Genomic DNA, 51,679 nt, shown 5'->3' on the forward strand with positions numbered 1-51,679 from the left:
TCCGCCTTGCAGCTGGGGGTACCTCCCAGGCGAAGCTCTGGGGGAGCGCCGGACCCCGCTCCTTCCTCCACGGAGATCCACACGACAGGCCCTAGCACACCCGATCGCAACCATCTGCCCTGCCGCCGAAGGGCGTTGATTGTCGGTCAGGGATGGCACCATGGACTACGGGCGAGGCGGGGGCGCAGCGTGGTTCCCCGGACAGGCTCGGCTTGGAACCGATTGAGGAAGTGATCCGCTGTGGTGATCTCGCTGTCCGCGGCAGTGCTGCTGGCCGTCGTGCTCTTCGTCATGATCCGGTCCAAGTCGATCAAGGTGGGGCCCGCGATCGTCGCCGCCCTCTTCGGCTTCTTCCTGGCGTCCACGGACATGGCGCCGGAGATCAACCGGTTCCTGAACTCAGTGGCCGACACCATCAACCAGATAAAGATCTGACGCCGGCCGCTGCGGTTCCGCCGCCGGGGCCAGCAGGGCGCGCAGCAGCGTTCCGGCGTCCGGCGCGTCCGGACCGCGGTCCGGGCCGCCCGCCGCCAGCAGCGCGGCCAGCACCGCGATACGGGCCTGGCCCGGCTTGAGCGAGCCGGTCAGCAGCCCGCCGGCCGCCGCCAGGTCCACGGCGCCGCCGCCGGTGTAGAGCGGGGCCACCGCGCCCGCCGCGACCCGGGTGCTGACGGCGACCTGCACCCCGGCGCCCACCGCGCGGCGCACCGCGTCGGCGACCTCCGGGTTGGCGTTGCCCGCGCCCGTGCCGACCAGCACGATGCCGCGGGCGCCGGCCGCCACCGCCGCGTCGAAGAGGACCGAGTCGCCGTCGCTGTGGTGCATCACGATGTCGACCCGCGGGGTGCTGCCGGTGCGCGCGGGCAGCGGCAGCGGCGCGTGCCGCGGCACACGCCGCGACCAGCGCACCCGGCCGAAGTCGACCCGGCCCAGCGGCTGCCCGTCAGGGGCGCCGAAGGCGCGCGCGTCCACCGTGTGCTGCTTGACCGTGCCGCGGGCGGCGAAGACCTGCCCGGCGAAGACGATCACCGCGCCGATGTCCCGCCCGGAGCTGGCGGTCAGCAGCGCGTCGTAGAGGTTGCCCGCCGCGTCGCCGTCGGGGGCGTCCAGCGGCTGCTGCGCGCCGGTGAAGACCACCGGGCGCGGGTCGTGGTGGAAGAGGTCGACGAAGAAGGCGGACTCCTCCAGGGTGTCCGTGCCGTGGGTGACGACCACGCCGTCCACCTCGGGGTCGGCGAGCGCCTCGTGCACCGCGTACAGCAGCCGCAGCTGGTGGTCGGTGGTCAGCCGCGAGCTGTTGACGGTGAAGAGGTCGACGACCCGCACCTGCACGTCCTCCGGCACGGCGCCGGCCTCCAGCACCTCGCGCCCGGCGGCCTCGGCCGCGTATCCGTCGCCCTGCCACCGGCTGGCGATGGTGCCCCCGGTGCTGATCACCACGACGTGTCGCACGATGCCTCCGCCTCCATTGCTGCCGCTGCGCCGACCGTTGCCGCGGGGGCCGCCGACACCCGTGGGAGCAGGGCTCGGCACCGTACACGGTCTCCACTGCAATGATATGCGCGTAGACCCAGCATATGATTGCGAGTACCAGCCGGTACTTTGTTAAATCCTGGTTGATAATGCTGCGATGGACGCCATCGACAGACACATCTTGCGCGAACTCCAGGCCGACGGCCGGCTGACCAACCAGGAGCTGGCCCAGCGGGTCGGTCTCACCCCTTCCCCGTGCCTGCGCCGGGTACGCCAGCTGGAGGACGACGGGGTGATCCAGACCTACCGCGCGGTCGTCGACCCCGCCTCCGTCGGCCGCGGCTTCGAGGTCTTCGCCTCCGTCGAGGTCCACCGCGACCGCGCCTCGGTCGCCGCCTTCGAGACCGAGGTCCTGTCCACCACCGACGTCGTCGAGGCCTACCGCCTCTACGGCGCCCCCGGCTGCCTCCTGCGCATCGCGGTGGCCGACTCCGACGCCTACGAGCGCTTCTGGACCGAGAAACTCATCGGCATGCCGGGCGTCAGCGACGTCAACTCCCAAATGATCATGCGCCGCATCAAGTCCCCCCAGGGCATCCCCGTCGACTGACCCCGCCCCGGGAACGACGACGGCCTGTGCGAATGTGGCGGCCATGGACGAACAGCTGTCGCGGGCCCTCCGCCTGTACTACGCCGAGGGCCTGTACCCGACGCGCTACCGCGACGCCGCCGCCCTGTCCGAAACCTTCGGCGAACCGGCCGTCGCCGACCTGCTCCGCCGCATCGACCACGTGGCGGCCGAGGCCTTCGACCTCGGCCGCCGGTACGACCGCCTCGCCCTGAGACCCGCCATGCGCGCCGTCACCGCGGACCTGCGCCGCGCCCACCCGGAGCTGTCCGAACAGGCCCTCGCCGCGGTCGGCCTCTACTGGGGCTACTGCAACCGGTGACCCCCGGAACGAGCGGTCGACGGGAATCGAACCCGCGTAGCCAATTCGGAAGACCAGCGCGCTGCCCCCGTGGCGACCTCGTACGGCCCCGTCCAGGGCCTACAGGGCGCCCGGCCCGCTGTTCCCCGTGGTTCCCCCTCGTTCGCCCCTCAGACGGGCATGCGGCGGGCACGCGGGGCACGGGCTGTCCGGCGGACTAGAACGGCCTGAACATGTCCTCGGGCCAGCCTTCTGGCAATTTGTTCGCGAAGGCCGCGTAGAGCGGGCCGTACTCGCTCTGGGTCACGAGGAGTTCCCACTGGTCCAAGTCATGGCGCAGGTAGCGCCGGAGCATGCTCAGGAACTGACGGAACTCCTCGTCCGATAGTCGACCAGTGGGCTCCTGGCTGGGTTCCATGGCGCCAGCGTATCCGCGCACCGGCTGGCGCATCAGGGCTCGTCGTCGTCCTCGAACTCCTCGACGGAGGGCGGCACCCACGCCTGCCGCGCGCGGTCCGCCCGCCACGCCTCCTCCACCTTGGCGCGGGCCGCGGGGTGCTGGCACTCGACAGTGTGCGCGGGTATCACCATGTCGTCCGGCATGGGTTCGAGCCCGCTCACCCGCACCGCGATCTTGGCGACGGGGTAGGTCGAGTGCCGGGCGGTCTTCGCCACGATGCGCCACCGGTAACGCCGGGGTACTTCCTTGGCCCGCGCGGGGACTGTGGAGAGGTTCACCCACCGGTCGTAGTTGGTGGGCATCGTGCGTACCTCCATGCCGCACTTGGGGCACCCCTCGGGCTCGATCCACTCGACGTCGTCAGGATCTGGCTCGGGGCTCGGCAGGGCGGTGGCGTCGTCGATCTCGGCCAGCTCGTTGGCCAACCGGTTCCAGCACCGGTCGCACAGCACGACATCCAGCGGCAAGGTCCCCCGCTCGCACGCCGGTTGGCTTGGGTCGCGGCACTCCTCGCACGCAAGGTCCTGGTTGGTGCGCTCTCTCCCCATACGTTCGAGTGTGAGTAGCTGTGTGCGGAGAGTAGTAGGGCGAAAACAAGCCCACTTGACCCCCGGATCATAGGTTCGAGGGTTTCCGCAGGCCAGCGGCACTTTGATGCACGATCTCGCGTGCGCGTGAGCTGCGGTTGTCCGCCTCCGCGCATAGCGCGTGGTCCCCAAGTGGTCCCTGTCGCGAGTCAGCCCAACCCGCAGGTAGGTCCTGCGGAAGCGAGACACGGCGTCTATAACGAGGATAATCCGACAATTTGTGGCGCGCACCCTGGACACAGAACCGGATTGCAGCCTAAGATCGCCACCGAAAACGGAGTGATTACTGGGGGATTGCATGAAAAAGCGCGCTCTTTGCATCGCACTCATGGCGGCTGTGGCCAGTGTAGCTATCAACATCGCACCGGCTCAGGCCTCGTCCAATGCCACCACTATGGTCAGCGTCATCACGACTACGACTGCAGCGGCCGCCTATGCCCCTGCAACACTGGAACGCCCCCAGACCATAGACGTCACTCCCGCAGTGGGCGCGAAATCATGCCAGAGCCGCAGCATCACCCTCGCCGGAGGAGTTTATCTCTGGGAGCAGTTTGTCGAGGGTTCGACTCTTGACGGCGGACAGAGCTATAGGAATATACGCCTCGTCCCCGGCTCGTATCTATGGGAGACATGCATCGCGTACAGCAATAGTGAGCCGTGGAACTACACCCAAACCACCATTCTCGGGCGGTCAGAGGAAACAGAAGCAACCCTTTCCGACTACGTGTACTTCGACGTACCGGAATCGGTTATTTCGGTAAAGGTTACTTGGGGCAGTGTCCTCAACTACATGTCCGCTTGAAGGCCAGGCGAACTGGCCGCCACGGTCACCTTTGAACGCTCCTGCCAAATGTCTGGGTAGCAGCCAGACCGGTCAGGCCGTCCAGTCACCCGTTCGAGGGATCAATGTCGGCCGATCATGCCGCTAAGGGCTGTCCCGTAACCGCTGGTCGAGCCGCCGAGCGACACGCCTGGCGGCGACTGGTCGGCCTCGCCCGATATCCGTGCGACTCCAGCCCGGAGGCTGTCGCAGCCTGCGGACATGCCAGAGCTGCGGGAACACGCAGGCCGTCACTACGCCGTGCAGTTCCACTACTCCTTGTCCGACGACGCCTGGTGCGTGGAGCAGAGCGAAGCCGTCCCGGCGCCGGCCGCGTGGACGGAGATCCCCAACGCCGCGACCCACCTCCCCGGAGCCGCCTTCCTCGTGGCGGTGATTCCCGACGAGGACCCGGACTTGGAGCCGTCCGTCCATTTCCACAGCCACGACGAGCACGTCATCCCGTACGAGATCGTGCGCTGGTTCATGGAGCAGGTGGCCGAACAGGTGGAGCGGTGTCGGGCCACGCTGGCACACGGGGGTCCCGAAACGGTGGGATGCCTGCCCTTGGAGGACCGGGTCCTTCTGGTCGCCGCCTACTGGCGTACCAACCTGACGCTGCGGCAGCTCGCGCCGCCGTTCGGGGTGTCCAAGTCGGCGGCCGACCGCATCATCGACCACATCGGCCCACTGCTCGCGCTCAAGCCGCGACAACGCTTCCGCAAGGGCACCGTGCTCATCGTGGACGGCACCCTCGTGCCCACCCGCGACCACACGATCGCCGAGCAGTCCAAGAGCTACCGGTACTCCACCGACCACCAGGTGGTCATCGACGCCGACACCCGCCCGGTCGTCGCCGTTGGCAAGCCCCTGCCCGGCAACCGGAACGACTGCCACGCGGCGGCGAGCTCACCGGCTGGCAGGCCGAGCACAACCGCGAACACAAGCAGGTCCGTGCCTGCGTCGAGCACGTCTTCGCCCGGATGAAGACGTGGAAGATCCTCCGCGACTGCCGCCCCAAGGGCGAGGGTGTCCACCGCGCCATGCTCGGCATCACCCGCCTGCATAACCTCCTCCAGGCCGCCTGGGACCAACGACCACCGAGCATCGACCCACGTCCGAGATGCCCGAAGATCAATTACGGGACAGCCCTTGGACAGACGCCGGCACGCGGGAGCTGATGAGCAGGCTCGGGCACGGTTCGAGCCGGGCCGCGCTCGATCTACCAGCACGGGAGCCAGGAGAGGGGACGAGGGACCGCGGACGCCATCGACGGCATGATCGTCAGGGCGCTGCGTCAGGGCGCTGAAGCGCGGATCCGGCCGGAACGGGCACGTGGCGGGCACGGACGGCTGGGACGGGGTCGGGCAAGGCAACGGCCCAGGCTGCGGAAAACATCCGCTGACCTGGGCCGTCGTCGTGCAGAGCGGGCGACGGGAATCGAACCCGCGTAGCTAGTTTGGAAGACTAGGGCTCTACCATTGAGCTACGCCCGCAGCGCCTTGATTCTGGCACATCGTGCGGTTGGCGGTCGAACCGGATCGGGCGCGGGTGAATACCGGCTGCCCACGGTCTAAGGGGCATGTACTCTACGTGTCGCACCAGCGGGGTGTGGCGCAGCTTGGTAGCGCGTCCGCTTTGGGAGCGGAAGGCCGTCGGTTCGAATCCGGCCACCCCGACCAGCGCTGACGCGTTGTGCGGGAGCGGCCGGCGGGCTGCCGGGCGACCCCGCTCGGGCGGGTTTGTGGTACGGGTAGGATGGGCCGCCGGCGACCGGGTACAAGGCATGGCCGGGTACCGAGTACCGGATGCGCGAGCCGCGCCGAAGGGCCGAAGGTCCGCCCCCATCAACGTAAAGCCCCAAGGAGACCCAACCGTGAAGAGCGCCGTCGAGACTCTGAACCCGACCCGGGTTCGACTCACTGTCGAGGTGCCCTTCGAGGAGCTCAAGCCCAGCCTCGACGCGGCGTACAAGAAGATCAACAACCAGGTCACGGTGCCGGGCTTCCGCAAGGGCAAGATCCCTGCCCGCGTCATCGACCAGCGCTTCGGTCGCGGCGCGGTCCTCGAAGAGGCCATCAACGACGCGCTGCCGAAGTTCTACACGCAGGCGGTCACCGAGGGCGAGATCAACGTGCTCGGCCAGCCCGACGTCGACATCACCGAGTTCGACGACGGCAACGAGCTGAAGTTCACCGCAGAGGTGGACGTCCGCCCGACCATCGAGATCCCGGACTACTCCGGCATCGAGGTCACCGTCGACGCCGTCGAGGTCTCCGACGAGGACGTCGAGAAGTCCCTGGAGCAGCTGCGGGACCGCTTCGCCACCACCTCCACCGTGGACCGCGCCGCCGCCGAGGGCGACGTCGTGGTCGTCGACCTGGAGGCGTCCGTGGACGGCGAGGTCCTCGGCGACGGCATCGCCAAGGGCGTCAGCTACACCATCGGCTCCGGCCAGCTCCTCGACGGCATCGACGACGCCGTGACGGGCCTGTCCGCCGGTGGCTCGGCCACCTTCACCTCCGAGCTCAAGGGCGGCTCGGCGGCCGGCCAGGCCGCCGAGGTCAAGGTCGAGGTCTCCGACGTCCAGCAGCGCGAGCTGCCGGAGCTGGACGACGAGTTCGCCCAGCTGGCGAGCGAGTTCGACACCCTGGAGGAGCTGCGCGCGGACAGCCGCAAGCGCCTGGAGTCGATGAAGCAGTACGACCAGGCCACGGCCGCCCAGGAGAAGGTCCTGGACGCGCTCATCGAGCTGACCGACGTCGCGATCCCGGAGAAGCTGCTCAAGGACGAGATCGAGACCCGGACCCACAACCTGGAGCACCACCAGTTCCCGCAGATGGGTCTGACCTGGGAGTCCTTCCTGGAGCGCGAGGGCAAGACGCGCGAGGAGTACGACGCGCAGCTTGAGGAGCAGGCGGTCAAGGGCATCAAGACCCAGTTCATCCTCGACGAGCTCGTCGGCAAGGAGAAGCTGTCGGTCAACCAGGAGGAGCTCACCGAGCACCTCGTGCGCCGCGCCGCTTCCTCCGGCATGAGCCCCGACCAGTTCGCCCAGGCGGTCGTCGAGGGCAACCAGGTCCAGCTGCTGGTGGGCGAGGTCGCCCGCGGCAAGGCCCTCGCGGTCGTCGTCGAGGCGGCGAAGGTCACCGACTCCAACGGTGAGGTCGTCGACCTGGCCGACGACGAGGACGAGGACGAGGACGGGTCCGCGGAGGACGCTGACGCGTCCGAGGGTCCGTCCGAGGTCGAGCAGGCCTGACCCTCCCTCCGCGGAGGGCGGTACGCATCAGGGGCGCGGGGAGCCGCGCGCTCAGCCCCACCGGGGCGTGGGTCGTCACCGGCCCAGGGGGTCACTTCGGCCCGCTCCGGACCACCGGCCGGTGGTGGGTTGCTCGCGCAGTTCCCCGCGCCCCTGGGCGTATCCGGCGCGGTATGCGCCATGCGCTCAGAGCGAACAGGTGGCCGTACAGGATTTACGGCCACCACCCGCGCGTTAGGGTCCGTAAGGAGAAGGGCGCAGTCCCCCTGAGGGGAAGGTGACCGACTCAGACGAAGACCCTGTGACGGCCCGTCTACCGTCCGACAACGAGCAGGTGGATACGTGACGACTCCGATGCCTTCCGCCGCCGGCGAGCCGAACCCCGGTGGCCTCGGCGACCAGGTCTACAACCGACTGCTCGGCGAGCGCATCATCTTCCTCGGCCAAGCGGTCGACGACGACATCGCCAACAAGATCACGGCTCAGCTGCTGCTCCTGGCCGCCGAGCCGGACAAGGACATCTTCCTCTACATCAACAGCCCCGGCGGCTCGGTGACCGCCGGTATGGCGATCTACGACACGATGCAGTTCATCCAGAACGACGTCGTGACGATCGCGATGGGCATGGCGGCCTCGATGGGCCAGTTCCTGCTCACCGCGGGCACCCCGGGCAAGCGTTTCGCGCTGCCGAACACCCGCATCCTGATGCACCAGCCGTCCGCCGGTCTCGGCGGTTCCGCCACCGACATCAAGATCCAGGCCGAGCAGCTGCTGCACACCAAGCGCCGCATGGCCGAGCTGATCGCCCAGCACTCCGGCCAGAGCTTCGAGCAGATCACCAAGGACTCCGACCGCGACCGCTGGTTCTCCGCCGAGGAGGCCAAGGAGTACGGCCTGCTGGACGGGGTCATGCTCTCCGCCGCGCACGTGCCCGGCGGCGGTGGCACCGGCGCGAGCTCCGGCTCCTGAGCCGGGCCGCGGCAGCCCCGACGATCACTCGAAGCTCGACATCACCAGGACGGTGGACGTGAACACTCAGAATTTCCCCGGCAGCGGCCTGTACGAGCGCACCCGGGCCGAGCGGCCCGGCGTGTTCGGCGCCGAGGCCCGTTACCTCGTTCCGCAGTTCGAGGAGCGCACCTCCCAGGGCTACAAGCGCTACGACCCGTACTCGAAGCTCTTCGAGGAGCGGGTGATCTTCCTGGGCGTGCAGATCGACGACACCTCGGCGAACGACGTGATGTCGCAGCTGCTGTGCCTGGAGTCGATGGACCCGGACCGCGACATCTCGGTCTACATCAACAGCCCCGGCGGCTCCTTCACGGCGCTCACCGCGATCTACGACACGATGCAGTTCGTGAAGCCGGACATCCAGACGGTCTGCATGGGCCAGGCGGCCTCCGCCGCCGCGGTGCTGCTGGCCGCCGGTACCCCCGGCAAGCGGATGGCGCTGCCGAACGCCCGGGTGCTCATCCACCAGCCGTACACCGAGACCGGCCGCGGTCAGGTCTCGGACCTGGAGATCGCGGCCAACGAGATCATCCGGATGCGGCAGCAGCTGGAGGAGATGCTGGCCAAGCACTCCACCACGCCGATCGAGCAGATCCGGGACGACATCGAGCGGGACAAGATCCTGACCGCCGAGGAGGCCCTGTCCTACGGCCTCGTCGACCAGATCGTCTCGACCCGCAAGACCTCCGTCGGCGTCTGAGGACGCCCCGGATCGTCCTGATGCGTCCGCGTCAGGACTGATCCACCCGAGCGGCGGCCGCCTGCCGTGCCCCCCCGCCCCCCTGGACCCGGATGAGCGAGTACGTCCAAGGGGGGCCCACACGGGGGGCGCGGCAAGGTACCGTCGATGAGAGAAGCACCCAGGCTCCGTTGAAGGCCGGCGGAACCCAGGCGAAGGGGAAAGACCTCGTGGCACGCATCGGTGACGGCGGAGACCTGCTGAAGTGCTCGTTCTGCGGAAAGAGCCAGAAGCAGGTGAAGAAGCTCATCGCAGGCCCCGGTGTGTACATCTGCGACGAGTGCATCGATCTCTGCAACGAGATCATCGAGGAGGAGCTCGCGGAGTCCTCCGAGGTCCGCTGGGAGGATCTGCCCAAGCCGCGGGAGATCTACGAGTTCCTGGAGAGCTACGTGGTCGGGCAGACGCCCGCCAAGAAGGCGCTCTCGGTGGCGGTCTACAACCACTACAAGCGCGTCCAGGCCGGGGAGAACGGCCGCCCCGGGCACGAGGACGCGATCGAGCTGGCGAAGTCCAACATCCTGCTGCTCGGTCCCACCGGCTCGGGCAAGACGCTGCTGGCGCAGACCCTGGCCCGGATGCTGAACGTGCCGTTCGCCATCGCCGACGCCACCGCGCTCACCGAGGCCGGCTACGTCGGTGAGGACGTCGAGAACATCCTGCTGAAGCTGATCCAGGCGGCGGACTACGACGTCAAGAAGGCCGAGACCGGGATCATCTACATCGACGAGATCGACAAGGTGGCCCGCAAGAGCGAGAATCCGTCGATCACCCGTGACGTGTCGGGTGAGGGCGTGCAGCAGGCGCTGCTGAAGATCCTGGAGGGCACGACCGCGAGCGTTCCGCCGCAGGGCGGCCGCAAGCACCCGCACCAGGAGTTCATCCAGATCGACACGACGAACGTGCTGTTCATCGTGGGCGGTGCCTTCGCCGGGCTGGAGAAGATCATCGAGTCGCGGGCCGGTGCCAAGGGCATCGGCTTCGGCGCGACCATCCGCTCCAAGCGGGAACTCCAGGCGGCCGACCTCTTCCAGGAGATCATGCCGGAGGACCTGGTGAAGTTCGGGATGATCCCGGAGTTCATCGGCCGTCTGCCGGTCATCACCAGCGTGCACAACCTGGACCGCGAGGCGCTGCTGCAGATCCTCGTCGAGCCGCGCAACGCGCTCGTGAAGCAGTACCAGAAGCTCTTCGAACTCGACGGCGTGGAGCTGGAGTTCGAACGCGGCGCGCTGGAGGCCATCGCCGACCAGGCGATCCTGCGGCAGACCGGCGCCCGGGGTCTGCGGGCGATCATGGAGGAGGTGCTGATGTCGGTGATGTACGAGGTGCCGTCCCGCAAGGACGTCGCCCGTGTGGTGATCACCGCCGAGGTCGTGCACTCCAACGTCAACCCGACGCTGGTGCCGCGTGAGCCGCGCATCGTCGGCAAGGGCGAGCAGAAGAGCGCGTAGCGCCGCCGCGGGCACGGATCCGCGGACACGAGGGGCGCCCGGTGCGGAACCGGGCGCCCCTCTGCGTGCGGGCCGGGTCAGCCCAGCGGTACGCGGGTGTCCTGGCGGACCTTGAAGGTCAGGTCGGCGGCGTCCTTGAGCGACATGCCGGTGCCCAGCAGCGCCGCCTTGGGGTCGAGCGGCATGACGAAGCCGACGGTGCTGTAGTCGGACCACACGCACGCCGGTGTGGTGATCGTCTTGTCCCCCTCGCTCACCTTCACGTTCTGGCACTTCATCACGGCGTCGTCCATGCCGGCCGGGCTCTCCTTCTGCGGGGAGCCGACGGGTTCAAAGGTGCCGCCGTCCGAACTGTCGCCGCTCGCCTGGTCCTTCTTGCTCGCGGCGGCCACGTAGGCGAGCAGCCCGTCGACGACCTTGTCCGGGTCCGCGACGGTGCCGTAGAGCCCGCCGAAGCGCAGTCCGGCGGCGGCCGCCGAGTCGCCCTGCGCGTAGTCGGCGCCGACGCTGTGCGGGTCGGTGATGCCCAGCGCGCTGAGCTGGGTGCGGTCCTCGGAGCTGATGGTGTCGTCCTCGGAGTCGTCGCCCGAGGCCTTCTTGTAGGTCTGCGCGACCGTGTCGGGCGTGGTGAGCTTGTACTTCTTGCCGTCGTTCTTGATGCCGCCGCCGCTGGAACCGTTCATCAGCAGGACGACGCCGCCGACGATCGCCGCGACCACCACGACCGCGCCGACGATCAGGCCGGTCCGCCTGCCGCTCCCGCCGCCCTGCGGGCCCGCCGGGGGCTGCCCGTAGCCGTAGCCCTGCTGGGGCACCTGGCCGTACGGCGGCTGGCCGCCCTGCTGCGGGTAGCCGTAGCCGGGCGGGGCGGGCGGCTGCTGCCCGTAACCCTGCGGGGGCGGCGGAGGCTGCTGGCCGTAACCCGGCGGGGGCGGGGGCTGCTGCCCGTAGCCGGGCTGCGGCGGCGCGGGCTGGGGGTAGCCGTAGCCGGGCTGGGCGGGCGGCTGCTGCCCGTACCCGGGCTGCGGCTGACCGTAACCGCCGGGCTGCCCGCCACCGTACGGATTCGGCGGCTGCTGCCCGTACGGGCCGGGCGGCGGCTGGTTGCTGCTCATGGATCGTCCCCTCCGTCAACGAATCCCCCCATCCTCGCGGACGCCGCGGGCGGGGGCGCCGTAAGGGGACAACTGATTCGTAACAGCCCCGGCCGCCCCCGTAGAATCGGCGGGTGACCGACAACACTCAGCGCCCCGCCAGCGGGCCGAACAGCACCCCCGATCTGCCGACGACGTACGCGCCGGCCGAGGTAGAGGGGCCGCTGTACGAGCGCTGGGTAGAACGCGGCTACTTCACGGCGGACGCCAAGAGCGACAAGCCGCCGTACACGATCGTCATCCCGCCGCCCAACGTCACCGGCAGCCTGCACCTGGGCCACGCCTTCCAGCACACGCTGATGGACGCCCTCACCCGCCGCAAGCGCATGCAGGGCTACGAGGCGCTGTGGCTGCCCGGCATGGACCACGCCGGCATCGCCACCCAGAACAAGGTGGAGCAGCAGCTCGCGGACGAGGGCAAGTCGCGGCACGACATCGGCCGCGAGGCCTTCGTCGAGCGCGTGTGGCGCTGGAAGGAGGAGTACGGCGGGCGGATCCTCGGCCAGATGCGGCGGCTCGGCGACGGCGTCGACTGGTCCAAGGAACGCTTCACGATGGACGAGGGCCTCTCGCGCGCCGTCCAGACGATCTTCAAGCGGCTCTACGACGACGAGCTGATCTACCGCGCCGAGCGCATCATCAACTGGTGCCCGCGCTGTCTTACGGCCATCTCCGACATCGAGGTGGAGTACCAGGACGACGACGGCGAGCTGGTGTCGATCCGTTACGGGGAGGGCGAGGACAGCGTCGTCGTGGCCACCACCCGGGTCGAGACGATGCTCGGCGACACCGCCGTCGCCGTCCACCCGGACGACGAGCGCTACCGGCACCTGGTCGGCCGGCGCATCAAGCTGCCGCTCACCGACCGTACGATCCCGGTCGTCGCGGACACCCACGTCGATCCGGAGTTCGGCACGGGCGCGGTCAAGGTGACGCCCGCGCACGACCCGAACGACTTCGCCATCGGCCAGCGGCACGGCCTGGAGTCGCTGACGATCATGGACGAGCGCGCGGTCATCACCGCGCCCGGCCCGTTCGCGGGCCTGGACCGCTTCGAGGCGCGGTCGGCGATCGTCGGCGCGCTGCGCGAGCAGGGCCGGATCGTCGCCGAGAAGCGCCCGTACGTCCACTCGGTGGGCCACTGCTCGCGCTGCCGGACGACGATCGAGCCGCGGCTGTCGCTGCAGTGGTGGGTCAAGGTCGGCCCGCTGGCGCAGGCGGCGGGCGACGCGGTGCGCGACGGCCGGGTCTCCATCCACCCGCGGGAGATGGAGAAGCGCTACTTCGACTGGGTCGACAACATGCACGACTGGTGCATCTCGCGCCAGCTGTGGTGGGGCCACCGCATCCCGGTCTGGTACGGCCCGAACGGCGAGACGGTGTGCGTCGGACCCGACGAGCAGGCGCCCACGGGCGAGGGCTGGACGCAGGACTCCGACGTCCTGGACACCTGGTTCTCCTCCGGCCTGTGGCCCTTCTCGACCCTCGGCTGGCCCGAGAGCACCCCGGAACTGGCGAAGTTCTACCCGACCGACGTGCTGCTGACCGGCCACGACATCATCTTCTTCTGGGTCGCCCGGATGATGATGTTCGGCCTGTACGCGATGGACGGCGTCGCGCCCTTCCACACCATCGCGCTCACCGGCCTGGTGCGCGACGAGCACGGCAAGAAGATGTCCAAGTCCAACCCCAACTCGGTGGACCCGCTGGACTGGATGGACGCCTACGGCTCGGACGCCGTCCGCTTCACTCTGGCCACCGGCGCCAACCCGGGCGCCGACGTGCCGATCGGCGAGGACTGGGTGCGGGCGTCCCGCAACTTCGCCAACAAGATCTGGAACGCCACCCGCTTCGCGCTCATGAACGGCGCCACCACCGAGGGCCCGCTGCCCGCGCCCGAGCAGATGTCGGCGGCCGACCGCTGGATCCTGTCCCGGCTCGGCCGGATCGTCGCCGACGTGGACGGCTTCTACGACGACTACCAGTTCGCCAAGCTGTCCGACACGCTCTACCACTTCGCGTGGGACGAGGTGTTCGACTGGTACGTGGAGCTGTCCAAGACCGCGTTCTTCAACGGCGGCGACAGCGCCCGGGTCTCCGGCCGGGTCCTCGGCGAGGTCCTGGACACGCTGCTGCGGCTGCTGCACCCGATCGTGCCCTTCCTCACCGAGACGCTGTGGACGACCCTCACCGGCGGCGAGACGCTCGTGGTCGCCGACTGGCCCAAGGACAGCGGCTTCCGCGACCCGGCGGCCGAGGCGGAGATCGCCGAGGTCCAGCGGCTGGTCACCGAGGTCCGCCGGTTCCGCACCCAGCAGGGCCTCCAGGACACCCAGAAGGTGCCCGCGCGGCTCTCCCTGGGCGGTACGGTGCTCGGCCCGCACGAGGACGCCGTGCGGCGCCTGCTGCGGCTCCAGCCCGCCGAGGAGGGCTTCCACGCCACGGCCTCGCTGCCGGTCGGCGGCGCCGTCGTCGAGCTGGACCTGTCCGGCACGATCGACGTGGCCGCCGAGCGCAAGCGGCTCGCGAAGGACCTGGCGGCGGCCGAGAAGGAGAAGTCCGACGCGCAGCGCAAGCTCGGCAACGAGGGCTTCCTCGCCAAGGCCCCGGAGAAGGTCGTGACCGGCATCCGGGCCCGGCTCGCCACGGCGGAGTCCGACATCGAGCGGATCACCGCCCAGCTCGCCGCGCTCCCGCAGGGCTGACGGCCCGGCCGGAGCACACGCACGGAACGGGGCGGCCCTGGCCATGAGGCCGGGGCCGCCTTCCGTAGACTGGACGGCGTGACCGACCTCCCCAGCCGTGGCGCCCCCGGCGACGACGACGCCTACGAGGCCTTCGATCCGGACTCCGCCCCGGACGCCGCCGCGTACGACACCGACGACGACGAGCGCACCGCGGGCGACGCGCCCCGCGAGGTGGACATGGCCGTCATCGAGGCCGGCAGCCGCACGCTGCGGGCGGGCGTCGCCCCGGCGTCCGCCGCGGACGACGTGCCGCGCCGCCCCGAGGACCCGGCGGTGGACCGCGAGCTGCGCGAGGTCGAGGCGGAGCTGCTGGCCCGCTGGCCGGAGACCAAGCTCGACCCGTCGCTGGTGCGGATGCAGGCCATGATGGACGTCCTCGGCGAACCGCAGCGCGGCTACCCGTCGATCCACATCACCGGCACCAACGGCAAGACCACCACCGCGCGGATGATCGAGCGGCTGCTGATGGCCTTCGAGCTGCGGGTGGGCCGCTACACCAGCCCGCACGTGCAGGCCATCACCGAGCGGATCAGCCTGGACGGCGCCCCGATCAGCGCCGAGCGCTTCATCGAGACCTACCGCGACCTCCAGCCGTACGTGCAGATGGTCGACGAGGCGCAGGAGCACCGGCTGTCGTTCTTCGAGGTCATCACCTCGATGGCGTACGCGTCCTTCGCCGACGCGCCGGTCGACGTCGCGGTCGTCGAGGTCGGCATGGGCGGCAGCTGGGACGCGACCAACGTGATCGACGCGCAGGTCGCCGTCGTCACCCCGATCGCGCTGGACCACACCGACCGGCTCGGCCGCACCCCGGGCGAGATCGCGGTGGAGAAGTCCGGCATCGTCAAGAAGGGCTCGACCGCCGTCCTCGCCCGGCAGCCCGCGGACGCCGCGCACACGCTGCTGGAGCGGGCGGTGCGGGAGGACGCGACGGTCGCCCGGGAGGGCCAGGAGTTCGGCGTCGTCGCCCGCGAGGTCGCCGTCGGCGGGCAGCTGCTGACGCTCCGCGGCCTCGGCGGCGAGTACGACCAGGTCTTCCTGCCGCTGTACGGCGAGCACCAGGCGCAGAACGCCGCGGTCGCGCTCGCCGCGGTGGAGGCCTTCTTCGGCATCGGCCAGGTCCACCAGCGCACCCTGGACCTGGACACCGTGCGCGGCGCCTTCGCCGCCGTCACCTCGCCGGGCCGGCTGGAGGTCGTACGGCGCAGCCCCAGCGTGGTGCTGGACGCCGCGCACAACCCGGCGGGCGCGCAGGCCACCGCCGCCGCGATCCGCGAGGCCTTCGACTTCACACACCTGGTGGGTGTCGTGAGCCCGAGCCGGGACAAGGACGTGCGCGGGCTGCTGGAGGCGTTCGAGCCGGTCCTCGCCGAGATCGTGGTGACCCGCAACTCCACCTCGCGGGCGATGGACGTGGACGAACTGGCGGCGCTCGCCGTCGAGGTGTTCGGCGACGAGCGGGTGCAGGTCGAACCGCGGCTGGACGACGCGCTGGAGGCGGCGATCACGCTGGCCGAGGACGAGGGCGCGTACGCCGGAGCGGGCGTGCTGGTCACCGGCTCGGTCATCACCGTGGGAGAGGCCCGGCTGCTGCTGGGTCGCAGTTGAGGGGCTTGATCTCATGCGCATGCTGTGTTCGACCACGCTGATCAGCGAGTTCTTCGTGGTCGGCTTCGCGGGTCTGGTCGCGATGAAGAACGAGGACCTGTCGGTGGGCACCGTGTGGACGGTGTGCGGGGTCGTGATGGTGCTGTGCCTGCTGCTGTGCGGCATGCTCGGCCGCCGCGGGGCGCTCACGGTGGGCTGGGCGCTGCAGATCGGGCTGATCCTGAGCGGCCTCGCGGTCGGTACGATGTTCTTCCTCGGCGCGGTCTTCGCGGCTCTGTGGTGGGCGTCGATCCACTACGGGCGCGTGATCGACGAGGCCAAGGCCAGGAACGCGGCGCAGTCCGCCTGAGTGCGGCCTTGTAGGCTCATCGCACCACCGTCACCCGTCTTCCCCGCAGGAGCCGCCCGTGTCCACGCGCACCCTCGTCCTTCTCAAGCCCGACGCTGTCCGCCGCGGCCTGGTCGGCGAGATCATCGGCCGCATCGAGCGCAAGGCGGGCTGGACGATCAGCGCCCTGGAACTGCGCACCCTGGACCGCGGCACCCTGGAGCAGCACTACGCCGAGCACGTCGGACGCCCGTTCTACGAGCCGCTGGTGGAGTTCATGTCCGCGGGGGCGTCGGTCGCGCTGGTCGTCGAGGGCGAGCGGGTCGTCGAGGGGATGCGCGCGCTGGCCGGTCCGACCGACCCGATCGCCGCGGCACCCGGGTCCATCCGGGGGGACTTCGGCACCATCGTCCGGGAGAACCTCGTGCACGCGTCGGACTCGCCGGAGTCCGCCGAGCGCGAGATCAAGCTGTTCTTCCCCGGTCTGGCCTAACTCCCGCAACCGCGGGCGTAGCCCGTGGCCTGTCGGGAACCAAACACTCCGACACGGCGTCACCATTACTGGGGTCTGCTGTGTGTTCTGATGACAATGACGTCGGAGCCCCGGCCCGCGCGCCTCACAGGTCGCGACTACGATGGAATCTCCGCTCAAGCTCGGGAAGGCCAGACGTATCCTCATGGCGAACAACATGTCGTTCATCGGCCGTGACATGGCTGTCGACCTCGGCACGGCCAACACGCTGGTGTACGTCAGGGGCCGCGGGATCGTGCTGAACGAGCCATCGGTGGTGGCGGTCAACACCAACACCGGCGGCATCCTGGCGGTCGGCGCCGAGGCCAAGAAGATGATCGGCCGCACCCCGGGCAACATCGTGGCGGTCCGCCCGCTCAAGGACGGCGTCATCGCCGACTTCGAGATCACCGAGCGGATGCTGCGGTACTTCATCCTCAAGGTGCACCGCCGCCGCTACCTCGCCCGTCCCCGCATGGTCATCTGCGTGCCGTCCGGCATCACCGGTGTGGAGCGCCGCGCCGTGATCGACGCGGCCAACCAGGCCGGCGCGCGCACCGTGCACATCATCGAGGAGCCGATGGCCGCCGCGATCGGCGCGGGCCTGCCGGTCCACGAGGCGACGGGCAACATGGTCGTCGACATCGGCGGCGGCACCACCGAGGTCGCGGTCATCAGCCTCGGCGGCATCGTCACCGCGCAGTCCATCCGGACGGCGGGCGACGAGCTGGACAACGCGATCATCCAGCACATCAAGAAGGAGTACAGCCTGCTGCTGGGCGAGCGCACCGCCGAGCAGATCAAGCTGACCGTCGGCTCCGCGTTCGCGAACAAGGACGACGACGAGCACACCGAGATCCGCGGCCGCGACCTGGTCAGCGGGCTGCCCAAGACCGTCGTGATCTCCGCCGCGGAAGTGCGCAAGGCCATCGAGGAACCCGTCAACGCGATCGTCGACGCCGTCAAGACCACGCTCGACAAGTGCCCGCCGGAACTGTCCGGCGACATCATGGACCGCGGCATCGTGCTCGCCGGCGGCGGCGCGCTGCTGCGCGGCCTGGACGAACGGCTGCGGCACGAGACGGGCATGCCCATCCACATCGCCGAGACCCCGCTGGACTGCGTGGCGCTCGGTGCCGGCAAGTGCGTCGAGGAGTTCGAGGCGCTGCAGCGCGTCCTCGACGCCGCCCCCCGCAGATGACACGCGGCCCGCGGGCCACCGCCTCGCGAGGCCCGGCCGCCCGCGAGGCCCGCACCCCAGCACAGTAGCTCCGACCGGCCGCTTGCCCACTCGGCGGCGGGTCCGATGAGGAAGGCACGGACTGGCGCCCGTGAGGGACACAAAGGAGAGCCGGCTGCTGCTGGTGCTGCTGGTGGTGATCGCGTTCGCGCTGATCACCGTGGACATCCGGGGCGGTGAGAACTCGCCGCTCGACCGGCCGCGGCAGGCCGCGGAATCCGTTTTCGGCCCGGTGGAGAACGCCGTCTCCGGAGTCGTCGACCCGGTCGGCAACGCGGTGGACGCGGTGCGCGACTCCGGCGACCGCAGCAGCACCATCAGCCGGCTGGAACGCGAGAACGCCGCGCTCAAGCAGAAGCTCGGCAGCAACGACATCACCCGCAACCGGGCCCAGGAACTCGACAAGCTCCTCAAGACCGCCGGCGCCGGGCAGTACACCATCAAGGGCGCGCAGGTCATCGCGATAGGAGCCGCGCAGGGCTTCTCCTGGACGGTCACCATCGACGCCGGCAGCCGCGACGGCATCACCCGCGACATGACGGTCATCAACGGCGACGGGCTCGTCGGCCGGGTCACCACCGTCGGCAACAGCACCTCGACCGTGCTGCTCGCCAACGACCCGGACTTCACCGTCGGCACCCGGCTGGAGAGCTCCATGGAGCTGGGCCTGGCCAGCGGCCAGGGCGACCGCCCGATGCGGGTGCAGCTGCTCAACGGCAAGGTCGCGGTGCACAAGGGCGACCGGCTGGTGACCTTCGGCTCGGAGAAGGACAAGCCGTTCGTGCCCGGCGTGCCGGTCGGCAAGGTCATCGGCGTCGACCCGTCCGGCGGCAACCTCACCAAGACCCTCCAGGTCCAGCCGTTCGTCGGCTTCACCCGGCTCGACGTCGTCGGCGTCGTCGTCCTCGGCCCGCGGACCGACCCGCGCGACAGCGTGCTGCCGCCCCGCCCGACGACCCCGCCGCCGCCCAAGCCCAAGGCGACCGGCACCCCGACCGCCCCGGCCTCCCCGGGCGGCGCAAACAACCAGGCCGACGGAGCGCTGCCGCCCGCGACGACCACCTCCACGCCCACCAGCAGCGGCAGGGACTGAGCCATGCGCCTGAACCGGATCGTGCTCCCCACCGTGCTGGTCGTCGTGGCGATGGTCGTCCAGGTCAGCGTGCTGGCCCGGCTGCACCTGCCGGGCGCGGTGCCCGACCTGCTGCTGCTGACCGTGCTGGGCCTGGCCATCAGCTACGGCCATGTCGCCGGCTGCCTCATCGGCTTCTTCGCCGGACTGCTCGCCGACCTCGCGCCGCCCGCCGACCACGCGGTGGGCCGCTACGCGCTCGTGCTGTGCGTCGTCGGCTACGCGGCGGGCCTGGTCAAGCCGGAGAGCGGCAGGCTGCGCACCGCCGCCGGGCCCATGCTCGTCGTCATCGGCGGGGCCGTCGCCACCACGCTGCTGTACGCGGGCGTCGGCAGCCTCGTCGGCGACACCGCGGGCGCCCATGTGGGCCTCGCCAAACTGGTCCTCACCGCGGCGATCTACGACCTGCTGCTCGCGCCCTTCGTGGTGCCGCTGGTCATGGCGATGGCACGGCACTTCGACCACGACCCGATGTCCGAGGACGTCTCCGGCGGCTACGGCGGCGGCCGGGCCGGACGCATCAGGACCGGTCTCGCCGCACCCCGCGGCGGACTGTTCGGCAGGGGCGGCACGATGGTCAGGGGGGCCAGGCGATGAGCGGCAACATCCCGGAGACCGGGCGCACCACCCGGGTGACGATCCGGCTGGTCATCCTGCAGATCCTGGTCGTGTCGCTGCTGCTCACGCTCGGCGGCCGGCTGTGGTTCCTGCAGATCCGCAACGGCCAGCAGTACGACGAGAAGGCCGCGAGCAACCACATCCAGCAGGTCGTCACCTCCGCCGTCCGCGGCGCCATCCTGGACGACCGCGGGGTGCCGCTCGCCGACAACGAGACCAAGCTCGTCGTCTCCGCCTCCCGCACCGACCTGCTCAAGCAGGCCGACGACGGCACCGCCGTGCTCACCCGGCTGGCCGGGGTGCTGGGCCTGACGCCGCAGGAGGTCATGGACAAGGTCCGGCTGTGCGACGCCAAGACGCCCAAGCCGTGCTGGAACGGCTCGCCCTACCAGCCCATCCCGATCACCGACTCGGCCACCACCCAGCAGGCCCTGCAGATCATGGAGCGGCGCGAGGACTTCCCCGGCATCACCGCCGAGCCCACCGCCGTACGCCGCTACGCCGGGCCCTTCAAGTCCAACGCGGCGCAGGTGCTCGGCTACCTCGGCCCGGTCACCGACGACGAGGTCAGCGCGTCGGAGAAGACCAAGGCGCCGCTGCTGCGCTCGGACCAGATCGGCCGCTCCGGCCTGGAGAGCGTCTACGACGACCAGCTGCGCGGCACCGCGGGCGTCACCCGCTACGAGGTCGACAACCTCGGCCGCGTCATCGGCAAGGCCGGCGACACCCCCGCCCAGCCCGGCAGCAACCTCGTGACCAGCATCGACGCCCGCGTCCAGGCGGTCACCGAGAAAGAGCTGAACGACGCGATGGTGGCCGCGCGCAAGACGTACGACACCGTCACGCACAAGAACTACAAGGCCGACTCCGGCGCCGCGGTCGTCATGGACAACCACACCGGCCGCATCATCGCCATGGCGAGCCTGCCCACCTACGACCCCAACGAGTGGGTCGGCGGCATCTCCGCCAAGGCGTACAACGCGCTGATCGACAAGAAGTCCGACTACCCGCTGCTGAACCGGGCCATCCAGGGCCAGTCCGCACCGGGCTCGACCTTCAAGGTCATCTCCACCAGCGCCGCCATCAACGCCGGCTACGAGCCCGACGGCAAGTACATGTGCTCGTCCTCGATGCAGATCGGCGACCGCACCTTCCAGAACTTCGAGAACGAGAACTTCGGCTACATCTCGCTCGGCCGCGCCCTGGAGGTCTCCTGCGACACCGTCTTCTACGGGGTGGCGTACCAGGAGTGGCAGAAGGACGGCGGCACCAACCCCAAGCACCCCAAGGACTGGTTCTTCAAGACCGCCCACCAGTTCGGGCTGGGCGCCAAGACCGGTGTCGACCTGCCCGGCGAGGTCACCGGGCGCGTCCCGGACCGGCAGTGGGCCTCGGACTACAACGACGAGATGCACGACTACTGGTGCCGCACCGCCGCCCAGCACAAGAACGACAAGCAGAAGAGCCTGGTGGTCGAGAACTCCATCGAGAAGTGCGCCGACCACAACGTGATCCGCGCCGGTGACTCCGTCAACTACGCGATCGGCCAGGGCGACACGCTCGTCACGCCGGTGCAGATGGCCCGCGTCTACGCGGCCCTCGCCAACGGCGGCACCCTCTACCAGCCGACCATCGGCAAGGCGATCGTCAGCGCCGACGGCAAGACCGTCACCCCGATCGCGCCCAAGGCCACCGGCAAGCTCCCGGACACCAAGGCGACCCTGAAGTACATCGACAACGCGCTGGCCGGCGTGGTCACCTCCGGCACCGCCGACTGGAAGTTCGGCGGCTGGCCGCAGGACAAGATCCCGCTGCACGCCAAGACCGGTACGGCCGAGGTCTACAACAAGCAGACCACGTCCTGGTTCGACACGTACACCAAGGACTACACGATCGTCATGACGATCTCCCAGGGCGGCACCGGCTCCGGCGCCTCCGGTGAGGCCGTCCGGCGCATCTACGAGGCGATGTACGGCATCACCAAGGACAGCGCCACGATCGACCCGAAGAAGGGCCTCATGCCCAAGCCGGTGAGCACGCTGCCGAAGATCTCCGACGACGGCGTCGTGACGCAGGCCTCGTACACCGTGCCCGCCACCGACCAGTTCACCGTCCCCGCCGGCGGCCCGGCGACCTCGGGCGGCGCCGCCCCCGCCGTCGCCGCGCTCGGCCCCGGCCGACCGGAGAAGCTGCTGCTCGGCAGGAAGTACTGGTCATGACCGCATCCGGCTACGCGAGCGTCCCCCGCTACACCCCCGAGAAGTCCACCCTCGGGAAGATCCTCGCGCGCGACTCGGTCTTCCGCCGGATGGACTGGGTGCTGCTCTTCGCGGCGCTGATGCTCACCGGCATCGGCACGCTGCTGGTCTACTCCGCGACCCGCGGCCGCACCAACCTCACCCACGGCGACCAGTACTACTTCCTGATCCGGCACCTGATGAACGCCGGGATCGGCACCGCCCTCGGCATCGGCACGGTCGTCATCGGCCACCGCCGGATGCGCGACGTCGTGCCCTTCTACTACGGGCTCGCGATCCTCGGCATCCTCGCGGTGCTCAGCCCGCTGGGCTCCACCGTCAACGGCGCGCACTCCTGGATCGTCATCGGCGGCGGGTTCTCGCTCCAGCCCTCGGAGTTCGTCAAGGTCGCGATCATCGTCGGGATGGCCGTCGTGCTGTCCGCCCGGGTCGACGCGGGCGACCGCGAACACCCCGACCACCGCACCGTCCTGCAGTCCCTCGCGCTGGCAATGCTGCCCATCCTCATCATCCTGCTGATGCCGGACCTCGGCTCCGTCATGGTGCTCGGCGCGATCGTCCTCGGCGTCCTGCTCGCCTCCGGCGCGCCCAACCGCTGGGTCTTCGGCCTCATCGGCTCCGGCATCGTCGGCGCCGTCCTGGTCTGGCAGCTCGGCATCCTCGACAAGTACCAGATCGACCGCTTCGCCGCCTTCGCCAACCCCGCGCTCGACCCCTCCGGCGTCGGCTACAACACCAGCCAGGCACGTATCGCCATCGGCTCCGGCGGCCTGCTCGGCAAGGGCCTCTTCCACGGCGGCCAGACCAGCGGCCAGTTCGTCCCCGAACAGCAGACGGACTTCGTCTTCTCCGTCGCCGGCGAGGAACTCGGCTTCGTCGGCGCGGCCTTCATCATCGCCCTGATCGGCGTCATCCTCTGGCGCGCCTGCGCGATCGCCCGCGGCGCGACCGACCTCTACGGCACGATCGTGGCCGCGGGCGTCGTGACCTGGTTCGCCTTCCAGTCCTTCGAGAACATCGGCATGACGCTGGGCATCATGCCGGTGACCGGCATCCCCTTGCCCTTCGTCTCCTACGGGGGGTCGTCGATGTTCGCGAACTGTATTGCCATAGGGCTCCTGCAATCCGTGAAGATGCAAAGACCCATGTCCGCGTAGGGGCCGTTTCCGGGGGCGCCCGGGAGGCGCCCCCACGCGCCCCGGAAAACGCTTGCCCGGCCAGGGCACGGGTAGCGTCAACCGTATGGGTGCCGAAGCCGGCCGCACGGCCACCTCGTACCTGGAAGCCCAGCGCGCAGCGCTCCACGCGCTGGACCCCAAGGTCCGCCGCGGCGAGCCGGACGCCGTCCACAAGATGCGGGTCGCCACCCGCAAAGCCCGCAGCGCGCTCAAGAGCTTCCGCCCGGAGCTGGCCCGGTCCGCCACCGAACCGCTGGCCGCGGAGCTGAAGTGGCTCGCCGCCGAGCTGGGCGCCGAACGCGACCGCGAGGTCCTCGCGGAGCGGCTGGCGCTCCGGTGCGCGGAGCTGGAGCAGGGGGCGGGGTCGGCGCCCCCCGGCGCCGTCCGCGGGCGGCTGCACGCGCTGGGCACGGGCAGCGCCCTCGCGGCGCACGCGGCGGTGCTGCGCACGCTCGACGGCGCCCGGTACGCAGCGCTGCTCGGCGCGCTGGACGCGCTGACGTCCGCACCCCCGTACCGCGAGGCGGCGGACCGCCCCGCGGGGCCCGCCGCGGAGGCGACCGTACGGCGGGACATGGCGCGGCTGCGCTCACGGATGGCCGCGGCGCTCGCGGCGGCCCCCGGCGCGGCGCGCGACACCGCGCTGCACGAGGCCCGCAAGGCGGCCAAGCGGGCGCGCTACAGCGGCGAGGCGGTGCGCCCGGTGCTGGGCGGCGCGGCGAAGGCGCACTCCGTGCGGATGAAGCGGCTCCAGGAGGTGCTGGGCGAGCACCAGGACAGTGTGATGTGCCGTACGGCCCTGGAGGGCGCGGTGGCGCGGGCGCGCGCGGCGGGGGAGGACCCGGGGCCGTACCGGGCGATGGCGCGGGCCGAGCGGTCGCTGGCGGCGCAGGCGCGGGCGGAACTCCCCCGGGCGTGGGCGCACGCGGACCGGGAGGCGCGGGCGGCCGGGTACTCTTGAGGGTCACCCGTCCCCGTCGGGGCGCGTCGCCGCCCCGGGACCACCGCCCACCGTCAGCTGATGAAAGTCGCCGAGATGCCTGTCGAGTCGGTCTTCCCGCGCTTGGAAGCACTTCTCCCGCACGTCCAGAAGCCGATCCAGTACGTGGGCGGTGAGCTGAACTCCACCGTCAAGGAGTGGGACGCCACCGATGTGCGCTGGGCGCTGATGTACCCGGACGCGTACGAGGTGGGGCTGCCCAACCAGGGCGTCATGATCCTCTACGAGGTGCTCAACGAGCGCGAGGGCGTGCTCGCGGAGCGCACGTACAGCGTGTGGCCGGACCTGGAAGCGCTGATGCGCGAGCACGGTGTGCCGCAGTTCACGGTGGACGCGCACCGCCCGGTGCGGGCCTTCGACGTCTTCGGCCTGAGCTTCTCGACCGAGCTGGGCTACACCAACATGCTCGCCGCGCTCGACCTGGCCGGTATCCCGCTGAACGCGGCGGACCGCACGGTGGACGACCCGGTGGTGCTGGCGGGCGGGCACGCCGCGTTCAACCCCGAGCCGATCGCCGACTTCATCGACGCGGCCGTGATCGGCGACGGCGAGCAGGCCGTGCTGGAGATCACCGACGTCGTCCGCGCCTGGAAGGCCGAGGGCCGGCCGGGCGGGCGCGACGAGCTGCTGCTGCGGCTGGCGCGCACCGGCGGGGTGTACGTCCCGCGCTTCTACGACGTGGAGTACCTGGCCGACGGCCGGATCGCCCGGGTCGTGCCGAACCGCAGCGGGGTGCCGTGGCGGGTGTCCAAGCACACCGTCATGGACCTCGACGAGTGGCCGTACCCGAAGCAGCCGCTGGTGCCGCTCGCCGAGACCGTGCACGAGCGGATGTCGGTGGAGATCTTCCGCGGCTGCACGCGCGGCTGCCGCTTCTGCCAGGCCGGGATGATCACCCGCCCGGTGCGCGAGCGCTCCATCACCGGCATCGGCGAGATGGTCGAGGCGGGCCTGAAGGCGACCGGCTTCGAGGAGGTCGGCCTGCTGTCGCTGTCGTCCGCCGACCACAGCGAGATCGCCGAGGTCGCCAAGGGCCTGGCCGACCGCTACGAGGACGACAAGATCGGCCTGTCGCTGCCGTCCACCCGGGTCGACGCCTTCAACATCGACCTGGCGAACGAGCTGACCCGCAACGGCCGCCGCTCCGGTCTGACCTTCGCCCCCGAGGGCGGCTCGGAGCGCATCCGCAAGGTCATCAACAAGATGGTCTCCGAAGAGGACCTGATCCGTACGGTCGCGACCGCGTACGGCAACGGCTGGCGGCAGGTGAAGCTCTACTTCATGTGCGGCCTGCCCACCGAGACCGACGAGGACGTGCTGCAGATCGCCGACATGGCCAAGCGCGTCATCCAGAAGGGCCGCGAGGTCACCGGGCAGAACGACATCCGCTGCACGGTCTCCATCGGCGGTTTCGTGCCCAAGCCGCACACCCCCTTCCAGTGGGCGCCGCAGCTCGGCGTCGAGGAGACCGACGCGCGCCTGGAGAAGCTGCGCGACGCGATCCGCGGCGACAAGAAGTACGGCCGCAACATCGGCTTCCGCTACCACGACGGCAAGCCCGGCATCGTCGAGGGCCTGCTCTCCCGCGGCGACCGCCGCGTCGGCGCGGTGATCCGCGCGGTCTACGAGGACGGCGGCCGCTTCGACGGCTGGCGCGAGCACTTCTCCTACGACCGCTGGATGCGCGCCGCCGACGCCGTCCTCCCGGCCGCCGGCATCGACCTCCCCTGGTACACCACCCGCGAGCGCACCGCCGAGGAGGTCCTGCCCTGGGACCACCTCGACTCCGGCCTCGACAAGGACTGGCTGTGGGAGGACTGGCAGGACGCCCTCGACGAGACCGAGGTCGAGGACTGCCGCTGGACCCCCTGCTTCGACTGCGGCGTCTGCCCCCAGATGGACACCCACATCCAGATCGGCCCGACAGGCAAGAAACTCCTCCCCCTGAGCGTCGTCAACTCCCCGGCCGGCGCGCCCGCGGGGCAGTGACGCAGCTCAGACGGGCGTGATCCCCTGTGCCCCGCCGCCGTGGCGGAGCACGGGGGAGGTGACGCCGCGGTCGTCGATAGGAGCCCGCCGACCTGTGCGTTCGTTGTCGAGTGGCGGGGTGGGGCAGGGCTGGGACCCTGGGGGGAGGGGGATGTCGCGACGGGAGGAATCCGGTCATGAAGCTGCGCCAGCTCCCGCCCCGGGTGGCCACCGGGGCTTTCGTCCTGCACTCGGGACTGCAGAAGTGGAAGGGTGACGAGGCCACCGCCGAGATGCTGCACGGGATGGCCTGTGGGGCGTATCCGGTGTTCCGGAAGCTCAGTCCGCGGCAGTTCCTGCGGGTGCTGTCGTGCGGGGAGATCGCCACGGGGTCGCTGCTGCTGGCGCCGTTTGTGCCGGGGGCGGTGGCCGGGGCGTTCCTGACCGGGTTCTCCGGGGCGCTGCTGGGGCTCTACGGGCGCACGCCCGGGATGCGGGAGCCGGGGAGTGTCTGGCCGACGCAGAACGGCATCGCGCTGGCGAAGGACTCCTGGATGTTCGGTGTGGGCCTCGGGCTGCTCGCCGACGACGCCACGTCCTGCGGCTGTGGCTGCGGGCGCCGCTGCCGCTGTCACCGCTGAGCGCGCGCCGCGGGCCCCGTCAGGGGTGACGGGGCCCGCGGCGGGTGGGGGTCAGGAACGGCGGGTGCCGTAGGTGGTGGGCGGGGGAGTGGGGGTGGGTTCGCAGGTCACGGGGATGGTGACGGTGCAGGGGAGGGCGCCCGAGGGGTTGCTGGAGCAGGTGGCGCCGGGGGTGGTCGTGGTGGCGGAGTTGGTGAGGGTGCCGTTGCCCGCCGGGTGGTCGTAGCCGTCGCCGCGGACGGTGACCGAGTAGGTGATCGTCGCGCTCGCGCCGGGTGCCAGGTCGCCGGTCCAGGTGAGGGTGGAGCCGGTGACGGAGGCGGTGCCGGTCGTCGCGGAGACGTCGCCGTCGTAGGTGGCGTCGTCCAGGACGCCGCTGAGGTCGTCGGTGACCTGGGCGGCGGTGAGCGGGGTGGTCCCGGTGTTGGTGACGGTGAGGGTGTAACTCACCTTCTGGCCGGGTTCGGCGGAGGTCGCGTCGGCGGTCTTGGCGATGTCCAGGCCGGGCTGCGCCGGGCCTTCCACGGGCACGGTCGCCGAGGACTCGTTGGAGTCGACGTCCTCGCCCGCGGAGCCGGTGGCGTGCGCGGTCGCGGTGTTGGTGAACTCCGTCTTCCCCGCGACGTCCTCGTCGGTCAGCGTGTGGCTGCCGGTGCAGACCATCGACGAGGTCGGGGTGCCCATCGGGCCGAGGGTGTCGCGCGGGCAGGTGATGCCGGTGACGTCGGGGTCGGTGACGCTGACGCCGGTGAGCGTCGTCGGCCCGGTGTTGGTGACCAGGAACTGGTACGGCACGGTGTCGCCCGCGTGCAGCGTGCCCGGGTCGGTGCCGGGCGGGTAGGCCGTGGTCTTGACCAGGTTGAGCTGGTCGACGGGCACCTCGGAGGACGCGGTGAAGTTGCGGATCAGGTGGGTGTCGGTGAGCCCGCCGGTCGAGCCGGAGAAGCCCAGCTTGTACGTGGGGGGTGCCTTCTCCGTCATCTGGTGGGTCAGCACGGTCTGGAAGCCGTTGCCGTCGTGGAAGTCGATCTCGACGGTGACGAGCGGCATCACGTCGGGGCTGACGCTGATCCGCACGGTGCGCTGCGCGTCGTCCGGTGTGCTGCCGGGGCCGCGCAGGCTGCCGGGCAGCGTGGTGACGTAGCCGGACGGCTGGGTGGCGTCCGGCGTGATCGTGGAGGCCAGGAAGCAGTAGCCGTTCAGGTCCTGGCCGGGTCCGCGCAGCGTCACGGTGTCCGGGACCTGGGCGGGCGGGTTTGCCTGCACGGGGGAGACCTCGGGGGGCTGGCAGCCCAGGCCGCGCTGCTCGCCGTCGTTGACGAAGTTGCCGTACGCGTCGAGGCCGACGCCGAGGTAGCCGCCGTCGACGCCGGGCTCCAGGTTGCGCTGGGCGTAGCCGAGCGAGCCGCCGGTCGCGCCCGCGGACGTCAGGTCGTGGGCGCCGTCGACGAGGAAGAAGCCGATGCCGTCGGCGCCGTTGCCGCCGTACTGGTACTGGTCGAACTGCACCTCCAGGCCGCCGTTGCCCGGCAGCGGGCGGTTGTAGACGATGCCGCCGACACGGTAGTTGCCGTTGTCGGTGAGCTGGAGCCAGCCCGGCGTGACACCGGGCGTGGGCACCGGCGGGGTCGTCTGGTCGGCTTCCGTGCACGGCCCGGTGGTGGACTCGCCGGCCGGGGGCGCGGTGGTGGCGCCGGTCAGGCAGGTGGTGTCCAGCGGCTGGAAGCCGGGGTCGGCGACCGAGGTGCCGCTGAAGGTCTCGTCGAGCAGCAGGGAGCCGCCCTGCCGGGTGGCCCGGGGGCTGCCGCCCCCGCGGGTGGGCGTGTGCGCGGACGCGCGCGCCGGGGCGGGCATCTGCCGCTGGGCGTGCGCGGGCGCGTGGACGGGAGGGCGTACGGCGGTGCGCGGCATCCCGATGTCCCGCGCGCCCGGCGCCGCCAGCGCGGTGGGCGCGGCGGCGAGCAGGCCCACGCACGCGAGGGCCGTCCCCACCGCCGGTCTCCACCCGCACACCGGGAAGTAACGTTTGGTCGTCATGCGACGACGTTACGTATCCGAGTGGTGCGGGTCGCCGGACGCGCCGTGCCGGGCGCCGGGGCTGCCGCCGTCCGACGTACCGGCGCGTCCCGTCACGAGGAGAGCGCCGCCATCAGGGTGCGCATCGCCGGGACGAGGTCCTTCGCCTGTGCGGTGGTGTCGATGACGGGCGGACGGGAGGCGATGTCGGGCTCCGGGCCGCGGGCCGGATCCCAGTCGTTCGTCCCGGTCAGCGTCAGCGTGAAGACGGCCCCGCCGTGCCGTACCCCCAGCGACTGGCGGAACTGCGAGCTGACCAGGTTCGCCCGGTCGCCCAGGCCGCGCGGGTGGGACGTCCGCTCGGCGATGTCCACGACGAGGAATCCCGCCCCGGGGATGTGCGGATGCGCCCCCACGGCGTCGCCGGTCGCGTCGAACTCCGTACTGGGGTCGGTCTTCTTGTGCAGGTCCACGGTCACGGAGACGGTGTAGGTGGACGTCCAGCCGTCGCCGCCGTCCTGCCGGTCTGCGGTCAGCTCGCACTCGACGTGGTCCAGCGCCGCGCTGTGCGCGATCGTCGGCTGCGTCTGGCCGAAGGCCTGGGCGTCCAGGTGGGCGGTGAGCGGCCGCAGGTTCAGGTATGTGCAGGGGTTGCGGTCGCCCACGTGGTAGCCGTGCAGGTCGGGCGCGGAGGCCCGGCCGTACCCGGTGCCCGCGAGCGCCCCCGCCCATACGGCCGAGGTCACCACGGCCGCGCACGCCGCCCACACCCACGGGCGGTCCCGGAGCCGGAGCAGCAGCGGCCTCAGCCGGGGCGGGCGGGGCGGGCGGCCGCTGCCGCTGAGCACCTCGGTGCGCGGGTCCGTGCCCGGGTCCGCGTCCTCGCCGGACCGGCGTGCGAAGGGCAGGCGCGGCTGCTCCGCGAGGGGGTTCGTGCCGGGCGCTGCGGGGGCGTCCTCGCCGCCTTCCATCTCCGGCTCGCTGATCACGCGGTCGCCCCCCGTCGCCGTCCCCGCCCGTGCCCGCGTTCACCATAGGTGCCGCGGGCGGGGCTCGGGGAGGGGGCGTCAGCGGGCGGCCAGCGCCAGCCGCGCGCCCAGCGTCACGAAGGAGCCCGCGAAGACCCGCCGGGCCCACGTCAGCACCCGCGGCCGCGCCACGACCTGCTGCCGCACCGACGCGGCCAGCAGCCCGTACCCGGCGAAGACCGCGAACGTCATCAGCATGAACACCCCGCTCAGCACCAGCATCCGACGGGCCGGGTGCGGGTCGTCGTCCCGTACGAACTGCGGCAGGAAGGCGAAGAAGAACAGGGTCAGCTTGGGGTTGAGGAGGTTGAGCAGCACCGCCGACCCGATCACGCGGACGGCGGGCCGCTCGGGCGCGCCGTCCCCGTCGCCCGGCACGACCAGCGCGTCCCGGTCCCGCAGCGTCGACCAGGCCATGACCAGCAGCCACCCCGCCCCGGCGTACGTCAGCGCGTGGAAGGCGAGCGCGCTGGTGTGCAGCAGCGCGGCCACCCCCGTCACGGTGGCCAGCACGTGCGGCACGATCCCGAGCGTGGACCCGGCCGCGGCCACCACCCCGGCCCGCCGCCCGTGCGCGAGCGCGGCGGACAGCGTGTAGACGACCCCGGTCCCGGGCGTCAGGCACACGACGAGGGCGGTGAGGAGAAAGGCGGTACTCATGGCGACTCCGTTACGGGGAAGGGCCGTTGCTCGGCCGGACGGGGCCCCGGGGCGACGGCGCGCGGGGCGGCGACTCCGCCCGCCGGGCGGGATGCCGTGGCCGGTGCGGGAGGCGGCTCCACCCGGCGGGCGGGGACTCGGGGCGAGGGTGCGGGGGTGGCCCGCGGCACCACCCTGCTGCCACAATGGCCCGGTGAACAGGTCCAAAGGGCAGCCTCTCGACCGGTCCATACCGTCCACCGGCAGCACGCCGGGCACGGACTTCCTCCAGCTCGACATCGCCACCGCACCGCCCGGCGGACGCGCCGCCTGGCTCGCCGCGGAACTGCGCCGCGCGGTCGGCGACGGACGGCTCCCGCTCGGCGCGCGCCTGCCCGCCACCCGCACCTTCGCCGCCGACCTCGGCGTCTCCCGCGGGGTCGTCACCGAGGCCTACCGCCGCCTCGCCGAGGACGGCCACACCGTCGCGGACGGCCGGGCGGGCACACGGGTGGTCGCGGCGCCGCTGACGGCGCAGGCCGGCGGGCCGACGGCCCCCGGGCATCCGCCCGCACCGGCCACCGGCGCCACACCCTTCGACGGGACACCCGGCTCCGACGCCTTCGACCGGCTCCGCGCGGCGCCCGCCCGGATCGACCTCTCACCGGGCGCGCCCGACCTCGCCGCCTTCCCCCGCGCCGAATGGCTGCGTGCCGAACGGGCCGTCCTCACCGACCTCCCCGCCGCCGACCTCGGCTACGGCGACCCGCGCGGCGCCCCCGCCCTGCGCCGCGAGGTCGCCGCCTGGCTCGCCGGGAACCGCGGCATCCGCGCCGACCCGGACGACGTCGTGATCGTCGGCGGCACCGCCCAGGCGCTCGGCCTCTTCGCCCAACTCCTCGCCGCCGACGGCATCGACACCCTCGCCTTCGAGGAACCCGGCTCCCTCGGCGTGCGCCAGCACCTCGTGCGCGCCGGGCTGCGCACCCCGCCCGTCCCCGTCGACGCCGACGGCCTGCGCGTCGACGCGCTCCGCGCGAGCGGCGCCCCCGCCGTACTGGTCACACCCGCGCACCAGTTCCCCACCGGCGTCGTGCTCGGCGGACGCCGCCGCCGCGCCCTCCTGGACTGGGCCGCGCACGACGGCGGGCTCGTCGTCGAGGACGACTACGACGCCGAACACCGCTACGACCGCCCGCCCGTCGCCGCGCTGCGCGCACTGCTCGCCGACCACGTCTGCTACACCGGCAGCGTCTCCAAACTCCTCGCGCCCGCGCTGCGCATCGGCTGGGTGCTCGTGCCCGCACGGCACCACGACGCGCTCGTGGAGGCCAAACGATTCGCCGACCTCGGCACCGCGACCCTCCCGCAACTCGTCCTCGCCCGTCTCATGCGGACCGGGGCGCTGGAGCGGCAGTTGCGGCTGCTGCGCCGCAGACACCGCAGGCGCAGGGACGCGATGGTCGCGGCGCTGCGCGAGATGCTGCCCGGGGCGGTCGTCCACGGCGCCGCCGCCGGACTGCACATAACCGTCACGCTGGAGGCGTACGGGGTGGGGTCCGACGCGGAGGTCGCGGCGGCGGCGCTCGGGCACGGGGTGAAGGTGCATCCGCTCTCCTGGCACCGCCAGTTGCCCGGCCCGCCGGGCCTCGTCCTCGGGTACGCGGCCCGCACCCCGCCCGACATCACCGCGGGCGTGACCGCCCTCACCCGCCTCCTCACTGCGTGAGGCTTCCGCGGCGGCGCCGCGGGTTGCCTCCCGCGGTGGGGCGCGCGATCGTCCGCCGGTGATGGGCTGAGCGCGCAGTTCCCCGCGCCCCCGAAAAACGAGTGCCCTCGCCCGCAAAGCCTGCGCCCCCCCCGCAGGGGGATGCGCCCGTCAGGGCTTGCGTATGCCACGCAGGGGGACAAACCAGGGGCGCGGGGAACTGCGCGCTCAGCCCCTACCGGGGGAGGGTCGCGCAACCCACCGCAAGAGGCTGTTGGGGGCGTATCCGCCGGGTGGGCGCGGCTGTTACGTTCACGGGGTGGTGGGGGAACAGGAGGCGCCGCCCGCGGGCGAAGGGTGTCTGGTGGTCGCGGTACGCGTACCCGTACGCGTCGTGACCTTTGCCGTCGTGCTGCCCGTACGCCTCGTGTGGGACGCCCTGCTCGCGGTGGCGCGCGCGTGCCGCGAGGCGTTGCGGTGGACGTGGCGCCGCGTGGTGCTGCCGGTGCTCTACGCCGTCGGGCGCTACCTCTTCGTCGTGCCGCTCGTCGCGTTCTTCCGGTACGTCGTGCGGCCGGTCGCGGTGGCGGTGTGGCGGTGGGGGCTCGTGCCCGTGGCGCGGGCGGTCGATGCCGTCGCGGGCTTCCTGTGGCACCGGGTGACGGTGCCGGTCGCGCGGGCGATGGGTGCGGCGGTGCGGTTCCTGTGGGGCCGGGTCACGCTGCCGACCGGGCGCGCGCTGCGCGCGGTGCTGCGCTTCCTCGGGACGTATCTGCTGGTGCGGCCGGGCACGTTCGTGTGGCGGTGGGCGGTCGTGCCGGTCGGGCGGGCCGTCGGGTGGGTGCTCGGCCTGGTGTGGCGGGGCGTGGTCCTGGTGGCGCGGGCGGTCGGGTGGGTGCTGGGGCTGGTGTGGCGGGGCGTCGTCGTGGTCGGGCGGGCGGTCGGGCGGGCCGTGGGGTGGGTGTTCGCGTGGGGGGTGCGGCGGCCGGGCGGCGCGTTGTGGCGCCGGGTCGTGGTGCCGCTCGCGCGTGAGCTGTGGGCGGCGCTGTGCTTCGCGTGGCGCGGCACCGCGTTCGTGTCGCGTGCGCTCGGCCGGGCGCTGCTCTGGGCCGCGCGGGTGCTGATCGCGGAGCCGGTGGCGTGGGTGTGGGGCTGGACGGGCGCCCCGGCGCTGCGCGCGGCGCGGGCGGCGGGGCGCTGGTACCGGCGGGCCGTGTGGCGGCCGGTGGCGGACGCGGTGGCCGAGGCCCGCAGGACGGTGCGGCACGTGCTGTTCGGCGCGCAGCCGCGCGAGCCCGTACGGCGCGGGGCGGAGCCGAAGCGGCTGCCGTGGGAGGACGACGACCGGCGCTGACCGGCCGGTCGGGCGGGCGTGCGGCGACGGCGTACGGCCGCGCGGCGTAACCTTGGACGCGACGACGTCCGCCGACTCCTCGTAGGGACTGAACGACACTGGGCAAGCGACAGCCCGAAGGCCCGCCGCCCGCGCCGACGGTGCAGCGCATCAGGTTGCGCTACACCAAGCGGGGCCGCCTCCGGTTCACCAGCCATCGTGACTTCCAGCGCGCCTTCGAGCGGGCCCTGCGCAGGGCCGAGGTGCCGATGGCGTACTCCGCGGGCTTCACCCCGCACCCCAAGGTGTCGTACGCCAACGCCGCACCCACGGGCGTCGGCAGCGAGGCGGAGTATCTGGAGATCGGCCTGTCGGCTTCCCGCGACCCGGAGAAGCTGCGGATCCTGCTGGACGAGTCGCTGCCGCCCGGTCTCGATGTCGTCGAGGCCGTCGAGGCCCGCACGCCGGGTCTGGCCGAGCGCCTGGAGGCGTCGGTGTGGCAGCTCCGGCTGGACGGTGTGGAGCCCGCCGACGCCCGTCGGGCGGTCGCGGCGTTCCTCGCCGCGGACACCGTGGAAGTACAGCGCAGCACGAAGAACGGCATCCGCACCTTCGACTGCCGGGCCGCGGTCACGCGGTTCGAGGTGGTCGAGGAGGACGGAACCGCCGCTGTCCCGGGCGCGCCGCGCCCGGGTACCGATACGCCGCAGGACCGCGCCTGTGCGATACTGCGGCTGGTTGTGCGGCACCTGACACCTGCCGTACGGCCCGACGACGTACTGTCCGGCCTTCAGGCGACGGCCGACCTCGCGCCGCCGGTCCCCGCAGCGGTGACCAGGCTGGCGCAGGGGCCGCTCGCCGAGGACACCGGAACGGTCACCGACCCGCTCGCGCCCGATCGCGACGCCGCGGCGGTGCCGGCCGGTACCGCGTAGCCGCGTCGTCACGCGCGTCGCCGACGCACCAGGGAGCCACCCGGGTCCGGCGCCGCTGACCACATGAGACTTTCGTCGGCCCCCGCACGGGCGGCCGACGAGCGACACAGCAAGCTCCCGTGCGGCGCCCGCGCCCCGGAGGGCGGCAACCGCGATCCAAGCGGCATGCCCCTTCCGAACTGGACGCGGCGCCCGGGAGCGCGACGGGAGCACTGCCCGAATGCCCGACCAGAACGAGACGAACGAGAAGCAGGCCGCCGGCGCCGACACGCCCGCGGAGGCGGCGCCGCCGCGCCGCCGCCGTGCCGCCTCCCGCCCCGCGGGACCGCCGGCCGGCACCGACACCACCCCGGAGACCGAGGCCGAGGCCGCCCCGGCGCGGCGCCGTACGCGCAAGACCGCGGCGGCCGCCCCCGAGACCCCCGCAGAGGCGCCGGCCGAGGCCGCCGCCGAGGGCGAGGAGCCCGCGGCCCCCAAGCGCCGCCGCGCCACGCGCAAGGCCACCGCCCCGGCTGCGCCCGCCGAGCCGGAGACGGCCGAGGCGCCCGAGCAGCAGGAGGAGGCCGCTCCTGCGCCGCGTGCCCGGCGGCGTGCGACGCGCAAGGCGGAGAGCCCCGCCGCGTCCGCCGAGCCGGAGACGGCCGAGGCGCCCGAGCAGCAGGAGGAGGCGGCTCCCGCGCCGCGCACCCGGCGGCGTGCGACGCGCAAGGCGGAGAGCCCGGCGGTCGCCGAGGAGGCCCCCGCCGAGGAGGAGGCCGCGCCGAAGAGCCGTCGCGCCACCCGCAAGGCCACCGCCCCGGCCGCGTCCGCCGAGCCGGAGACGGTTGAGGCGCCCGAGCAGCAGGAGGAGGCGGCTCCCGCGCCGCGTGCCCGGCGGCGTGCCACCCGCAAGGCGGAGAGCCCCGCCCCCGCGGCCGAGCCGGAGACGGCTGAGGCCCCCGCCGAGGAGGAGGCCGCGCCCAGGACCCGCCGCGCCACCCGCAAGACGGAGAGCCCGGCGGTCGCCGAGGAGGCCCCCGCCGAGGAGGCCGCCCCCGCGCCCCGTACCCGGCGGCGCGCCACCCGCGCGGCGTCCGCCCCCTCCGCCGAGACGGCCCCGGCCCCGGCCGCCGAGTCCGCTCCCGCCCCGGCGGCTGCCGCTGCCGAGCCCGCCGAGCGGCCGCGGCGGACGCGGAAGAAGGCCGCCCCCGCCGCCACCTTCTCCGCCGGTGACTCCTCCCGGCGTCTGAAGCCCGGCGCGCTGGCCCCCCGCGAGGAGGAGCCCGCGGCCGCCCCCGCCGCCGCGCCCACGACCGACGCCTACACCGGCCGCGCGCTGCGCGACGGCGACGGCTGGGCCGTCGAGGTCGACGACGCCTACGAGATCCGCGGCTACGGCGACACGCCCGAGGAGGCCGCCGCGATGGCGGTCACCGCCATCGCCGACGCCTTCGGCATCCCGGCCGAGCGCGTGGTGCTCGACGTGCGCACCGAGCCGGAGCCGCCCGCGCGCGGCCGCCGCCGGGCCGCCGCACCGGCGACCTCGCTGTTCCAGCCGCCGGTCTTCGTCGCGCCGACCCCCGCGCCCGCCGTCGAGCGGGCCGAGCGGACGGAGACGCCGGAGGAGCCGGCCGCCGAGGAGTACGAGGGCGGCGGGTCGCGCCGCCGCCGGCGCCGCCGTGGCGCTGCCGCCGTGGAGGAGGCCGCGCCCGAGAGCGTCGAGATCACCGAGGACGCCGAGCCCGAGGACGTCGAGGAGGAGGCCGAGGCGGAGGACGCCGAGGGCGACGGCGAGGGCCGTCACACCTCCCGGCGCCGCCGTCGCGGTGGCCGCCGCCGTCGCCGCGGTGACGCCGCCGACCACGCCGAGGACGGCGAGGGCGGTTCCGACGAGGACGACGACGAGCACGAGCACGACGGCGACGAGGCCGAGGAGTCCGACGAGCACGAGGACGGCCACGCGCAGGGCGGTTCCGGCGGGAGCAGCAGCAGCCGGCGCCGTCGTCGCCGTCGTCGCCGCAGCGGTGACGCGGGCGCGGACGACGCGCACGCGGGCGACTCCGACGACCCGGAGCGCACCGTCGTCAAGGTCCGTGAGCCGCGCCCGCAGCAGGAGGCGGCCGGTACCGGCGCCGACCAGGTCCAGTCGATCAAGGGCTCGACCCGTCTGGAGGCCAAGAAGCAGCGCCGCCGGGAGGGCCGCGAGCAGGGCCGCCGCCGGGTGCCGATCATCACCGAGGCGGAGTTCCTGGCGCGCCGCGAGGCCGTCGAGCGCGTCATGGTGGTGCGGCAGAACGGCGAGCGCACCCAGATCGGCGTGCTGGAGGACAACGTCCTCGTCGAGCACTACGTCAACAAGGAGCAGGCCACCTCGTACGTCGGCAACGTCTACCTGGGCAAGGTGCAGAACGTCCTGCCGTCGATGGAGGCCGCCTTCGTCGACATCGGCAAGGGCCGCAACGCCGTGCTCTACGCGGGCGAGGTCAACTTCGAGGCGCTCGGCCTGTCCGGCGGCCCGCGCCGGATCGAGTCCGCGCTGAAGTCCGGCCAGCCGGTGCTGGTGCAGGTGACCAAGGACCCGATCGGCCACAAGGGCGCCCGGCTCACCAGCCAGGTCAGCCTGCCCGGCCGCTACCTGGTCTACGTGCCCGAGGGCTCGATGACCGGCATCAGCCGCAAGCTGCCCGACACCGAGCGGGCCCGGCTCAAGACCATCCTCAAGAAGATCGTCCCCGAGGACGCGGGCGTCATCGTGCGCACCGCCGCCGAGGGCGCGAGCGAGGACGAGCTGCGCCGTGACGTCGAGCGCCTGCAGGCGCAGTGGGACGACATCCAGCGCAAGGCCAAGCAGGGCGGCGGCTCCAACGCGCCGACGCTGCTGTACGGCGAGCCCGACATGACCGTGCGGGTCGTCCGCGACATCTTCAACGAGGACTTCTCCAAGGTCATCGTGAGCGGCGACGACGGGTGGGAGACCATCCACGACTACGTCGCGCACGTCGCGCCCGACCTCGTCGACCGGCTGTCGCGCTGGACGTCCGAGACGGACGTCTTCGCGACGTACCGCATCGACGAGCAGCTGCTCAAGGCGCTGGACCGCAAGGTGTGGCTGCCGTCCGGCGGTTCGCTGGTCATCGACAAGACCGAGGCGATGGTCGTCGTCGACGTCAACACCGGCAAGTTCACCGGGCAGGGCGGAAACCTCGAGGAGACCGTCACCCGCAACAACCTGGAGGCGGCCGAGGAGATCGTCCGCCAGCTGCGGCTGCGGGACCTCGGCGGCATCGTCGTCATCGACTTCATCGACATGGTCCTGGAGTCCAACCGCGACCTGGTGATGCGCCGGCTGCTCGAATGCCTCGGGCGGGACCGCACCAAGCACCAGGTGGCCGAGGTCACCTCGCTGGGCCTGGTGCAGATGACCCGCAAGCGGGTCGGGCAGGGCCTGCTGGAGTCCTTCTCCGAGACCTGTGTCCACTGCAACGGGCGCGGTGTCATCGTGCACATGGACCAGGCCACGACGGTGGGCGGCGGTGGCGGCAAGCGCAAGCGCCGCGGCGGCAAGACCGGCGCGGACGCGCAGCCCCACGAGCACGAGCACGTCCACGAGACGGAGGCCGCCGAGGCCGTCGAGGCCGACGAGGTGCCGGAGCTGGAGCCGATCGAGGTCGGCGAGTCCGACCTCGTACCGGCCGTCGGCGACCCGGAGGAGGAGTGGTTCGGCACGGCCGCCGAGGCGGAGGCCGCCGCGAACCAGTCGCGCGGCCGCACCCGGCGGCGGGGCGCCCGCAAGGCCACCGCGCCCGCCGGTGCGCCCGCCGCGGTGTCCGGTACGCAGGAGGAGCCCGCGGTCGTCGTGGTGCCGGTGAGCGAGCCGGACGTCGAGCCGGCCGCCGCGCTGCCCGAGCCCGAGGTCTCGACCGAGCCCCCGGCCCGTACGAGGCGCCGCGCCACCCGCAAGGCGACGGCCCCGGCCGGTGCGCCGGCGGCGGCGGAGGAGGCGGCCGTCGTGGTCGTCGCCGAGGCCGCGGCCCCCGCCCCGGCGGCGGCGCTGCCCGAGCCCGAGGTCTCCACGGAGCCCCCGGCCCGTACGAGGCGCCGCGCCACCCGCAAGGTGACCGCCCCGGCGGGCTCCCCCGCGGCGGCGGAGGAGGCGGCCGTGGTCGTCGTCCCGGCGACGGCTCCCGCTGCTCCCGCCGCTCCCGCGGCCGAGCCGGAAGCCGCCGAGGCCCCCGCCGCCGAGGCGGAGCCGAAGAAGCGGACGCGCAAGGCCCCGGCGAAGAAGGCGGCCGCCAAGAAGACGGCGACGAAGAAGGCCGCGGCCAAGAAGACGACGACGAAGAAGGCTGCCGCGAAGAAGACGGCGACCCCCGCGGAGTAGCCCTCCGCGGAGGGCGGTGCCCTGCTCACCCTGCGGCGTGGAGGCTTCCTCCGCGGCGCAGGGTGAGCGTCTTCAGGGGCGCGGCAGCGGGCGATTTGACCCGCGGCGGAGCCGCTACGTAAAGTTGACCCTCGGCGTTTCACGCCCATCTCCTGAGCACATTCCTTCCGGCCCGGCCGGTCGAGGCCTCCCGTCGAGCACCGTGGGACGGCTGGCATCAGGGGTTCCGCATCGAGCAGAGAGTGAGTTCCGCGTGTACGCGATCGTGCGCAGCGGTGGCCGCCAGCACAAGGTGGCCGTCGGCGACATCGTCGAGGTCGACAAGATTTCCACCGGCAAGGTCGGCGACGCCGTCGAGCTTTCCACGCTGCTCGTGGTGGACGGCGAAGCCGTCACCAGCGACCCGTGGGTGCTGGCCGGCATCAAGGTCCAGGCCGAGATCGTCGACCACCACAAGGGCCAGAAGATCGACATTCTGCGCTACAAGAACAAGACCGGCTACCGGCGTCGCCAGGGTCACCGCCAGCAGTACACGGCGCTGAAGATCACCGGCATCCCCGCCGCGGCTGCGAAGTAAGGGACTGAGGAGAGATGGCACACAAGAAGGGCGCATCGTCCACCCGGAACGGTCGCGACTCCAACGCTCAGCGGCTCGGCGTCAAGCGCTTCGGCGGCCAGGTCGTCAACGCCGGTGAGATCATCGTCCGCCAGCGCGGCACGCACTTCCACCCTGGCGCGGGCGTGGGCATCGGCAAGGACGACACGCTGTTCGCGCTGTCGGCCGGTGCGGTCGAGTTCGGCACGAAGCGGGGCCGCCGCGTCGTGAACATCGTTCCGGCTGCCTGAACGGCACGCTGAGGACTTTCCGAGGGCGGATCCCCTTCCCGGCGCACGGGAAGCGGGGCCGCCCTCGGCGTGTTATGACAGCGCCGTAGGGCGCACACCCGTACGTATCTGGAGGAAACGCCATGACCACCTTCGTGGACCGCGTCGAGCTGCACGTCGCCGCGGGTAACGGAGGCCACGGCTGCGCCTCCGTGCACCGGGAGAAGTTCAAGCCGCTGGGCGGGCCGGACGGCGGCAACGGCGGGCGCGGCGGCGACGTCCTCCTGGTGGTCGACCAGGACGTCACGACGCTGCTGGACTACCACCACAGCCCGCACCGCAAGGCCACCAACGGCAAGCCCGGCGAGGGCGGCAACCGCTCCGGCAAGGACGGCCAGGACCTGGTGCTGCCGGTGCCGGACGGCACGGTCGTGCTGGACGGCCAGGGCAACGTGCTGGCCGACCTGGTCGGCCAGGGCACGTCCTTCGTGGCCGGGCAGGGCGGTCGCGGCGGCCTGGGCAACGCGGCGCTGGCCTCGGCCCGCCGCAAGGCGCCGGGCTTCGCGCTGCTGGGCGAGCCGGGCATCGCGCGGGACGTGGTGCTGGAGCTCAAGACCGTCGCGGACGTGGCCCTCGTCGGCTACCCGAGCGCGGGCAAGTCGTCGCTGATCTCGGTGCTGTCCGCGGCCAAGCCCAAGATCGCCGACTACCCCTTCACCACGCTGGTGCCCAACCTCGGCGTGGTGACCGCGGGCACGACCGTCTACACCATCGCCGACGTGCCCGGTCTGATCCCCGGCGCGAGCGAGGGGCGCGGGCTGGGCCTGGAGTTCCTGCGGCACGTCGAGCGCTGCTCGGTGCTGGTGCACGTGCTGGACACGGCGACGCTGGAGTCCGACCGCGACCCGGTCTCCGACCTGGACGTGATCGAGGCGGAGCTGCGGGCGTACGGCGGCGGTCTCGAGGACCGGCCGCGGGTCGTCGTCCTCAACAAGATCGACGTGCCGGACGGGCGCGAGCTGGCCGCGATGGTCCGGCCCGACCTGGAGGCGCGCGGCTACCGGGTGTTCGAGGTCTCCGCGGTGGCGCACGAGGGGCTGCGCGAGCTGTCCTTCGCGCTCGCGCAGATCGTCGCCGAGACGCGCGCGGCGCGCCCGGTGCAGGAGTCGACCCGGGTCGTCATCCGCCCGCAGGCCGTCGACGACAGCGGCTTCACGGTGACGGAGGAGGACGGCCTCTTCCGGGTGCGCGGCGAGAAGCCGGAGCGCTGGGTGCGGCAGACCGACTTCAACAACGACGAGGCCGTCGGCTACCTCGCGGACCGGCTCAACCGGCTGGGCGTCGAGGACGAGCTGCGCAAGGCGGGCGCCAAGGCGGGCGACGGCGTGGCGATCGGCGCGGACGAGGACGCGGTCGTCTTCGACTGGGAGCCGACGATGGCCGCGGGCGCCGAGATGCTCGGCCGCCGCGGCGAGGACCACCGCTTCGACGCGCCCCGCGCGGCGGCCCAGCGCCGTAAGGACAAGCAGGCCGAGCGCGACGAGGCCGAGGACGAGTACCACGGCTTCGACCCGTTCGCCTGAGCCGGGTGCGGTCCGGTCCGGCCCTGGCCGGAACGGACGCGGCCCCCGTCCTGGCGGGGGCCCCGGTCTCAGCAGACGGTCGCCGGCGGCTTGTCCTCGGTGACGTTCCCGGCGGGCTCGCCGGGGACGTCACGGGTGAGGATCCGCCGGGACAGCACGTATGTGAACGGGATCGCGGCGGCCGCGGCGACCAGCGGCGCGATCTTGTCGTTCATCCCGACCCACTCGACGAAGACATAGACGCCGATGCTGGTCACCACGTAGTTGGTGACGTTGGTCAGCGGGAAGAGGAAGAACTTCTTCCAGGTCGGCCGGGTGCGGTAGGTGAAGTACGTGTTGAGGAAGAACGAGCCGATCATGCTCAGCACGAAGGCCGCCGAATAGGCCGCGAAATACGGCATCAGCGGGTGCAGCGCCAGATAGAAGCCGTAGAACGTGGCGGTGTTCACACCGCCGACGAGGGCGAACCGGACGATCTGGAGGAGTTGCGGCGAGAGCTTGGGCACGCTCGAACCTAACCGATCCCCAGCGGGCCGGAACGCTCCGCGGGCTCGGGCAGCTCCGACGCGGCCGACGGCTCCGGGCGCAGCTCGCCGTACGGTGCCCCGGCCTGGTCGCCGACCCGGAAGCTGCGCGGCGTGTTGGTCTCCTTGACCAGGAAGTGCGGGCGGCGCTTGGTCTCGTAGTAGATACGGCCGATGTATTCGCCTATCAGCCCCAGCATGATCATCTGGAGTCCGCCCAGGCCGGTGATCGCCACGAGCAGGGTGACGTATCCCGGGGCGGTCGGGCCCTGGACGATGGCCTGCACGGTGATGACGGCGGCGTAGACGGCCGCGAGGGCGGCGAGGCCCAGGCCGGTGTAGATGGCCACCCGCAGCGGACGGTTGTTGAACGAGATCAGCCCGTCCATGCCGTAGTTGATGAGCGAGCCGAAGCGCCACTTCGTCTCGCCGGCCTCGCGGGCGGCGTTGCGGTAGTCGAAGGTGACCGTGTCGAAGCCGATCCAGGAGAACAGGCCCTTGGAGAAGCGGTTGTACTCCGGCATCGACAGCAGCGCGTCCACCGCGGGGCGGGACAGCAGCCGGAAGTCGCCGACGCCGTCGGTCAGCTCGACGTCCACCCATGAGTTGATCATGCGGTAGTACAGCCGGCTCACCGCGGTGCGCAGCTTCTTGTCGCCCTCGCGCGTGCGGCGGGCGATGACCTGGTCGTGGCCGAGGTGGTAGAGCTCCAGCATGCGGGCGATCAGCTCCGGCGGGTGCTGGAGGTCGGCGTCCATGACGACGACCGCGTCACCGCCGGCCTCCCGCAGGCCGGCCAGCATCCCGGCCTCCTTGCCGAAGTTGCGGCTGAAGGAGACGTAGCGCGTGCTGTCCGGGTTGTTCTTGGCCAGGGCGCGCAGCCGGTCGAGGGTCGCGTCCTTGCTGCCGTCGTCGACGTAGCACAGCTCGTAGCCGACGTCCAAGGTGTCCAGCGTCTCGCGGATCCGCTGGTCGAAGAGGTCGATCACGGCCTCTTCGTTGTAGCAGGGAACAACGATCGATAGTCGCATGGGGATCACTTTCGGCGCCGCACGTGGATGTGGGGGACTGGCGGCGGTGCCCGCACCATACCCCGTTCGATCAGCTTAGCCTCCCGCATTCACGAGTTGTGCCGCCCGGCCTTGAATGCAAAGAGAAAGTGAACCGAGGAATAACGAGGCGCTGCCGGGGGGATACTCGACCGTGGAGTCGTTCGCGCCGCCCGGCACCGGAGCCGCACGGTACGGGGAGCGGTGCAGGTGCGGCGGGGTGTGCGGGCCGAATATCCGGTGTCCGGCCGCCGGATGGGCGGGCGGACGCGGTGAATGAGGGAAATCCGGCCGGTGGTGCCGGAGAAGTCCGGCGGATGTTATTCAAGGCGGGGTCCTCATTCGGACGCCGGGAGTTCACCGAAGTGATCACGCGGGAAATCGCCGGGCGGCGCGGGTGATCCACCGCGCGGCGCCCTCCGGGGTGCCGGACGGTCCCGGTGGAATGCGGCGTCGCGGGCCCGCTCGGGCCCGTGTGATTTCGCACGTCGGGCCGCTGGAGGGGCTGGGCACCCCTGGTACTGTGAGGGCGCCAGAGCACCCGCCCGCCGTGCTTCCCTGCCGCTGTGCCGGTACGACGATCGCGGCAGCGGGCATCTGGAACCGAACGGTCGGTCGCCGCACAGGCGCCCGGCCGTGAGGGCAGCCGAGCGGCCCACGGGACCGGCCGCCGGACACACATCCACACCTCGGGTACGGCCTCCGGCGAGGCGTCCGCACCCGCCTTACGCAAAGTGCGGAAAGGGAGGGAACCATGTCAGGCGCTGAGCCGGCATTCGTACCCGCCGCTCGACCCGTCATCGGTGACGACGAGATCGACGCCGCCGTGCGCGTGCTGCGCAGCGGCAGCGTGGTGCAGGGCCCCGAAGTGGCCGCCTTCGAGCAGGAGTTCTCCGCGCTCGTCGCCGACCGCCACTGCGTGGCTGTGAACTCCGGCACCTCCGCCCTGCACCTGGCGCTGCTCGCGCTGGGCATAGGCAGCGGCGACGAGGTGATCGTGCCGTCGTTCTCCTTCGCCGCCACCGCGAACGCGGTCCGCCTGGTGGGTGCCGAGCCCGTCTTCGTCGACATCGAGCCGGGCAGCTTCTGCGTCGACCCCGCCGCCGTCGAGGCCGCGGTCACCGCGCGCACCGCCGCGATCATGCCGGTGCACCTCTACGGGCACCCCGCCGCGATGGACAAGATCGTGCCCATCGCCGAGAAGCACGGCCTGGCGATCGTCGAGGACGCCGCGCAGGCCCACGACGCCGCCCTGCACGGCACCCCCGTCGGCGCCTTCGGCGCCGCGGCCTGCTTCAGCTTCTACCCGACCAAGAACATGCACGCCCTGGAGGGCGGCATGGTCAGCACCCCGGACGCGGGCACCGCCCGCACCCTGCGGCTGCTGCGCAACCAGGGCATGGAGCAGCGCTACGCCAACGAGATCGTCGGCGCCAACATGCGGCTGACCGACGTCGCCGCCGCGATCGGCCGGGTGCAGCTCGGCAAGCTCGCCGGCTGGACCGAGCAGCGCCGGGCGAACGCCGCCTTCCTGGACGCGCACCTCACCGGGGTCGTCGTCCCGCCGGTCGCCGAGGGCGCCCGGCACGTCTACCACCAGTACACGATCCGGGTCGCGGACCGGGACGCCGCGCAGAAGGCGCTCACCGAGCAGGGCATCGGCAGCGGTGTCTACTACCCGACGCCGATCCACCGGCTCAAGCCGTTCTGGGAGCCGGACCAGAAGGCCAACCGCCAGTGGGACCTGCCGGAGACGGAGAAGGCCGCGGCCGAGGTGCTGTCGCTGCCGGTCCACCCGTCGCTGAGCCAGGACGACCTGGAGCGGATCGTCACCGCCGTCAACGCCCTGGGGGAGCAGCGATGAGCGAGTCCACGCAGCGGCTGCGCGCGGGCCTGGTCGGCCTCGGCGCGATGGGCCGCAACCACGCCCGTGTGCTGGCCGGCCTGGAGGGCGTCGACTTCGTCGGCGTCGTCGACCCGCTGGGCGACGTCAACGGCGCCGCGCAGGGCGCCCCGGTCGTCGGCACGGTCGCCGAGCTGCTGGAGATCGGCGTCGACTACGCGGTCGTGGCCTGCCCGACCGCGCTGCACGAGGAGGTCGGCCTGGCGCTGGCCGAGGCCGGTGCGGGCGCGCTCATCGAGAAGCCGCTGGCGCACACCGTCAAGGCCGCGGAGCGGCTGGTCGAGGCCTTCGAGACGCGCGGCCTGGTGGCCGGTGTCGGCCACATCGAGCGTTTCAACCCGGCGCTGCAGAGCCTGCGGACGCGGCTCGCGGCGGGCGAGCTGGGCGACGTCTACCAGGTGGTCACCCGCCGCCAGGGGCCGTTCCCGCACCGCATCGCCGACGTCGGCGTGGTCAAGGACCTCGCGACCCACGACATCGACCTGACCTCCTGGGTCACCGGCAGCGACTACACCTCGGTGTCCGCGCGGACCGTCTCCAAGAGCGGTCGCGAGCACGAGGACATGGTCGCCGTCGTCGGCCAGCTCGCCGACGGCACGATGGTCAACCACCTGGTGAACTGGCTCAGCCCGCTCAAGGAGCGCACCACCGTGGTCACCGGCGAGCGCGGCTGCTTCGTGGCCGACACCCTCACCGCCGACCTGACGTTCTTCGCCAACGGTGTCATCACCACCGAGTGGGAGGCGCTGCGCGCCTTCCGCGGGGTCGCCGAGGGCGACATGGTGCGCTACGCGCTCGCCAAGCGCGAGCCGCTGCTGGTGGAGCACGAGCTGTTCCGGGACGCGATGCTGGGCAAGGACGCCGACATCGTCACCCTGCGCCAGGGCCTGCGGACGGTCGAGGTCTCCTCGGCGGTCATAGAGTCCGCGCAGACCGGCGAGACCGTCCAGCTCGGCCCCGTGGCGGTGCACGGGTGACCACCCCGGACGTCACCGTCGTGGTGGCCGTCTACAACACCATGCCGTACCTGACCGACTGCCTGACCTCGCTCGTCGAGCAGAGCATCGGCCTGGACCGGCTGGAGGTCGTCGCGGTCGACGACGGGTCGACCGACGACAGCCCGAAGGAGCTGGAGCGTTTCGCCAGCCTCCACCCGGACACCGTGAAGGTGCTGCGGCAGCCGAACTCCGGCGGCCCGGCGGCGCCCAGCAACAAGGCGCTGGACGCCGCCACCGGCCGCTACGTCTTCTTCATCGGCTCCGACGACCGGCTCGCGCCGTACGCCCTGGAGCGGATGGTCGCGGCCGCCGACGAGCACGGCTCGGACGTGGTCATCGGCAAGATGGAGGGCACCAACGGGCGCTACGTCCACCAGGAGCTCTACCAGGAGACGCGGCACGACGTCACGTTCACCAACTCGGCGCTGCCGTGGACCGTGGCCAACACCAAGCTCTTCCGGCGCGAGCTGGTCGAGCGGCACGGGCTGCGCTTCCCCGAGGACATGCCGGTCGGCAGCGACCAGCCCTTCACGATCGAGGCGTGCCTGCGCGCCTCCCGTATCTCGGTGCTCGCCGACGACACGTACTACTACGCCGTCAAGCGCGAGGACTCCGGGAACATCACCTACCGGGCGAACCACGAGGCCCGCCTCGCGTGCGCGGCGCGCATCATGGACCACGTCGCCGGCCTGGTGGAGCCCGGTCCGCTGCGGGACGCCGTGCTCATGCGGCACTTCCGCTGGGAGCTGGCCAAGCTGCTCCAGGACGACTTCCCGGCTCTCGACGCCGATGTGCGCGAGCGCCTGCTCCAGGGCGTCGCCGACCTCGCCCGCCGCTACCTCACCGACGCGGTGCGCGACAGCATGGGCGTCAAGCAGCGGGTCCGTGTCGGCCTCGCGCAGGCCGGGCGGATGGCCGAGCTGTGCGCGCTCATCGAGGACGAGGCGGAGCACGGCGCCCCGCCGTTCGTCCTGGAGAGCGGTCACGCCTACGCCCGCTACCCCGGTTTCCGGGACGCCGACGCGGCCCTGCCCATGCGCTGGTTCGAGATCGTCGAGGAGAGCGTCGCGGGACGGCTCGCCGCCGGCGCCAAGGCCGTGTCCGCGACCCTCAGCCGCTCCGGCCAGGGCCCGGTCCTCGACCTGACCGCGCGCGTCAAGCTGCTCGGCCCGTACGGCGCGGGGCCCGCCTTCGGTGTCCAGGTCGTGCTGGCCGGACCCGAGGGGGTCGCGGAGGTCACCGGCGAATCCTCCGTCAAGGGCATGCCCAAGGGCGGCGCCGCGACCCTGGTCGGCGGCCGGATCCCGCTGCGGGCGCTGGTCGCGGCGGCGCCGCGGGCCGGGGTCCGGTGGCGGCCGGTGCTCGCGGTGACGATCGCCGGCACGCCCTACCAGGTGCGGTTGCGGGCTGCGGGGACGACCCGGCAGCGCCTGCTGCGCCGCGGCGCGCGGGTCTACGTGGTGTCCCTCACGTCAGACGACAAGGGGCGGCTGGTCTGCAAGGTCGCTCCGATCGGGCTGCGAGCCGTCGCAGCGCGACTGCTCCGACTCAGGAAGAAGTAGCACCATGAAGATATGTGTCGTGGCCCTGGGCAAGATCGGGCTCCCGCTGGCCGTGCAGTTCGCCTCCAAGGGCCACCGGGTGATCGGCACCGACGTCAACGAGAAGGTCGTCGAGCTGGTCAACGGCGGCACCGAGCCCTTCCCCGGAGAGTTCGAACTCGACGTCAAGCTCAAGGAGGTCGTGGGCGCCGGGCTGCTGACGGCGACCACGGACACCGCGGCGGCCGTCGCCGAGTCCGAGGCCGTGGTCGTCGTCGTCCCGCTGTTCGTGGACGCCGAGGGGGTGCCCGACTTCGGCTGGATGGACGCCGCAACCCGTGACATCGCGCGCGGCCTGCGCCCGGGGACCCTGGTGTCGTACGAGACGACGCTGCCGGTCGGCACCACCCGCGACCGCTGGGCGCCCATGCTCGCCGAGGGCTCCGGCCTGACCGCGGGCGAGGACTTCCACCTGGTCTTCAGCCCCGAACGGGTGCTCACCGGCCGGGTCTTCGCCGACCTGCGCCGCTACCCCAAGCTCGTCGGCGGCATCGACGCGGCCTCGGCCGCGCACGGTGTGGAGTTCTACGAGGCGGTGCTGGACTTCGACGAGCGCCCCGACCTCACGCGCCCCAACGGCGTGTGGGACCTGGGCTCGGCCGAGGGCTCGGAGATGGCCAAGCTCGCCGAGACCACGTACCGCGACGTCAACATCGGCCTGGCCAACCAGTTCGCGCGCTACGCGGACAAGGCCGGGATCGACGTCAAGGCGGTCATCGAGGCGTGCAACACCCAGCCCTTCAGCCACATCCACCAGCCGGGCATCGCGGTCGGCGGCCACTGCATCCCGATCTACCCGCGGATGTACCTGTGGAACGACCCGGAGGCCACCGTCGTGCGCGCCGCGCGCGAGGCGAACGCGGTCATGCCGTCGTACGCCGTGGACCTGCTGGCCGCCGCCTACGGCGACCTGACGGGCGTCGAGGTGCTGGTGCTGGGCGCCGCCTACCGCGGAGGCGTCAAGGAGACCGCCTTCTCGGGCGTCTTCGGCACGGTCGCGGCGCTCGCCGAGCGCGGCGCGGTGCCGTACGTCTCCGACCCGATGTACACCGCGGAGGAGCTGACCGCGCTCGGCCTCACCCCGCACACGGGGCAGGCCGTCACGGCGGCGGTGCTCCAGGCCGACCACGCCGAGTACCGCGACCTGTCGGCCGCGGACCTTCCGGAGGTGCGCGTCCTCGTGGACGGCCGCCGCACCACCGACCCCGCGCTGTGGGAAGGCGTACGCCGGGTCGTCATCGGCGGTTGATGCTGCGGCACTATGGACCTGTACGACCCGTACCGGTCCTCGGCCGGTGCCCTGTGCTTTCTGTGAACAAAAGGAACAAAAGGAATCCGCATGACAACGCCCGCGTCTCGGCCCAAACTTGCCGTCATCGTGGCAAACCGCATCACCGGGGATTCCCGGGTGCAGAAGACCGCGCTGGCTGCGGCACGGGACGGCTGGGACGTCACCCTCATCGGCCGTGCCACCGGCAAGCGGATCGAGTACGCGTGGTTCGGTCCGGTGAAGGTCATCCGGGTTCCGGTCGGTCAGCAGATGACCCGGCGGGAGGCGGTCCGCAGCCGCCACACCACCCCCCGGGTGCGGCTGACGCAGTTCGGCATCAAGAGCCGCGGCGAGTTCCAGCAGCTGAAGTCGGCGCACCGCTCATGGGTGCGCGAGCAGTCCGCCCGGATCGGCTGGCTCAGCGATAACGGTGTCACCAAGATCCCCGCGGTCGGCCTGAAGGCCTGGGTGCGCGCCCGCCGTGAGGTGCACAAGCTGCGCGTGCGCGCGTACGGCTGGGAGGAGCGGCGCCGCCCCGAGGAGCGCCCGTCGTCCGGTGACTGGCGCCGCGACTGGCCCGCGCTGCTCGACCTGGACCTGGCGTTCGGCCCGGCCATCGAGAAGGTCGCCCCCGACGTCATCCACGCCAACGACATCACCATGATCCATGTGGCCGCACGCGCCGCGGCACGGATGCGTGCCGCGGGGCAGCGGTGCACCTGGCTGTACGACTCGCACGAGTACGTGGCGGGTGTCGAGTGGCCCAAGCCGCTCATGCGCAGCGCCTACGTCCAGCTGGAGCAGGAGTTCATACGCAAGGCGGACGCCGTGGTGACGGTCTCGCCGGAGCTGGCCGAGATCCTGCGCAAGGACCACCACCTGCCCAAGGTGCCGCTGGTGGTGCGCAACGCGCCGGTGCGCGAGTCCATCGGCACCGCCCAGGGACGGGTGTCGGTGCGTGCCGCGTGCGGGCTGGACGACAGCGTGCCGCTGCTGGTGTACGCGGGCTGGATCGACGCGATACGCGGCCTGGACACGGTCGTCGCCGCCCTTCCCGACCTGCCCGACCACCATCTGGCGCTGGTGTCGGGCCGGCGCAGCGTCGGCCTGACCGAACTGCTCGACCAGGCGGTGGAGCTCGGCGTGCGCGACCGTATCCACGTGGTGCCCTACGTCGAGCAGCACGAGGTACCCGACTACCTGGCCAGCGCCGACCTCGGCGTGATCAGCTTCCGGCGCTCGCCCAACGTGGAGAACTCGCTGCCGACCAAGGCCGCCGAGTACCTGCACGCGGGTCTGCCGATCATCTCCAGCGATGTGCGCACGCTCAGCGCGTACGTCCGCAACCACGACGTCGGAGAGGTCCACACCGCCGACGACCCGGTCTCCTTCGCGGCGGCCGTGCGGCGCGCGACGGGCCGGCTGGCCACGCTCAAGGGCAACATCACCGAGCAGATCCGGCAGGACCTGTCGTGGGAGTTCCAGTGCGAGGGCCTGCTGGCGCTCTACCGGAACCTGTCGGGCGCGACCCCGCCGCCGCCCGCCGGGCCGGTGTCCTGGGAGGCCACCGAGCACGCGGCCACCGAGGACGCCGAGTCGGCCCCCGGCGACCACCAGCTGCTGTGGACCCCGCTCACCAAGTCGACCCCGGTCCGGCTCGGTATGGGCCCCGCCAACTACGCCGGGCAGCTGGCCACGTTCGCGCAGGCGGTGTGCCGCGAGCGTTCGGACGTGTCGGTCGAGGTGGTCATGCACAAGGCCCCGACGTCCTTCGACTACCCGGCGGACGTCTACGTCGACCGGGGGACGCTCAAGAACCTGGACGTCCAGCTCGACCAGGTCCACCGCGTCCTGCCGCGCTACACCCACCTGCTGGCCGACGCCTTCCTGCCGCTCTTCGGCGGGCTGAACGGCGACAGCATCGAGGGCGACCTGCCGTCGCTGCGCAAGGCCGGCATCAAGGTGGCGCTGCTGGCGCACGGCAGCGAGGTGCGGCTGCCGCGCGAGCACATGGCGCGCAACCCGTACTCGCTCTTCTTCGACGCCCCCGAGGGCTACGCCGACCGGCTCGGCGCCATCGCCGAACGCAACGTCAGGACGGCGCAGGAGTGCGGGCTGCCGGTCTTCGTGACCACCCCCGACCTGCTGCACGACCTGCCGATGGCCACCTGGGCGCCGCTCGTCGTCGACATCGACTCCTGGGCCTGTGACAGCCCCGTGATGGAGCGCAAGCGCCCGGTGGTGCTGCACGCCCCGTCCAAGCGCTGGACGAAGGGCACCGACCGGATCATGCCCGTCCTGCAGGATCTGCACGAGCGCGGCGCCATCGACTTCCAACTGGCCGAGGGCGTCAACTGGACGCGGATGCGCGAGATGGTGCAGAACGCCGACATCGTCGTCGACCAGTTCGCGGTCGGCAGCTACGGCACCTTCGCCTGCGAGGGCATGGCGGCCGGCAAGCCCGTGGTGGCCTACCTCGACGCGCAGGTCGCCGAGGCGATCGGTGAGGCCCCGCCGATCGTCAACTGCGCGCCCGACAAGCTCGGCGAGACGATGGAACGGCTGCTGTCCGACCCGGTGGCGACCGCCCAGATCGGTGTGGACTCCGCGAAGTACGTGCGGACCTACCACGACGGGACGGCCACCAGCCGGGCGCTGCGGTCCTTCCTGGCCTCCTGACCGCGCCGCCGGGAGGGAGCCGGTACGGCGAAGGCGGGTGGGACCCCTGGCCGAACGCCGCCACCCACCCCCCAACCCCGACGGCCCCCCGCCACCGGACCGCTACGTAT

Annotated in this window: 41 protein-coding genes, 2 tRNA genes and 1 pseudogene; 34 read left to right on the forward strand and 10 right to left on the reverse strand. The window is 71.9% G+C overall.

Annotated elements, in window-relative coordinates; genetic code table 11:
- Nucleotides 1–240: 240 nt before the first annotated feature.
- On the forward strand, nt 241–435 hold the full coding sequence (locus ACWERV_RS29840; RefSeq protein ID WP_398181549.1) for a hypothetical protein: 195 nt from the start codon (nt 241–243) through the stop codon (nt 433–435).
- Here ACWERV_RS29840 and ACWERV_RS29845 read toward each other — a convergent pair.
- On the reverse strand, nt 400–1,452 hold the full coding sequence (locus ACWERV_RS29845; protein ID WP_452938917.1) for an asparaginase: 1,053 nt from the start codon (nt 1,450–1,452) through the stop codon (nt 400–402). The genes ACWERV_RS29840 and ACWERV_RS29845 overlap by 36 nt on opposite strands.
- Nucleotides 1,453–1,630: 178 nt before the next feature.
- Here ACWERV_RS29845 and ACWERV_RS29850 point away from each other — a divergent pair, with 178 nt between their 5' ends.
- A complete protein-coding gene (locus tag ACWERV_RS29850) occupies nt 1,631–2,083 on the forward strand; it encodes an Lrp/AsnC family transcriptional regulator (RefSeq protein WP_452938919.1) in 453 nt (150 codons plus the stop codon).
- Nucleotides 2,084–2,126: 43 nt separating this feature from the next.
- A complete protein-coding gene (locus ACWERV_RS29855) occupies nt 2,127–2,423 on the forward strand; it encodes a hypothetical protein (RefSeq protein WP_452938922.1) in 297 nt (98 codons plus the stop codon).
- Between the two features lie 196 nt (nt 2,424–2,619).
- Here ACWERV_RS29855 and ACWERV_RS29860 read toward each other — a convergent pair whose 3' ends face one another.
- Nucleotides 2,620–2,820 (reverse strand): hypothetical protein, encoded by a 201-nt coding sequence (locus ACWERV_RS29860; protein WP_452938925.1) that lies wholly within the window; start codon nt 2,818–2,820, stop codon nt 2,620–2,622.
- Between the two features lie 32 nt (nt 2,821–2,852).
- A complete protein-coding gene (locus ACWERV_RS29865) occupies nt 2,853–3,329 on the reverse strand; it encodes a DUF6083 domain-containing protein (protein WP_452938927.1) in 477 nt (158 codons plus the stop codon).
- A gap of 448 nt (nt 3,330–3,777) precedes the next feature.
- Between ACWERV_RS29865 and ACWERV_RS29870 the strand changes: the two genes are divergently transcribed.
- On the forward strand, nt 3,778–4,251 hold the full coding sequence (locus ACWERV_RS29870) for a hypothetical protein (RefSeq protein WP_452938930.1): 474 nt from the start codon (nt 3,778–3,780) through the stop codon (nt 4,249–4,251).
- Between the two features lie 504 nt (nt 4,252–4,755).
- Nucleotides 4,756–5,450: pseudogene (locus ACWERV_RS29875) on the forward strand (transposase family protein).
- Nucleotides 5,451–5,694: 244 nt separating this feature from the next.
- Here ACWERV_RS29875 and ACWERV_RS29880 read toward each other — a convergent pair.
- Nucleotides 5,695–5,765: transfer RNA gene (locus ACWERV_RS29880), tRNA-Gly, on the reverse strand.
- Nucleotides 5,766–5,874: 109 nt separating this feature from the next.
- On the opposite strand from ACWERV_RS29880, the gene ACWERV_RS29885 reads away from it, so the two are divergent.
- The 5 genes from ACWERV_RS29885 (at nt 5,875) to clpX (ending at nt 10,735) form a co-directional block, all read left to right on the forward strand.
- Nucleotides 5,875–5,951: transfer RNA gene (locus tag ACWERV_RS29885), tRNA-Pro, on the forward strand.
- A gap of 194 nt (nt 5,952–6,145) precedes the next feature.
- Nucleotides 6,146–7,531 (forward strand): trigger factor, encoded by a 1,386-nt coding sequence (gene tig / locus ACWERV_RS29890; RefSeq protein ID WP_452938933.1) that lies wholly within the window; start codon nt 6,146–6,148, stop codon nt 7,529–7,531.
- Nucleotides 7,532–7,885: 354 nt separating this feature from the next.
- Entirely contained in the window at nt 7,886–8,500 is a 615-nt protein-coding gene (locus tag ACWERV_RS29895; protein WP_031514585.1) for an ATP-dependent Clp protease proteolytic subunit, read from the forward strand.
- A gap of 58 nt (nt 8,501–8,558) precedes the next feature.
- Nucleotides 8,559–9,242 carry an ATP-dependent Clp protease proteolytic subunit gene (locus tag ACWERV_RS29900; RefSeq protein WP_398181561.1) on the forward strand — a complete coding sequence of 228 codons (684 nt, stop codon included), beginning with the start codon at nt 8,559–8,561 and terminating at the stop codon, nt 9,240–9,242.
- Between the two features lie 209 nt (nt 9,243–9,451).
- On the forward strand, nt 9,452–10,735 hold the full coding sequence (gene clpX, locus ACWERV_RS29905; RefSeq protein ID WP_398181564.1) for an ATP-dependent Clp protease ATP-binding subunit ClpX: 1,284 nt from the start codon (nt 9,452–9,454) through the stop codon (nt 10,733–10,735).
- A gap of 77 nt (nt 10,736–10,812) precedes the next feature.
- On the opposite strand, the gene ACWERV_RS29910 is transcribed toward clpX, so the two are convergent.
- Complete coding sequence (locus tag ACWERV_RS29910; RefSeq protein WP_452938938.1) at nt 10,813–11,850, reverse strand: hypothetical protein; 1,038 nt, start codon at nt 11,848–11,850, stop codon at nt 10,813–10,815.
- Between the two features lie 113 nt (nt 11,851–11,963).
- On the opposite strand from ACWERV_RS29910, the gene ACWERV_RS29915 reads away from it, so the two are divergent.
- The 12 genes from ACWERV_RS29915 (at nt 11,964) to ACWERV_RS29970 (ending at nt 27,118) form a co-directional block, all read left to right on the forward strand.
- Nucleotides 11,964–14,594 carry a valine--tRNA ligase gene (locus ACWERV_RS29915; RefSeq protein ID WP_398181570.1) on the forward strand — a complete coding sequence of 877 codons (2,631 nt, stop codon included), beginning with the start codon at nt 11,964–11,966 and terminating at the stop codon, nt 14,592–14,594.
- Between the two features lie 78 nt (nt 14,595–14,672).
- Nucleotides 14,673–16,244, forward strand: a complete 1,572-nt coding sequence (folC, locus tag ACWERV_RS29920) for a bifunctional tetrahydrofolate synthase/dihydrofolate synthase (protein ID WP_452938941.1) — start codon at nt 14,673–14,675, stop codon at nt 16,242–16,244.
- 13 nt (nt 16,245–16,257) lie between these two features.
- A complete protein-coding gene (locus ACWERV_RS29925; protein ID WP_452938944.1) occupies nt 16,258–16,593 on the forward strand; it encodes a DUF4233 domain-containing protein in 336 nt (111 codons plus the stop codon).
- A 58-nt stretch (nt 16,594–16,651) separates the two neighbouring features.
- Nucleotides 16,652–17,065, forward strand: a complete 414-nt coding sequence (ndk, locus tag ACWERV_RS29930) for a nucleoside-diphosphate kinase (protein ID WP_398181578.1) — start codon at nt 16,652–16,654, stop codon at nt 17,063–17,065.
- 196 nt (nt 17,066–17,261) lie between these two features.
- Nucleotides 17,262–18,284 carry a rod shape-determining protein gene (locus ACWERV_RS29935; protein WP_398182140.1) on the forward strand — a complete coding sequence of 341 codons (1,023 nt, stop codon included), beginning with the start codon at nt 17,262–17,264 and terminating at the stop codon, nt 18,282–18,284.
- A 130-nt stretch (nt 18,285–18,414) separates the two neighbouring features.
- Entirely contained in the window at nt 18,415–19,416 is a 1,002-nt protein-coding gene (mreC, locus tag ACWERV_RS29940) for a rod shape-determining protein MreC (protein WP_452938947.1), read from the forward strand.
- Between the two features lie 3 nt (nt 19,417–19,419).
- Nucleotides 19,420–20,052 (forward strand): rod shape-determining protein MreD, encoded by a 633-nt coding sequence (mreD, locus tag ACWERV_RS29945; RefSeq protein WP_452938950.1) that lies wholly within the window; start codon nt 19,420–19,422, stop codon nt 20,050–20,052.
- Entirely contained in the window at nt 20,049–22,292 is a 2,244-nt protein-coding gene (mrdA, locus tag ACWERV_RS29950; RefSeq protein WP_452938953.1) for a penicillin-binding protein 2, read from the forward strand. The genes mreD and mrdA overlap by 4 nt, the downstream gene beginning before the upstream one ends.
- Nucleotides 22,289–23,488, forward strand: coding sequence for a rod shape-determining protein RodA (rodA, locus tag ACWERV_RS29955; RefSeq protein WP_452938955.1), 1,200 nt, complete (start codon nt 22,289–22,291; stop codon nt 23,486–23,488). Before mrdA ends, rodA begins: the two co-directional genes overlap by 4 nt.
- Nucleotides 23,489–23,573: 85 nt before the next feature.
- Entirely contained in the window at nt 23,574–24,470 is an 897-nt protein-coding gene (locus ACWERV_RS29960) for a CHAD domain-containing protein (RefSeq protein ID WP_452938956.1), read from the forward strand.
- 75 nt (nt 24,471–24,545) lie between these two features.
- Nucleotides 24,546–26,498, forward strand: a complete 1,953-nt coding sequence (locus ACWERV_RS29965; protein ID WP_452938999.1) for a TIGR03960 family B12-binding radical SAM protein — start codon at nt 24,546–24,548, stop codon at nt 26,496–26,498.
- 176 nt (nt 26,499–26,674) lie between these two features.
- Entirely contained in the window at nt 26,675–27,118 is a 444-nt protein-coding gene (locus ACWERV_RS29970) for a hypothetical protein (protein ID WP_452938959.1), read from the forward strand.
- 51 nt (nt 27,119–27,169) lie between these two features.
- Here ACWERV_RS29970 and ACWERV_RS29975 read toward each other — a convergent pair whose 3' ends face one another.
- From ACWERV_RS29975 to ACWERV_RS29985, 3 genes are all read right to left on the reverse strand, one after another.
- Nucleotides 27,170–29,155: a DUF7507 domain-containing protein gene (locus ACWERV_RS29975; RefSeq protein WP_452938962.1), complete on the reverse strand. Its 1,986-nt coding sequence runs from the start codon at nt 29,153–29,155 to the stop codon at nt 27,170–27,172.
- 92 nt (nt 29,156–29,247) lie between these two features.
- The gene (locus ACWERV_RS29980; RefSeq protein ID WP_452938965.1) at nt 29,248–30,123 is read right to left on the reverse strand and encodes a hypothetical protein; all 876 of its coding nucleotides are present in this window, start codon (nt 30,121–30,123) and stop codon (nt 29,248–29,250) included.
- A gap of 78 nt (nt 30,124–30,201) precedes the next feature.
- Complete coding sequence (locus ACWERV_RS29985; protein WP_452938968.1) at nt 30,202–30,822, reverse strand: LysE family translocator; 621 nt, start codon at nt 30,820–30,822, stop codon at nt 30,202–30,204.
- A 193-nt stretch (nt 30,823–31,015) separates the two neighbouring features.
- Between ACWERV_RS29985 and pdxR the strand changes: the two genes are divergently transcribed.
- The 7 genes from pdxR (at nt 31,016) to obgE (ending at nt 41,545) form a co-directional block, all read left to right on the forward strand.
- Nucleotides 31,016–32,530: a MocR-like pyridoxine biosynthesis transcription factor PdxR gene (gene pdxR, locus ACWERV_RS29990; RefSeq protein WP_452938970.1), complete on the forward strand. Its 1,515-nt coding sequence runs from the start codon at nt 31,016–31,018 to the stop codon at nt 32,528–32,530.
- Nucleotides 32,531–32,828: 298 nt separating this feature from the next.
- Nucleotides 32,829–33,863 carry a hypothetical protein gene (locus tag ACWERV_RS29995; protein WP_452938973.1) on the forward strand — a complete coding sequence of 345 codons (1,035 nt, stop codon included), beginning with the start codon at nt 32,829–32,831 and terminating at the stop codon, nt 33,861–33,863.
- 140 nt (nt 33,864–34,003) lie between these two features.
- A complete protein-coding gene (locus ACWERV_RS30000) occupies nt 34,004–34,777 on the forward strand; it encodes a TIGR03936 family radical SAM-associated protein (protein ID WP_452938976.1) in 774 nt (257 codons plus the stop codon).
- 220 nt (nt 34,778–34,997) lie between these two features.
- Nucleotides 34,998–39,137, forward strand: a complete 4,140-nt coding sequence (locus ACWERV_RS30005; protein ID WP_452938979.1) for an Rne/Rng family ribonuclease — start codon at nt 34,998–35,000, stop codon at nt 39,135–39,137.
- A gap of 253 nt (nt 39,138–39,390) precedes the next feature.
- Nucleotides 39,391–39,714, forward strand: coding sequence for a 50S ribosomal protein L21 (rplU, locus tag ACWERV_RS30010; RefSeq protein WP_031514535.1), 324 nt, complete (start codon nt 39,391–39,393; stop codon nt 39,712–39,714).
- A gap of 14 nt (nt 39,715–39,728) precedes the next feature.
- Complete coding sequence (gene rpmA / locus ACWERV_RS30015; RefSeq protein WP_398181621.1) at nt 39,729–39,983, forward strand: 50S ribosomal protein L27; 255 nt, start codon at nt 39,729–39,731, stop codon at nt 39,981–39,983.
- Nucleotides 39,984–40,105: 122 nt separating this feature from the next.
- Complete coding sequence (gene obgE / locus ACWERV_RS30020; protein WP_398181624.1) at nt 40,106–41,545, forward strand: GTPase ObgE; 1,440 nt, start codon at nt 40,106–40,108, stop codon at nt 41,543–41,545.
- Between the two features lie 68 nt (nt 41,546–41,613).
- Here obgE and ACWERV_RS30025 read toward each other — a convergent pair whose 3' ends face one another.
- Together ACWERV_RS30025 and ACWERV_RS30030 are read right to left on the reverse strand one after the other, a co-directional pair.
- On the reverse strand, nt 41,614–42,051 hold the full coding sequence (locus tag ACWERV_RS30025; RefSeq protein WP_398181627.1) for a GtrA family protein: 438 nt from the start codon (nt 42,049–42,051) through the stop codon (nt 41,614–41,616).
- An 8-nt stretch (nt 42,052–42,059) separates the two neighbouring features.
- Nucleotides 42,060–43,100, reverse strand: a complete 1,041-nt coding sequence (locus ACWERV_RS30030; protein ID WP_452938983.1) for a glycosyltransferase family 2 protein — start codon at nt 43,098–43,100, stop codon at nt 42,060–42,062.
- A 772-nt stretch (nt 43,101–43,872) separates the two neighbouring features.
- Here ACWERV_RS30030 and ACWERV_RS30035 point away from each other — a divergent pair.
- The 5 genes from ACWERV_RS30035 to ACWERV_RS30055 all read left to right on the forward strand — a co-directional run bounded on the left by ACWERV_RS30035 (nt 43,873) and on the right by ACWERV_RS30055 (nt 51,569).
- Nucleotides 43,873–44,982, forward strand: coding sequence for a DegT/DnrJ/EryC1/StrS family aminotransferase (locus ACWERV_RS30035; protein WP_452938986.1), 1,110 nt, complete (start codon nt 43,873–43,875; stop codon nt 44,980–44,982).
- Nucleotides 44,979–45,998, forward strand: a complete 1,020-nt coding sequence (locus ACWERV_RS30040; RefSeq protein WP_452938988.1) for a Gfo/Idh/MocA family oxidoreductase — start codon at nt 44,979–44,981, stop codon at nt 45,996–45,998. Before ACWERV_RS30035 ends, ACWERV_RS30040 begins: the two co-directional genes overlap by 4 nt.
- Nucleotides 45,995–47,581 carry a glycosyltransferase family 2 protein gene (locus ACWERV_RS30045; protein WP_452938991.1) on the forward strand — a complete coding sequence of 529 codons (1,587 nt, stop codon included), beginning with the start codon at nt 45,995–45,997 and terminating at the stop codon, nt 47,579–47,581. Before ACWERV_RS30040 ends, ACWERV_RS30045 begins: the two co-directional genes overlap by 4 nt.
- A 4-nt stretch (nt 47,582–47,585) precedes the next feature.
- Nucleotides 47,586–48,869, forward strand: a complete 1,284-nt coding sequence (locus ACWERV_RS30050) for a nucleotide sugar dehydrogenase (protein ID WP_452938994.1) — start codon at nt 47,586–47,588, stop codon at nt 48,867–48,869.
- A 129-nt stretch (nt 48,870–48,998) separates the two neighbouring features.
- Nucleotides 48,999–51,569: a glycosyltransferase family 4 protein gene (locus tag ACWERV_RS30055; RefSeq protein ID WP_452938996.1), complete on the forward strand. Its 2,571-nt coding sequence runs from the start codon at nt 48,999–49,001 to the stop codon at nt 51,567–51,569.
- Nucleotides 51,570–51,679 lie beyond the last annotated feature (110 nt).

This window comes from Streptomyces sp. NPDC004031 (assembly GCF_053604375.1).

What these genes read in the sequence shown, in the direction of transcription:
- ACWERV_RS29850 (WP_452938919.1), top strand. Translation starts at nt 1,631, where the DNA reads ATGGACGCCATCGACAGACACATCTTGCGCGAACTCCAGGCCGACGGC.
- ACWERV_RS29855 (WP_452938922.1), top strand. Translation starts at nt 2,127, where the DNA reads ATGGACGAACAGCTGTCGCGGGCCCTCCGCCTGTACTACGCCGAGGGC.
- ACWERV_RS29860 (WP_452938925.1), bottom strand. Translation starts at nt 2,820, where the DNA reads ATGGAACCCAGCCAGGAGCCCACTGGTCGACTATCGGACGAGGAGTTC.
- ACWERV_RS29870 (WP_452938930.1), top strand. Translation starts at nt 3,778, where the DNA reads ATGGCGGCTGTGGCCAGTGTAGCTATCAACATCGCACCGGCTCAGGCC.
- ACWERV_RS29895 (WP_031514585.1), top strand. Translation starts at nt 7,886, where the DNA reads ATGCCTTCCGCCGCCGGCGAGCCGAACCCCGGTGGCCTCGGCGACCAG.
- ACWERV_RS29910 (WP_452938938.1), bottom strand. Translation starts at nt 11,850, where the DNA reads ATGAGCAGCAACCAGCCGCCGCCCGGCCCGTACGGGCAGCAGCCGCCG.
- ACWERV_RS29925 (WP_452938944.1), top strand. Translation starts at nt 16,258, where the DNA reads ATGCGCATGCTGTGTTCGACCACGCTGATCAGCGAGTTCTTCGTGGTC.
- ACWERV_RS29935 (WP_398182140.1), top strand. Translation starts at nt 17,262, where the DNA reads ATGTCGTTCATCGGCCGTGACATGGCTGTCGACCTCGGCACGGCCAAC.
- mreD (WP_452938950.1), top strand. Translation starts at nt 19,420, where the DNA reads ATGCGCCTGAACCGGATCGTGCTCCCCACCGTGCTGGTCGTCGTGGCG.
- mrdA (WP_452938953.1), top strand. Translation starts at nt 20,049, where the DNA reads ATGAGCGGCAACATCCCGGAGACCGGGCGCACCACCCGGGTGACGATC.
- rodA (WP_452938955.1), top strand. Translation starts at nt 22,289, where the DNA reads ATGACCGCATCCGGCTACGCGAGCGTCCCCCGCTACACCCCCGAGAAG.
- ACWERV_RS29960 (WP_452938956.1), top strand. Translation starts at nt 23,574, where the DNA reads ATGGGTGCCGAAGCCGGCCGCACGGCCACCTCGTACCTGGAAGCCCAG.
- ACWERV_RS29965 (WP_452938999.1), top strand. Translation starts at nt 24,546, where the DNA reads ATGCCTGTCGAGTCGGTCTTCCCGCGCTTGGAAGCACTTCTCCCGCAC.
- ACWERV_RS29970 (WP_452938959.1), top strand. Translation starts at nt 26,675, where the DNA reads ATGAAGCTGCGCCAGCTCCCGCCCCGGGTGGCCACCGGGGCTTTCGTC.
- ACWERV_RS29975 (WP_452938962.1), bottom strand. Translation starts at nt 29,155, where the DNA reads ATGACGACCAAACGTTACTTCCCGGTGTGCGGGTGGAGACCGGCGGTG.
- ACWERV_RS29985 (WP_452938968.1), bottom strand. Translation starts at nt 30,822, where the DNA reads ATGAGTACCGCCTTTCTCCTCACCGCCCTCGTCGTGTGCCTGACGCCC.
- ACWERV_RS30005 (WP_452938979.1), top strand. Translation starts at nt 34,998, where the DNA reads ATGCCCGACCAGAACGAGACGAACGAGAAGCAGGCCGCCGGCGCCGAC.
- rpmA (WP_398181621.1), top strand. Translation starts at nt 39,729, where the DNA reads ATGGCACACAAGAAGGGCGCATCGTCCACCCGGAACGGTCGCGACTCC.
- obgE (WP_398181624.1), top strand. Translation starts at nt 40,106, where the DNA reads ATGACCACCTTCGTGGACCGCGTCGAGCTGCACGTCGCCGCGGGTAAC.
- ACWERV_RS30030 (WP_452938983.1), bottom strand. Translation starts at nt 43,100, where the DNA reads ATGCGACTATCGATCGTTGTTCCCTGCTACAACGAAGAGGCCGTGATC.
- ACWERV_RS30035 (WP_452938986.1), top strand. Translation starts at nt 43,873, where the DNA reads ATGTCAGGCGCTGAGCCGGCATTCGTACCCGCCGCTCGACCCGTCATC.
- ACWERV_RS30040 (WP_452938988.1), top strand. Translation starts at nt 44,979, where the DNA reads ATGAGCGAGTCCACGCAGCGGCTGCGCGCGGGCCTGGTCGGCCTCGGC.
- ACWERV_RS30050 (WP_452938994.1), top strand. Translation starts at nt 47,586, where the DNA reads ATGAAGATATGTGTCGTGGCCCTGGGCAAGATCGGGCTCCCGCTGGCC.